This is a genomic window from Profundibacter sp., assembly GCF_965277155.1.
In the GTDB taxonomy this organism is placed as follows: domain Bacteria; phylum Pseudomonadota; class Alphaproteobacteria; order Rhodobacterales; family Rhodobacteraceae; genus Profundibacter.
Window position 1 is genome coordinate 55,510 of the sequence record NZ_CBDIBV010000013.1, and the last position, 55,113, is coordinate 110,622.

The following is a 55,113-nucleotide window of genomic DNA, read 5'->3' on the forward strand; positions in this document are numbered from 1 at the left end:
GATCCGCACCCAGCGCGGCGCGACCGGCGGGGCGTTTGTGAACCGGCTGCGGTTCGAGGACGCCTACGGACAGCAAATCACCACCTCGACCCTGCTATTGTCAATGAACGAAGTGGATTTCGAAACCGCCTGCGAAGCGCGGTTCACACTGGAGCGCGCCTGTGCGCCGCTGTCGGCCAAACGGCGCACGGCAGATCATCTGGCTACCATGCGGGCGGAAATCCACAGGCAGGGGCAACCGGGACTGTCGGACGAAGGGTTTTGCGCCAGTGATGTAGCGTTTCATCGCGCGCTGGTGGATGGCGCGGGCAATCCGGTGTTGTCTTACCAGTTGGCCGGCGCGATCGAGGCGATTGAACCCTTGATGAACATGATCACCTTTACGGCGCGGTCGCGCGAACAGATCGTAGCCCTGCACACCCAGATTGCCAATGCAATCGAGGCTGGCGATGGGGGGAATGCGGATATAGCCCTGCAAGAACTGGCAGCCTATACCATGCACCTTGCCCGCGATGTAATGGCACGCAAGAAGAGCTGAAAACTCTAAAATGCGCCCATGATGGGACTCTTGATTTGCCGATAATGGATATTGCAAGCGGGGGGCTATCTTGGCACTATCCCCGCATTCACACCCCTGAACGGGGTCACCGGTAGGGGGCAATACCATTTTCAGGGAACCTCTGTAAATTCCCGTTTTCGCCTTCTTCGCGGCGGGGTGGACGGTTTTTCGCCTGTCCCGCCTGATTGCTTCGGATCATAAACCCATTTTCACCGGTTTCAAGCCGGTTTTGGGTATTTCAGGCACACCTCACCCCATGAACCCTTATCCCGGCGCCGCCAGGCCGCATTCGAACTGGACGAAGCGCTTCATGTTGTAGACCAGGTTCATCATCCCGATGCGAAATCGCGCCCGCTTCAGGCCGATGGAGCGGATCAGCTTGCCGCCCATGGAGCGCTCCTGAAAAGCGAATACATGCTCGACCCGGACCCGCACTTTCGAGCGCCTCCGGTTGGCCTTTTGCTGGCGCTCGCCAAGCGGCTTGCCGCGCCTGCCCTTGTGATGGATATGGCTGTGAAGCCCCCGCTCTTCCAGCTCGCTTTCGATCTTTTGCGAGCGATAGGCGCTGTCGGCCCACAGGTCCGATGAGGTGTTGCTCGCATCAATCAGACCGGCAAGCGCCTGGCTGTCATGCACGGCGGCATCGGTGACATCATAAGCGCGGATGAATTTGTGCCGCCGGTCGACATTGATGTGGTTCTTGTAGCCGTAATAGCTCTTGCCGTGCTTCTTCGTCCAGCGCGCATCCACGTCCTTCTGGCGCTTCTTGTGGGGTTTTTCCTCCCACTCTTCAGGCGTTTCGCCCGCCTTGATTTTCTCGTTCTCGTCCCTTTTGTTGTGCTGGCGCGGCGCCGGAACGATGCTCGCATCAACAATCTGCCCGCCCATCGCCAGATAGCCCTTTTCGCGCAGAAAGGCATCGAACTTGTCAAACAGCTCCTTCATCTTCCCGGCCCCGGCCAGCCTTTCACGGTAGGCCCAGATGGTCTTGGCGTCAGGTACGCTGTCTTCAATGCCAAGGCCGAGAAACCGCATGAACGATAGGCGGTCGCGGATCTGATACTCGATCTGATCGTCAGAGAGGTTGTAGAGCTGCTGCAAAACCATCGTCTTGAATATCAGCACCTCATCCCAAGGCGGGCGGCCAGCGTTGGATTTGCGCTGTTCGGGCGGCGTGCGCCATATGGCCTTCAGCTCGTCCCGGTAATCCTCGAACGGCACCATGTCGTTGAGCAACACCAGCGGATCACCAGATTTGTCCAGTCCCGCGTATCGGCTGGAAAGATCAAAAAATCCCATCTGACCCATGACAAAACCCCGTCGGTCGAATCATTTTCATCCTGATGACGATTCTACCCCGTCAGGCCGGATTTTGGGGGATTTTTAGAGGTTCCCTTCAGATCATTACTTCTAACAGCCATTCTCGCAACTCAAGTAAATACCGCTTTTGCCGGAGAAGAAGACCTTCTGTATCCCATGCGGGATAACTGGGATAGCAGTAGCGGTAAAGTCAATATTTCCGCCTACTTGTTCAATGACCTTAATGAAAATGGTCGATACGATACCGGCGATAGGGCGATGGCCGATATCGTGGTTAGCCTGTCCAGAGATGGCATGCCGGTGGCAGTGGCCAGAACCAACCTGAACGGTTTTGCCAATTTCCGTGCGTCCACCACGCATGAAGATTCCCCGCTCTCGCAGGCCGGTGTTTATGAATTCACGGCCTATTTGCCACGGGGCTGGCGCAACACTACCGACAATCAAACCCAGCAGGCAACGCTGATCGAGATACCGGGGTCGCCCGCCGGGGTCGGCTTGCAGGAAATGCTGCATCCCATCGGCATTGCCCGCAACAAATTTTTGCGAGGTACATATAGCGGTGACAAGGACGGCCATATCCTGTTGCAACAGGATGGCAAGACATTGGAAACCATCGATCTGGCTCCTGGTCAGCAATTCATCTGGCGCATCCAGCGTGGCACATACGAACTGGTCACCAACGGGCAATCGCGCCCCGTCGTTGTTGGTGATTATCCGGTTGATGTCGGGTTGATCGGGGTTGAATATGCCCAAGTTAGCCGCATTCACACCATAGATTTCGAAGGGCAGGCCCCAACCGGTTTGAAAAAAGCACCAAACGGCTATGGCGGCTTGAACTGGTTCAACCTGAATATAATGCGTGCGGATATGGGTAATGTAAACATCGGCTATATCAATGGCACCACCAGCGGCAACCATATCCTTTACACCAGTTCCGGTCACCCGGCCCGGATTTATGCCGACACCCCGTTTTCCCTGCTGTCAGTCAATCTGACCGCTGCTTGGCCAAAAAGCGAAGGCGAAGAGGTGATCTTGTCCTTTTACAGGGGCGATCAGTTGATCCAGACCGATGCAGTGGGCCTGTCTGCCTATAGCCCGGTCAACTATCAACCAATGGTCCCCGACATAACCCGCATTGAAATCAGCACCCGGCATTACTGGCAAATGTTGATGGATGATCTGACCGTTTCCACCACTCCCTGACTGTAGAGCGTTGATGGATGACGCGGGCAAGAGTGGTTAACCGGCTGTTTACCATGCTGCGTCTAAGTGGTGGTATGACGTATCATTCCTCACCTTTGACGCCCGAATTGTGGCTGCAGGACATGTTTGCCTCGAAAGCCGTGCAGCGGGGCGAAGTGATCCGCCGCAAGGCCCGCGATATTGAACGGTTTGTCGGGATGTATCTGTTTTGTGCAGAACTGCAGCGCCGCGGATTTCGCGCGGTTTGAAAACGCCGGACAGATCATTGTGTTTTGCAATCGACAAGCCGTGCGCCCCATTGTGTAGCACCTGTTTTCTTTGAAAGACCTCTGCATAACATCGGGATTCCCCCGGGTTGGCCGTTTTGGTAAGCTAGCCGGGAAATCTCTGGGGTGAATAGATGGACCTTTTCCTGCACGAAGCGGCGGCACGGATCGGCGCGGATGACGTTCTGTCGAAGATCGACGCGCTGATGGATTGGAACTCGTTTTTGCCGATCCTGCGGCGCGGTCTGGGGCGCTCGGGGATCGGGCCTCAGGGCTATGATCCGCTGGTTCTGTTCAAGTGTCTTCTGGTTGGCCAGTGGCACGGGCTGAGCGACCCGAAGCTGGAGCGGGCCTTGAAGGTGCGGCTGGATTTCATGCTGTTCTGCGGGCTCGATCTGCACGCGTCGGTGCCGGATGAGACGACCCACTGCCGGTTCCGCAATGCGCTGGTCCGGGGTGGCGTTTACGATGAGCTGCTGGCCGAGGTCTGCCGCCAGATCGAGGCGCATGGGCTGAAGCTGAAAGAGGCTGAGGCGGCGATCATTGATGCGACCCTGATCGCGGCGGCGGCGCGCCCGCGCACCCATATCGACGCCCCGCAGGACCGGGCAGAGGACGGGGCAAGGGAAGGGACGCCGGATGATCCGCCCGAGGTCTCACCCGACGGGGCACAGCTGCATTTCAGCGCCGACCCTGATGCCCGCTGGGTCAAGAAGGGCCGCAAGAGCACGCTCGGCTACAAGGGCTTTGCCCGCTGCGACGAAGAGGGCTTTATCGACAAGGTGCACACCACGCCCGCCAATGCCGCCGAAAGCCCCGAATTCGCCACCATGATCGCGGGCGCAAAGGCGCAGCGGGTGCTGGCCGACAAGGCCTATGCGAGCAAGGCCAACCGCCAGATGCTGCGCGGCAAATACCGCGACGGCATCCTGCGCAAGGCAGCGCGCGGCCGCCCCCTGCGGCAATCGGAGAAACGCTTCAACCGGCTGATTTCGAAACGCCGCTTCCGCATCGAGCAGACTTTCGGCACGATGAAACGCCTCTTCGGCCTGCAGCGGGCGAGATATTTCGGGCGCGCCAGGGTGCATGCCCAGATGGTCATGGCCGCCATCGCGCAAAACCTGCTCAAGGCCGCAAACAGGATCACCCTCAACCCGCAAACCCCCGCAATCGCATAGCCCCAAACCCCGCCACCCGTCTGTCCGCCGGACCCGCAGGGGCGCAAGGTGGGCGGCCGAAATCTTGCTTCAACCGAAAGCCATGGCCTCATGCAGAGGTCTTTTTGAAAGAAAACAGAACGAAATCTTTCAAAGATTTCGGATCACCAAACTCTGACGCTGTTTTTCGCCGAAATCCGCGCGGGCCTTCTTTTCCCTTGACGTTGGGTCAATTTGTCGCAGACTGATGGCTTGTTTGCGGGCAGTTATTACGCCGCACCCTGAGTTTATTTTACCAAAAACCTCAATAAAACAAGGAAACGCGCCATGAATTTACGACCTGATCCAACCTTCCATGCTTCGGCCAAACTAGCGATGAAAGCCCCCGTTGAAACACTGGCCTATACGCTTTTGCTTAGCCCCGATGCGTCACAACCTGATGCGCTGGCAATCATTGATGTGGACCCGAAATCAAAGGACTACGGCCAGATCGTGCATACGGTTGTCATGCCAAACAAGGGCGATGAATTCCATCATTTCGGCTGGAACGCCTGCTCCTCGGCCCTGTCCCCGCTGACCGGTCACGCCTTTCTGGAGCGGCGTTACCTGATCATCCCGGGCATCCGCTCATCGCGCATCTATATCATTGACGTCAAAGAGCCACTGAAGGCAAAAATCCACAAGATCATCGAACCCGAGGAACTGTTTGCCAAAACCGGCTATTCCCGCCCTCACACCATCCATTGCGGCCCCGAAGGGATTTATGTTTCCACCCTTGGCGGTGGCGGCAAGGACGGCACCGACGGGCCACCCGGCATCTTTATCATGGATTGCGAAACCTTCGACATCATCGGGCGCTATGAAATGGACCGTGGCGCGCAGGACAAGCATTATGATTTCTGGTGGAACCTGCCACGCGATTACATGGTCTCCAGCGAATGGGGCCTACCACCGCAGTATGAAAACGGCATCGTCGCCGAGGATTTGATGGGCGGCAAATACGGCCATAAAATCCATTTCTGGGACCTGCGCGGGCGCAAGAACATTCAAACCCTTGATCTGGGCGAAAACCACCAGATGGCACTGGAAATCCGCCCGGCCCATGATCCGGTCAAGGAATACGGCTTTCTGGGAGTGGTGATTGACAACACCAACCTTGAGGGCTCGATCTGGACGTGGTGGCGCGAGGATGGCAAATTCCACATCAGGAAAACCGCCACCATTCCGCCAGAGCCCGCCGATGCCGATGATCTGCCCGAACTGCTGAAGGGCTTTGGCGCCGTGCCGCCGCTGGTCACCGATATCGACCTGTCGCTGGATGACCGGTTTCTGTATGTCGCCTGCTGGGGCACCGGCGAGATGCGCCAGTATGATGTATCTGATCCGATGGAGCCAAAACTGGTAGGCTCGGTGCATATCGGCGGCATCGTCCGCAAGGCGGACCATCCCAGCGGCAACACCTACAAAGGTGGCCCGCAAATGGTCGAGGTTAGCCGAGATGGCAAGCGGGTTTACTGGACCAATTCGCTCTATTCCACATGGGATGACCAGTTCTATCCCGACGGCGTGCCGGCGGCGATGGTCAAGGCGGATGCAGGCAAGGACGGCGGGCTGACACTGGACAAGAAATTCTGGACAAAATTTCCCGACGGCTATCGTTCGCACCAGATCCGGCTCGAGGGCGGGGATTGCTCGACCGACAGCTTTTGCTACCCCTCCGTCTAGGTCTTGGCGGATTTGTTCAGCGGCACGGCCAGCCTGTGGCTGGCCGTGATCGCAAGCGGCATCTACCACGGGGTAAATCCCGGCATGGGCTGGCCTTTGGCCGTTTCTGCCGCCCTGATGGAAAGGCGGCGTGGGGCGCTGTTTCGTGCATTGGCCGCGCTGGCGGTGGGACATTTCGCGGCGATGATCGGCATCTTGCTGCCCTTTGCCCTGATGACCATGCTGGTGCAATGGCAGGTGGAAATCCGCGTTGTTGCCGCATTGGTGGTCATTGCGCTTGGCCTATATCTGTTGATCAACCGGCGTCACCCGCGTTTTCTGGCCCGCATTCCCCCGTCACGTCTGGCGCTTTGGTCTTTTCTGGTGGCGCTGGCCCATGGGGCGGCGTTGATGCTGGTGCCGATCTATCTGGGCCTTTGCGGCACAGCTGCCCAATCAACCGGACATATCGCGGCAAACACCCTGATGACACGCGCGGCCGGCCTGTCGCTGTTGGTGGCGCTGGTACATACAGCCGCAATGATCCTGTCAGGCGGCATCATCGCCTTTGCCGTTCATCACTGGCTGGGGGTCCGGTTTCTCAGCAAGGGCTGGTTCAATCTAGATGTGGTTTGGGCGAGTAGCCTGATCGCTGTCGGTGCGATCAGTCTGGGCGCGCTGTGGCTGTGACAGGCGTATTCTTGCCCAGCATACTTTCACCCCTCCCCGCCCTGCGCTATAGCCCCTTTATGACACTGATGACCAAACTGTTCCTTGTGCTTTTCCTGTTTTCATCCCTGCCCTTTTCGTCAACGGCCACGGGTCAGGAAACCACTGCCCAATCACAGACCACAACCCCATGGTCCGCTGCCCTGATCCAGTCAGCCCGCACCCAGATCGGCATAACGCTGATCTATGACGGCAGCTATCAACAGCTTGAATTTCCCAACGGCGATGTCCCCCGCCAGCGTGGTGTCTGCACCGATGTGGTGATCCGTGCCCTGCGGGATGCGCACGGGTTTGATTTGCAATCCAAAATCCATACCGACATGAAGGCGCATTTCGCCAGCTATCCGAAAATCTGGGGCCTGACGCGCCCTGACAGCAACATCGACCACCGCCGCGTGCCCAACCTGATCACCTTTTTCAAACGTCATGGCGCGACTGTTGCCATGACCGACAAGCGAGAAGATTACCTGCCCGGCGACATCGTCACATGGATGCTGCGCCCCGGTACCCCGCATGTGGGCATCGTCAGCGACAAGGTGGACCCGCAAACCGGCAACCCGTTGATCATCCACAACATCGGCTGGGGCAACCGCGAAAACGACATCCTGTTTGCCTATGACATGACCGGCCACTTTCGCCCCGAAAACGGCAACTATTAATCGACAACCCCTTTTCAACCGCCTGCCCGCACCTTATATATGATCTGTCCTTTCGGGGACTATGGACATAAACGCGCTCGTAATAAGCGGATCGGACCCGGGGGCGGTACCCGGCGACTCCACCAAAACCTGCTCATTTGGCAGTCATGGGGTCGAAACAGGATCGACGAACGTCTAAAGGGGTTAGCTTTGTTTCGGTGAGTTACCACCGTTATCGGTACATTAAAGCTAGTTGCAAATGACAACAAAGCTCCGATGGCTCTGGCTGCGTAAGCGGTTCGATCTATCGAAATCTTAAGTCCTTACGCTTAGCAGCCTAAGGCGGGGTTTGCAGGTACCTGGCAACAGAAACCTGCGCTTTTACGCATTATTATTTGCCATGTGCCCCACAATTGCCTAGCGTTGTGTTATGAAAACATCCTTTCTTTCCCCCGCTTTCATCCTACTGGGAACCTCTAAAAATCCCCCAAAATCCGGCCTGACGGGGTAGAATCGTCATCAGGATGAAAATGATTCGACCGACGGGGTTTTGTCATGGGTCAGATGGGATTTTTTGATCTTTCCAGCCGATACGCGGGACTGGACAAATCTGGTGATCCGCTGGTGTTGCTCAACGACATGGTGCCGTTCGAGGATTACCGGGACGAGCTGAAGGCCATATGGCGCACGCCGCCCGAACAGCGCAAATCCAACGCTGGCCGCCCGCCTTGGGATGAGGTGCTGATATTCAAGACGATGGTTTTGCAGCAGCTCTACAACCTCTCTGACGATCAGATCGAGTATCAGATCCGCGACCGCCTGTCGTTCATGCGGTTTCTCGGCCTTGGCATTGAAGACAGCGTACCTGACGCCAAGACCATCTGGGCCTACCGTGAAAGGCTGGCCGGGGCCGGGAAGATGAAGGAGCTGTTTGACAAGTTCGATGCCTTTCTGCGCGAAAAGGGCTATCTGGCGATGGGCGGGCAGATTGTTGATGCGAGCATCGTTCCGGCGCCGCGCCAGCACAACAAAAGGGACGAGAACGAGAAAATCAAGGCGGGCGAAACGCCTGAAGAGTGGGAGGAAAAACCCCACAAGAAGCGCCAGAAGGACGTGGATGCGCGCTGGACGAAGAAGCACGGCAAGAGCTATTACGGCTACAAGAACCACATCAATGTCGACCGGCGGCACAAATTCATCCGCGCTTATGATGTCACCGATGCCGCCGTGCATGACAGCCAGGCGCTTGCCGGTCTGATTGATGCGAGCAACACCTCATCGGACCTGTGGGCCGACAGCGCCTATCGCTCGCAAAAGATCGAAAGCGAGCTGGAAGAGCGAGGGCTTCACAGCCATATCCATCACAAGGGCAGGCGCGGCAAGCCGCTTGGCGAGCGCCAGCAAAAGGCCAACCGGAGGCGCTCGAAAGTGCGGGTCCGGGTCGAGCATGTATTCGCTTTTCAGGAGCGCTCCATGGGCGGCAAGCTGATCCGCTCCATCGGCCTGAAGCGGGCGCGATTTCGCATCGGGATGATGAACCTGGTCTACAACATGAAGCGCTTCGTCCAGTTCGAATGCGGCCTGGCGGCGCCGGGATAAGGGTTCATGGGGTGAGGTGTGCCTGAAATACCCAAAACCGGCTTGAAACCGGTGAAAATGGGTTTATGATCCGAAGCAATCAGGCGGGACAGGCGAAAAACCGTCCACCCCGCCGCGAAGAAGGCGAAAACGGGAATTTACAGAGGTTCCCGAAGGTTTGATTTGTGCCATCCAGCGTTGCCTGCTGCCCCGTAAACTGCTGCCAGCGCTCGACGGCGACATCGACGTAAGCGGGGTTCAATTCTATCCCGAGGCAGGCCCGCCCGGTGGTCTCTGCCGCGATCAGCGTGGTTCCAGATCCCATGAATGGTTCATAAATCGCCTGACCCGGGCTGGAATTGTTCAGGATCGGGCGGCGCATGCATTCCACCGGCTTTTGTGTGCCGTGCACGGTGTCCGCATCCTGATCCTTGTTGGCGATCTGCCACAGCGTGGTTTGTTTTCGGTCCCCGGCCCAGTGGCCCTTGCCGGTCTTTTTCACGGCATACCAGCAGGGTTCATGCTGCCAATGATAGTCGCCACGGCTCAGCACCAGCCGATCTTTGGCCCAAATGATCTGCGAGCGGACATTAAACCCCGCCGCCTCGAGGCTCTCGGCCACGGTGGCTGCATGCAACGCACCGTGCCAGACATAGGCGACATCCCCCGGGAATAAATCCCAGGCCTCGCGCCAATCCGCACGATCATCATTCAGCACCTTGCCGGTGCGTTTGGTGGCCGAAGCGCCAGTCTGGTTTCGCCAACCCGGGTCGTATTCCACCCCGTAGGGAGGATCAGTGACCATCAACAGCGGTGTCACATTTCCCAGCACCCGCTCGACATCCGTGGCCACCGTCGCGTCACCGCAAAGCAGGCGGTGATTGCCAAGCACCCAAAGATCGCCCGGTCGGCTGACCGGATCCTCGGGCGGCTCGGGAATGTCATCCTCACCGTCCGTGTCGTTCGCTCCGTCCAATCCGGACAGCAGGCCGTTCAATTCCTCGTCGGTAAAACCGGTCAGCTCCAGATCATAATCCGCGTCCAGCAGATCGCTCAATTCAAGGTTCAGCAGATCTTCCATCCACTCGGCGTTTTCCGCCGAGCGGTTGTCCATGATCCGGAACGCCTGTGCCTGCGTTTCGCTCAGCCCCTTGGCGATATGCACCGGCGCTGTTTTCAGGCCCAAGTGCTGCGCCGCCGCCAGCCGGGTGTGACCGGCCAGAATGATCATGTTCTCGTCAACCACAATCGGCTGCCGCCAGCCAAACTCGGCGATCGAGGCCGCAACCGTGGCGATGGCTTTTTCGTTCTGGCGCGGGTTGCGCGCATAGGGAATGATCTGCCCGAGAGGCAGTTCGATCACGTCCATCATTTTTCCTTGGGTTGGTGCGCCAAAACGAAGCGTGTCGGCGTGCGAAACGAAATGCCCCCGAGAGGCCGTTTCGTTTCAGGCAGGGTTTATAGGCCGTCAGGCCCTTGTTTCATGGGTTGTATTATCAAAACGAAACGAAACGGGTGTTTTTACCGGCGTCACTGGGAAACTTGCGCGCCTAGCCCCCCCGTATACGTTTTGCACAGGAAGGGACCCGCACAAATCGGTGGGGTTCGTGTTCGTCGGGACTTCCGCTTCAGGCGTTTCCGCCCACGTCTCTCGCGATTATGTCCAATTTGTAGCCCCTCAAACCGAATGTGTCACGCGTTTCGGTGTCTCACTGAAAATTGTCTCACAATACGATTTTTCTTGACAGGCTGTTCGCGTTCTCAATCACGAAACGTTGCGAACGCCTGGTCGGTGGGACCCTCCCGTTCAGCCGCCAGACAATCACGGCCAACCCGTACTGCCAGCGCCGCGCGGCCGCTGCCCGCGACATACCAAACTCCCAACAGATCGGCTTCCACGCCTTGCCATTGGCGCGCATCCAGACCAGCTTTGCGTCCTCCACCTCCAGCCAGCGCAGCCACAGCATCGCCTCATCAGCCTCGGTGATCATACGCGGGCTTGGCCGAGGTTTTCGCATCACGGGCTCCTGTCCGACCTGATCGGCAAAGCTGTGAAAGTAATCCGGCCAGGCATTGAAATACCCTTGCGGTTTCACGCCCGGCATCTGTCGCATGACCTCGGCCGCCAATTCCAACCGGTCCTGCACTCGAGCAATTGTCCAGCCGGTCATCGTGATACCTCGCTGCTTTCAGGTCGTCTGCCATAAAGTTTCTCGCCGAGCTGACGCACGAGTTCCCGTTCCGGCCAGGTCAGCCGGTCATCATCGAGCGCCACAGCCAGCAGCCCGTTCGGCGGGCTTACGCGGCCGCACTGCGGCCACGGTCCCGCCTCACCCTTCCAGCCCTCTCGCTTGACCTGATCGGGTGTGCGGCGATGCCCGCCATAACCCCTCGGCGTAAACCTCATCCCGTTCATGCCATGCCTCCTTTCGTTTCCAGCGCCCAGTGCAGGATGGCGATGGCGTCGGCCTCGTTGTCATCCGCAGGGCGGTAGCCCCGTGCCTGTGCGGCTTCGATCATCATGGCCTTGCTGGCATTGCCCTTGCCGGTGGCGTGTTTCTTGATCGTGCCGACGGGCACACCCTGATAGGGCACGCCCCGCATTTCTGCCCAAGCGGTCAGCGTGGCCATCAGCCCGCCATAGACATGGGCTGCATCGGTGCCCGCGTGGCGGCGGACCTCCTCGAACCAGATGGTTGCGATCGGTCCTGCGAGTTGGTCCAGCTCGGTCAGCCAGTTTACGAACCTCAGGTAACGCATGCCCCCGCCATCAAAGCGCCGCGGGCGAAACGATACGGTTCCGCTGGTGACCAATCCATCAGGAGACTTCAGCGCCCAGCCCGTGGTGGTGCCAAGATCGAGGGCAAGGACGGCTCCGAGGGTTGGTGGGGGAGTGGCCAGTGCGGGTTCGGGTTTGGCTAGAGTCGGATCGATGGTGTTCATGAGGTGGTCTCCTGTCGTTTGAACTGCTCGGGGTGAAAGGTCGGGGCTGACAAGCCTGCCCCGGGGTAGGTGGTGTCTCTCCCGCCTTGAGCGGGAAGGACACCTACCCCTTAGGGTAAGAAAATCCGGAATCTGGAATCTGGCGCAATACACTGATTTTATTGCGTTAATCCAGATTCCAGCCCAGATTTCGGAAACACCCTTCCGGAATCTGGAATTGCAGGTGCAACACATTGTTTTTGAAGGGTAAAATCCAGATTCCAGATTCCGCGTAATCTGGCCAGATTCCGGAAATTCCGCGCCAGATTCCGGATGGAAAACGGGGGTGATTTCAGCACAATAGCCCATCATTCATCCTCCGTCGGATAGACCCAGATATCGGGATTTTCGACAGGCAGAACCGCACCGGTCTGTGGGCATTTATAGTGGCTGGGAAGCACGGGTACGGCCTGCTCGGTGACCTCACCGGTCTGCGGGTCGACTGCATCTGCACCCGTTTTCAGGGCCATGTCCTCGACGCAGAGATACCCGTATTTGCTCCGGTCGGCAGCAAGCCCCAGACCCTTCACCGCGTCTTGACGGACAAATTTCAGATAGCCTTTCGTGGCCAGAACATTCAGGCGGTCCCGGATGACGGTCTTGCCGCCGAGGCCGGCCTTGTTCTCGAAAGCCTCCGCGAACTGGGTCGGCGTGAACATCTTCCCGCGGGCTGCCTGTTCGGCAATCATCTGGACGATCACATCACCTTTTCGCACCCGCTCGGCGTCGTGTTTTGCACCCACATCCTTGCGCACAAGGCGCTCGTTCATCGGATTCAGCTCCACCCACTGGCCCTTGACCTTGTCGATCAGCTTGGACGGCAAGGCCGGACCATTACGCAGCTCGATTTCCAGTTTGCGCTCGCTCGCCTCCTCATCCGGTCGGTGCATGATGATGCCCGAGGTGTAGAACCCGCGCAGGGAACTGGCACCGGAGAGGGCCAGAAACGGATCCTCCTTGACCTGATGCTTGCCGAGTTTCTTCGGGGAACCTCTGTAAATTCCCGTTTTCGCCTTCTTCGCGGCGGGGTGGACGGTTTTTCGCCTGTCCCGCCTGATTGCTTCGGATCATAAACCCATTTTCACCGGTTTCAAGCCGGTTTTGGGTATTTCAGGCACACCTCACCCCATGAACCCTTATCCCGGCGCCGCCAGGCCGCATTCGAACTGGACGAAGCGCTTCATGTTGTAGACCAGGTTCATCATCCCGATGCGAAATCGCGCCCGCTTCAGGCCGATGGAGCGGATCAGCTTGCCGCCCATGGAGCGCTCCTGAAAAGCGAATACATGCTCGACCCGGACCCGCACTTTCGAGCGCCTCCGGTTGGCCTTTTGCTGGCGCTCGCCAAGCGGCTTGCCGCGCCTGCCCTTGTGATGGATATGGCTGTGAAGCCCCCGCTCTTCCAGCTCGCTTTCGATCTTTTGCGAGCGATAGGCGCTGTCGGCCCACAGGTCCGATGAGGTGTTGCTCGCATCAATCAGACCGGCAAGCGCCTGGCTGTCATGCACGGCGGCATCGGTGACATCATAAGCGCGGATGAATTTGTGCCGCCGGTCGACATTGATGTGGTTCTTGTAGCCGTAATAGCTCTTGCCGTGCTTCTTCGTCCAGCGCGCATCCACGTCCTTCTGGCGCTTCTTGTGGGGTTTTTCCTCCCACTCTTCAGGCGTTTCGCCCGCCTTGATTTTCTCGTTCTCGTCCCTTTTGTTGTGCTGGCGCGGCGCCGGAACGATGCTCGCATCAACAATCTGCCCGCCCATCGCCAGATAGCCCTTTTCGCGCAGAAAGGCATCGAACTTGTCAAACAGCTCCTTCATCTTCCCGGCCCCGGCCAGCCTTTCACGGTAGGCCCAGATGGTCTTGGCGTCAGGTACGCTGTCTTCAATGCCAAGGCCGAGAAACCGCATGAACGACAGGCGGTCGCGGATCTGATACTCGATCTGATCGTCAGAGAGGTTGTAGAGCTGCTGCAAAACCATCGTCTTGAATATCAGCACCTCATCCCAAGGCGGGCGGCCAGCGTTGGATTTGCGCTGTTCGGGCGGCGTGCGCCATATGGCCTTCAGCTCGTCCCGGTAATCCTCGAACGGCACCATGTCGTTGAGCAACACCAGCGGATCACCAGATTTGTCCAGTCCCGCGTATCGGCTGGAAAGATCAAAAAATCCCATCTGACCCATGACAAAACCCCGTCGGTCGAATCATTTTCATCCTGATGACGATTCTACCCCGTCAGGCCGGATTTTGGGGGATTTTTAGAGGTTCCCAAGATTCAGCTTATCCGATTACGGTTAACCATAGGGAACCTCTGTAAATTCCCGTTTTCGCCTTCTTCGCGGCGGGGTGGACGGTTTTTCGCCTGTCCCGCCTGATTGCTTCGGATCATAAACCCATTTTCACCGGTTTCAAGCCGGTTTTGGGTATTTCAGGCACACCTCACCCCATGAACCCTTATCCCGGCGCCGCCAGGCCGCATTCGAACTGGACGAAGCGCTTCATGTTGTAGACCAGGTTCATCATCCCGATGCGAAATCGCGCCCGCTTCAGGCCGATGGAGCGGATCAGCTTGCCGCCCATGGAGCGCTCCTGAAAAGCGAATACATGCTCGACCCGGACCCGCACTTTCGAGCACCTCCGGTTGGCCTTTTGCTGGCGCTCGCCAAGCGGCTTGCCGCGCCTGCCCTTGTGATGGATATGGCTGTGAAGCCCCCGCTCTTCCAGCTCGCTTTCGATCTTTTGCGAGCGATAGGCGCTGTCGGCCCACAGGTCCGATGAGGTGTTGCTCGCATCAATCAGACCGGCAAGCGCCTGGCTGTCATGCACGGCGGCATCGGTGACATCATAAGCGCGGATGAATTTGTGCCGCCGGTCGACATTGATGTGGTTCTTGTAGCCGTAATAGCTCTTGCCGTGCTTCTTCGTCCAGCGCGCATCCACGTCCTTCTGGCGCTTCTTGTGGGGTTTTTCCTCCCACTCTTCAGGCGTTTCGCCCGCCTTGATTTTCTCGTTCTCGTCCCTTTTGTTGTGCTGGCGCGGCGCCGGAACGATGCTCGCATCAACAATCTGCCCGCCCATCGCCAGATAGCCCTTTTCGCGCAGAAAGGCATCGAACTTGTCAAACAGCTCCTTCATCTTCCCGGCCCCGGCCAGCCTTTCACGGTAGGCCCAGATGGTCTTGGCGTCAGGTACGCTGTCTTCAATGCCAAGGCCGAGAAACCGCATGAACGACAGGCGGTCGCGGATCTGATACTCGATCTGATCGTCAGAGAGGTTGTAGAGCTGCTGCAAAACCATCGTCTTGAATATCAGCACCTCATCCCAAGGCGGGCGGCCAGCGTTGGATTTGCGCTGTTCGGGCGGCGTGCGCCATATGGCCTTCAGCTCGTCCCGGTAATCCTCGAACGGCACCATGTCGTTGAGCAACACCAGCGGATCACCAGATTTGTCCAGTCCCGCGTATCGGCTGGAAAGATCAAAAAATCCCATCTGACCCATGACAAAACCCCGTCGGTCGAATCATTTTCATCCTGATGACGATTCTACCCCGTCAGGCCGGATTTTGGGGGATTTTTAGAGGTTCCCCTTCGCCGAACTGGCGAAAAACCCACGCTGAGGCATGCATGAGCTGGCTCTATATCCCTCCGGAAACACTTCCGGAGCCGCAGACCTGTTCTTCGGCCTGTCTCTCTGCGCCGGAGCCGGCGGGATAGACCTCGGGCTTACCATCGCATGCCCCGGGTATCGCACTGTCTGTTACGTCGAGCGGGAAAGTTACGCTGCGGCCACCCTCGTGGCGCGGATGGAAGACGCGGCCCTGGATCAGGCACCTCTGTGGGACGACATTGCCACCTTCGATGGCCGCCCGTGGCGTGGCGCTGTGGATATCCTCACTGGCGGTTATCCGTGCCAGCCGTTCAGCGTCGCGGGGAAGCGCCAAGGCGCGGAGGATCCCCGCCATCTATGGCCGCATTTCGCGCGGATCATTGGAGAATGCCAACCCGAATGGGTGTTTTTGGAAAACGTCGCCAATCACCTTGTGTGGATGCCACCCGGTTTGCAAGGAATTTTTGAACCTTTGGATATGTGATCGAGTGCGGTCTTGTGTCAGGCCTTTTTTTGCGGCTTTTCACACGCCGCTGGCCGGTATGGTGATATGCGGATCAGGTCCAAATCTCAACGGCGAGCTTTTGATGCTCTGAGGTGATTCCTGGTTTTCCCAACCCCGGTCTGATCGATCATTTGTCCATTCAGTCCATGCCTTCCTCACATCTGTTTACCGATTTCAGTTCAGGTGCAGGTAATATCCCCCGCAACACCGGCCTTGATCGGATCCTTGTAATCTTCCTGTTTGCTGAGCATGGCCCAGATGCCCCGGGCCATCTTGTTGGCCAGCGCTATTGCAACCACCAGACGCGGTTTTGTGGCCAGCATGCGCTTGAGCCAGGACCCCTCGGGGGCACCTTTGCGCGAGGCTGCTATTACCACCGACATCGCTCCGATGATCAGTAATCGGCGAATGTCACGCTGACCCATTCTGGATGTTTTCCCCAGACGCTGCTTGCCTCCGCTTGTGAATCGGCGTGCAAAACTGACCCACTTGGGTGGGTTATGAGCGAGTAAAATTGACCCACCTGTTTCGTTAACATCCGCGCAAAATTGTGCGGAGGAAAGAGCAGGTGATATTGATGGAAAGCGTATCGAAGATCCGGCGCTGGGTGCTGGTTGAAGGGCGCAGCATCCGGTCTGTGGCGCGGGCGACGGGACTGTCGCGGAACACGATCAAGAAGTATTTGAAGGACGAGAATCCGCCGAGCTACCAGCGCCATGCGCCGCCAGTTCGGCACAAACTGTGCAATGGGTTTGATCTTCGGCTGCAGGAACTGTTTGATCAGGACTCGAGGCGACCACGCCGGGAGCGGCGGACGGCCCAGAAGCTATACGAGCAGCTTGTGGCAGAGGGCTATACCGGGTCCTATTCGCCGGTTCAGCGTTTTGTTCGTGAGTTGAAGCGCGCCGGGGCCTGTTCGGGAGATGCGTTTATCCCGCTGCATTTTGCGGCGGGTGACGCGCTGCAATTTGACTGGAGCGAAGAACGGGTCGTACTGGGTGGTGTCGAGCAGAAGGTGAAGGTCGCTCATTTCCGCCTGTGTCACAGCCGCAAGCCTTTCGTGATTGCCTATCCCGGTGAAGCCCAGGAGATGGTGCTGGATGCTTTCGTGCAGGCGCTGTCCTTTTACGGAGGCGTTCCGCGCAGGGTGATCATCGACAACCCCAAGACCATGGTGACCTACGTTTCGCGCTCGAAGGAGCGGATATTCCATCCCCGGTTCCTGGCCTTGATGAACCACTATGTGATGGAGCCGGTGGCCTGCACGCCCGCTGCGGGCTGGGAGAAGGGACAGGTCGAGAACCAGGTCCAGTTCTTGCGGGGCCGGTTGTTCGTTCCCGAACCGGCCTTTGATGATCTCGAGGCGCTGAACGCGTGGCTGCGTCTGCGTTGCGAAGATCTGGCAGAGCGTCCCCATCCCGAGCAGCAGGATCGCACGATTACCGAAGTGTTCGAAGACGAGCGCGCCGAACTGCGCCCCCTGGGTCGGGCCTTCGACGGCTACGTGGAAAAGACCGTCCGTGTCCGCTCCACCTGCCTGGTTCAATATGCCAGCAATCGCTACAGCGTGCCCTCCCGCTTTGCCGGGCATCATGTGTCGCTACGCGCCTATGCCGGCCGGATCGTGGTGGTCTCCGGTCAGGATGTGATTGCCGAGCACAGGCGTCATTTTACCCGCAATATCAGCTATTTCGAGCCCTGGCATTACGTTCCCCTGCTGGACCGCAAGCCTGGTGCCCTGCGCAATGGCGCCCCCTTTGTGGGCTGGGAACTGCCCGAGGCCATGCATCGGATCAGGGAACATTACATGGCTGGTAAAGGCGGGGATCGGGAGTTCGTCGACCTGCTCCTGCTGGCACAGGATCACGGGATCGAGGTGGTCGAGACGGCCTGCAATCTGGCGGTGGCACAAAACACCCTGCGGCTGCCCGCCATCATCAATCTGATCAACCAGTTGGTGGAACCGGTCATCACACCGCTCAGCGATGCCTGCGCTTATCCGCAGCTGACCTTGCGGCCCGAAGCCGATTGCAAACGCTATGAGACCCTGTGCTCGGCTGAGGAGGTTGCCGTATGAATGCCTTGATCGACCAACTGACAGCCCTCAGGTTGCATGGAATGGCAGCTTGCGCCCATGATCTGCTGTCCGCGCGCAAGCCGCCAAGTCTGACCACAGCGATAAGGCAACTGATCGACGCCGAGACTGTAGAGCGCCGGGTGCGCTCCATCCAGTATCAAATGAGGGTTGCGAAGTTCCCCCATCACAAGGACTTCGCAACCTTCGATTACAGCGCCGCCGCCCTCACCCAGGCCCAGATCGAACCATTCTGCACCGGCCAGTTCACAGAGGAGGCCCATAACCTCATCCTGGTGGGCGGAACCGGCACGGGCAAAACCCACATCGCCATCGCGCTGGGAACGACGCTGATCAACAACGGCAAGAAGGCGCGCTTCTTCAACGCCGTCGATCTGATCAACGCCCTGATCAAGGAACAGGCCGACGGCAATGCAGGGAAGATCATCCGGCAGCTCTCGGCTTTGGACTGCGTCATCATCGACGAGCTGGGCTACATCCCGTTTCCCAAATCCGGTGGCGCGTTGCTCTTCCATCTGATCAGCAAGCTCTACGAGAAGACCAGCATCATCATCACAACCAACCTTGAGTTCGGTGAATGGGTCTCGGTCTTCGGGGATGCCAAGATGACAACCGCCCTTCTGGATCGCGTCACTCATCACTGCAACATCATCGAAACCGGCAATACCTCATACCGGTTCGCCCAGAGTAAACGCCGTAGAAAAAACTAGCCGTTCCGCAAGCAAAGCCCCCAGACGGACTCGCTACATGAAGGCGGCCCGACTGGGGGCTTTGCGCCACAAAGGGGGGGGCAAATTTAAATGCCGAAACCGGGTCAGTTTTAAATGCTCATTGACACCAGAGGGCAATGAGAGCGACCTCAAGTCCCGGTGCCCCGTCCACGATGACAAATTCGGGCCGTTTCAACCCGCGCGCATCCAGATCGTTGATGAACTGACGCCAGGCGGAGGTGCTTTCGCCGCCCATGTTCATCAGTGATAACAAGACCTTCTGCCCATCCCGGCGCACGCCAATCGCGGCCAGAACCGAGATATTGGTGGCCTTCCTGTCAATCCGCGTTTTGATCACGGTGCCGTCCAGGATCAGCCGCACGATGTCTTCATCCGCAAGGCTGCGGGCGCACCACGCCTGCCAGTCCACCTTCACCTTGCGCCAGGCGCGGCTCACCACATCCTTGCTGACCGCCCCCTGAAACAGGCCGAACAGGGCGCGTTTTACCCGCCGTGTGTTGGTGCCCGAAAGGTAGACAGCAGCGATCAGCGCCTCGGCCTTCTTCGTCAGCCGCTGGTAGCGGGGCAATGCCTTCGAGCGCCATTCTCTGGCCTTGCCGGCCTCGCCTGTGATCCGCGCACGCGGCACGCGCACCGTTTCGGTTCCAAATGTTCCGACCAGTTGCCGCTCGCGATGCCCGTGGCGGTATCCGGCCTTTGCCCCGCCGCTGCGGCCATACCGGCAACGGCCCAGAAACTGCTCCAGCTCCTCTTCGAAAACCGCCTCGATCGTCGCGCGGATGTTCTGGCGCAGCCGGTCTTCAATCGGGTCATAGCCTGCTTCATTGGCCAGTAGCGCGGATGTCGATGTTGCTGTATTCTTTGTCATGGCGTGATCTCCTTGGCGGTTCCAGCCGCCGGTTGGGTGGCTTCGATGCACCCGGAGATTACGCCGTCCTCGAATTTCCACCAAACTCGCGACACTACCTTTCCAGCGCGCACAAATCACTGACCACCGCACTATGGCTGCAGACCATGGTGCCGCTCAGCGCCGGGGATACTGTAGAGCTGCAGGGGTATTTCCGCGCGGCGGATGGGTATTTCGCCGCCGACCACACGTCCTTCTGGGGCGCGAAAATAGGCTGAACCAACTTGAACGAGGTACTAAAATGACCCCGCCCAAACTGGAAGCGGGCTTCGTGCGCATGCCCGAGGATGAATTCGAAGCCATATTGGCCCGCGCCGCTGAACAGGGCGCACGCCGTGCGCTGACCGATGTTGGTCTCGACGGCCCCGAAGCCGCCATCGACATTCATGACCTGCGCACACTGCTAGATAGCTTGCGCATGGCCCGGCGTACCGCCTGGCAGACCATCGTGCGCCTGATCACCACTCGCAGTGGTCGCACCACCGGCCTGCTGCTGGCCCTGATCGCGGGCATTGCCGTGAAGCTGAAACTGTTCGGCTGAAGCTACCCCAACCATTCTGACCACACACCCGCCAATCGGCGGGTTTTCTTTTGGAGGAAACCATGACCACTCATTACTACGCCGACTGGCGCGACGTGCCGGAAAAGCTCTGGCGCTGGCCCGACTTCAGCCCGGAGGAGATCGCCTGTCGTGGCGATGGCACCATCCGTATCAACGAGCCGGCGCTCGACAATCTGCAGGCCCTGCGTGACCGCCTCGGCGTGCCTATGATCGTGCATTCCGCCTATCGCAGTCCCGCCTATAACCGGCAGGTCGGCGGGGCCAAACACTCCATGCACCTGCAGGGTGCGGCGTTCGATATCTCCATGGCCAACCATGATCCGGAAGGTTTTGAAGCGGCGGCACGGGCCATCGGGTTTACGGGTTTCGGCTTCTATCCGAGGCAAAATTTCATGCACATCGACATCGGCCGCGCCCGCCAATGGGGTGACCCGTTCCCAACGCGCAGCTCGAGGTTTGCCGATGAGCCGCCACGTCTGCGTGAAACCCTGACAGAATCCCGTACCATGAAAGGCGGCGGTGCAGCCGGTGTGGCCACGATCGGCGCGGCAGGCGTCGAGGTGGTGCAACAAGCCGTCGCCGACACCCACTCCGCCCTGCAACCGCTGATCCCATATCTCGATACAATGCGCTGGCTGTTCATTGCCGTAGCCTTGGTCGGCATCGGAACCACCATCTACGCCCGCTGGGACGACTGGCGTAAGGGGCGGCGCTGATGGGTGCTCTCATTGCATGGGTCACCGGAAGCCGGTTTGCCCTGGCTGCCGGGAAATGGGCCGCCATCACCCTCACAATATCGCTGTTCCTCCTGTCCCTGCGCCGCTCCGGCGAGCGCGCGGGGCGGCTGGCGGAACAGATTGAAAACACGGAGAAAGCCAATGAAATCCAGCGTCAAATGCTCGAAGCCGCGGCTCGCCGCCCTCGCAATCGTGGCGAGCTTGCTGAGCGCCTGCGCGACGGTAAGTTCTGAGCGGTCCACAGGAGCGTGCCCACCGGTGGTGGAGTATGACGCTGAATACCAGGCAAGGGCGGCCGAGGAAGTGCTGGCGCTGCCGGAAGGGTCGGCAATCGTGGAAATGCTGAGCGACTATGCCGTCATGCGGGAACAGGCGCGGGCGTGTAATTTTCCGTGAAATCGGCGGTTTTCCATTATAAGCTGGGACCAACGCCGGTTTATGGAATGACTTACCATGAAGAATTGCATCGCAAAAATACGCAAAGAGCGGGGACTTACATTGCAAGCGCTGGCGGATAGCGTTGGCGCGAGCAATCAACAGATCAGCCATCTGGAAAAGGAGCGCCGTGGGTTGACCGTGGGTTGGCTGGAGCGGATTGCAGTTGCATTGGATTGCCATCCATTTGACCTCTTGGAACCTGATCCAGCGCTGATGAAGATCAACGGGGCAAGCCCCACAGATGTTGAACAGCAGCTTATTGTGCAATTTCGACTATTTTCAGAGGCGCAGCAAAAGGCGTTGCTGCACTTCCTAAGGGCGATGACAACAGAGAACTCCTGAATGGCTGGTTTGTAGGTTGGCGGGAAACCATGTCTGTGAAATACAAAACATAATGCTTGGTGGATGTTGCCGCATGGGTGTCATCCTATTCTGGGTCCGGGGTGCCTCCTTAAATACGATGCATCGGGTTTTGACAATTTCGCCAGGAATTCCTCTGCCAACTTTCGATGTCCTCTGGTCACAAGCAGGACCAAGGCTGTTTGCCCGTCATCGGTTTCGTCGCGGGGGTTGGCTCCGTGATCTAAAAACAGATCGAATACATTCTTTGCCCCCAATTCTGCTGCCAACAGAAAAGGTGTGAATCCGCCTTGGTGTTTGGTGTTCGGGTTTCCGCCAGCTTCCAGAATGGCTTTGACGATTTTGAAACGGGTTTCCATTGGAACACCGGCACCAAGAGGTGGTCGCGGAAATTCGGACCAGTTGTTAAGGTGGATCGACTTATGAGAAAGACGATTCAAAATGACGAAACGAAAGAACCATTCTCCCGAATTCAAAGCCCGCGTTGCGCTTGAAGCAATCCGCGAGGAAATGACGATGGCGGAGCTGTCGAAGAAGTATGGTGTGCATCCAACCCAGATTGGCACATGGAAACGAGCAGCGATTGAAAACATGGCCACGGCATTTTCCAGACGGGGCCGTGATCCTGATCGGGTTGATGAAGCCCAGATTGAGAAGCTGCACTCCAAGATTGGTCAGCTGGTCGTGGAACGGGATTTTTTAGCCAACGCCTCGCAACAGTTGCTCGGGAAGCGAGGCAAAAAATGGTGAGCCGTGAGCATGATCTGAGTGTGCGACGACAATGCGGGCTACTTTCTCTGGCGCGCTCGAACCTGTATTACCAGCCAAAAGGCGAAAGTGCTGAAAATTTGCGGTTCATGACAATAATCGACAAGCAATTCTTGCAGACGCCGTGGTATGGATCACGGCAAATGGCCCGGCACATGCAGCGCCAAGGTTACAAGTGTGGTCGCCACAGGGTCCGCCGTTTGATGCGGCTGATGCGGTTGGTTCCGATCTACCAGACGCCCAACACGAGCAAGAAACATCCGCAGCATAAGATCTACCCGTATCTGCTGCGAGACCTGACGATTGATCGTCCAAACCATGTGTGGTGCGTAGATATCACCTACATTCCGATGCAGCGCGGGTTCCTCTATTTGGTCGCGATCATGGACTGGCACAGCCGCAAGGTTTTGAGCTGGAGATTGTCAAACAGCATGGAGGCAGATTTTTGCGTTGAAGCCCTGAAAGAGGCTATGGCCAAATACGGCAAGCCCGATATCATGAACAGCGACCAGGGCAGCCAGTTCACCGGGTTTGAATGGACGCAGGCGCTGAAAGAAGCCGACGTGAAAATCTCGATGGATGGCAAAGGTCGCTGGGTCGATAACCGGATGATCGAGCGGCTTTGGCGATCCTTGAAATACGAATGCATTTACCTCAACGCATTTGAAACGGGTTCGCAGACCCGCGCCGGGATCGGGAAATGGTTGGCTTACTACAACACCGAGCGCCCGCATTCCACCCACGGAATATTGACCCCGGATGAAGCCTATGACAGAAAAACAAAACCAATGAGTTTGGCAGCCTAAATGAAACCCTGATCCATCTTAAACTGGCTGCTGACTGGTCAAAAAAGTGGGACCACCTCTTTGTGTTAGTGACTGGATCGAGCTTCACGGGCTTGACAGGGGGGTGATCCAAGACGTTTTGCCGAGAGTTCGCTCGGGTGCATTACCGCAGGAACCAACGAGGTTTTGTTTTCCCGCGATCAAACCGCAAAATAGTAGATTGCTGTTGACATCCCGCCAAGCATGCTTTTGCGAATACATTAAACTGGCGTTGATCTCGTTTTTTGGCAACGTCAATAGTATCGGCGATGCATTAACAGAGATCGAATTTTGCAATAACCTGAACGGAAGCATACCGTACACACGTGACGACGGGCCAAAAACCAGCCCCGTTGTTGTTATGGGCTGGCAAGGCCAGCCAAATGACCTGATCTGCTTGGCGCACGAGGTTGCGCATGCCGTGCAAATCAATCTGTCAGGCCATGCATTCATGCCGCCAATGGCCCGCGAGGTCTGTGCCTTTTTGGGGGAACTTGTTTTACTGGGCTGGCTTCATACCCACGACAAAGCCCTGTTTGCATCGCTTTTGCGCGTCTGGCGCACTGAAAATGAGCGCTACCTTGGAGAACATGCCGAGTTTTTGGCGGCAGGCCTGTTGAAGCCAACAGCGCCCTACAAATACGCCATGAATTATCCCTTGGCCCGCATCATGGCTGTGCATGTATTTGAAAATTGGTCACCGAAGCGGATCATGGATTTATTTTCAAGCGGGCAAAACGCGGTGCAGCTATTACCATTCGAGTTGCTCGCCAAATTTGAGACTGCCGCGCATCTGGCCATCGATCTCCCGAAAAAGTCTGTGAAAAAAGAGGAATTGACAGCGTGAACATCAAGGAAGCAGGTTTGGAGGATTGTCAGGGCGCTCTGGCCGTTGCCCGGGAATTCCATTCGGAGAGCAATTTTCGGGATGTGCCGTTTTCCGACGAAAAAGTGCTGTCCCTGTTTGACTTCGCAATCAAGTCTCCAAATCATTTGTTCCTGATTTTTGAACAGGACAATGAAGTCATTGGCGGTTTCATCGGATATCTGGATTATTTCTACTTTTCTGATGCTGTGGTTGCCAGCGATCTGGCGCTTTTTGTTTTGAAGGAAAAGCGCGGGAAGGTGCCGATGAGGAAGGTTCTGAATATTTACAGGGTTTGGGCCAGCCGTCGCGGCGCAATGCGGATCAACATCGCCCTGTCAACAGGGATCAACACGGATCGGGTTGAGCGATTGTTCGAGTTGTTGGGCTTTGAAAAAAGCGGGGCGAATTTCGCGTTTTTCCCGCAAAGAGCGAAGGGTTGAAACCATGCGGATTTGCAATGTGTTTCATGCCCGAACGAAACAAGGATTAAGGCTGTTGGATGCGAAAGCATCCACGGCCTTATGTCGGGTGGCGGGTTGTTGACGAACCCGCCACCCAGTTGAGCCGCCGGGAAGGAAAGCCCGGCATACACAAACGCGGTTAAGATAACATGTCCGAGCCGCAAAAGAAAGGAAGACGAAATGTCCAAGGAAATGGAAAGCCGTTCCGACGATTTGTACGAAACCGTGAGTTACTGCGGTGGCGGCGGTGGTGGTGGCGGTTGCAGTTGGAACGGTGCGGGCCATGCAACTGTAAATGGGGCCGTAAATGGGGCCATCGGAGGAGCTGCCGCGGGCGCACCAGAAGGTGGTGTTGGTGCGCTTCCTGGAGCCGCCATTGGTGGTACGGTAGGTGCCATTGGCGGAGCCGCAGGATACGGTGCCACCTGCTGGTGGTAATTATGGGAACCTCTAAAAATCCCCCAAAATCCGGCCTGACGGGGTAGAATCGTCATCAGGATGAAAATGATTCGACCGACGGGGTTTTGTCATGGGTCAGATGGGATTTTTTGATCTTTCCAGCCGATACGCGGGACTGGACAAATCTGGTGATCCGCTGGTGTTGCTCAACGACATGGTGCCGTTCGAGGATTACCGGGACGAGCTGAAGGCCATATGGCGCACGCCGCCCGAACAGCGCAAATCCAACGCTGGCCGCCCGCCTTGGGATGAGGTGCTGATATTCAAGACGATGGTTTTGCAGCAGCTCTACAACCTCTCTGACGATCAGATCGAGTATCAGATCCGCGACCGCCTGTCGTTCATGCGGTTTCTCGGCCTTGGCATTGAAGACAGCGTACCTGACGCCAAGACCATCTGGGCCTACCGTGAAAGGCTGGCCGGGGCCGGGAAGATGAAGGAGCTGTTTGACAAGTTCGATGCCTTTCTGCGCGAAAAGGGCTATCTGGCGATGGGCGGGCAGATTGTTGATGCGAGCATCGTTCCGGCGCCGCGCCAGCACAACAAAAGGGACGAGAACGAGAAAATCAAGGCGGGCGAAACGCCTGAAGAGTGGGAGGAAAAACCCCACAAGAAGCGCCAGAAGGACGTGGATGCGCGCTGGACGAAGAAGCACGGCAAGAGCTATTACGGCTACAAGAACCACATCAATGTCGACCGGCGGCACAAATTCATCCGCGCTTATGATGTCACCGATGCCGCCGTGCATGACAGCCAGGCGCTTGCCGGTCTGATTGATGCGAGCAACACCTCATCGGACCTGTGGGCCGACAGCGCCTATCGCTCGCAAAAGATCGAAAGCGAGCTGGAAGAGCGGGAGCTTCACAGCCATATCCATCACAAGGGCAGGCGCGGCAAGCCGCTTGGCGAGCGCCAGCAAAAGGCCAACCGGAGGCGCTCGAAAGTGCGGGTCCGGGTCGAGCATGTATTCGCTTTTCAGGAGCGCTCCATGGGCGGCAAGCTGATCCGCTCCATCGGCCTGAAGCGGGCGCGATTTCGCATCGGGATGATGAACCTGGTCTACAACATGAAGCGCTTCGTCCAGTTCGAATGCGGCCTGGCGGCGCCGGGATAAGGGTTCATGGGGTGAGGTGTGCCTGAAATACCCAAAACCGGCTTGAAACCGGTGAAAATGGGTTTATGATCCGAAGCAATCAGGCGGGACAGGCGAAAAACCGTCCACCCCGCCGCGAAGAAGGCGAAAACGGGAATTTACAGAGGTTCCCTTATGTTTTTGGCACAGGCCCGAATGTGCGGGCCTGTGCTCTTCAGCTTGAAAGGAAAATAGATGTCAAACAAACGAACTGCAAAACTCACAATCAGCACCGCAATATTTGCTCTGGTTTCCGGAGCCGGCCTATTTCTGCTGGATACGCCGCTTTTGCGGGTAGCTATTTTCATTGCTATTGCAGCACCACTATTTGCATTGGCTACTTGGAAAATAGGGCTCCATAGAAATGGGTAAGCGCCACTTGTATCTGCCCAATCATGTTGTTTTCATCTGAAATTTGGCGTTTCTTTCGACCAGATTTTGGCAACCACCACCGCTTGTTGTGCCCTTCCCACAATTGCGAGCAAAATTATAGCCTAGGCCAATGCTTCGACATAGGCCGTCTGAAATTCAGAGACTACATAGTTGATGATCCAAGCGAAGTTTTGAGGGACAGCAAGAAGTTGAAATGAGAAGAACCATTCTAAAACTGCTGCCCCTTCCTACGGGCATCTTCCTGCTGTTCTTAATGCTGGTATTCCACCCGGGCCTTGCATTCAATCAAACCAGTGACAACCGCATCCTGACCGTCGCGCAGCCTGAATTGCCGCAAGTCAGCGTGCATATTGTCTTTGCTCATGATGGCCCCGCCCTCCAGATGCACTATGTCGAGCACCTTTCCTGGCTGAACGCCGTTGGCTCGCAGGATCATCCCAAAGACCGGGACACCAATGCCTGGACCACCGATCTGGCGGTTGGTTATTGGCTTTCGGGCAAGCCGGAAGACCTGCCGGACCTGCTGCGCACCCTTGCCGGAGTGTTCGAACCCATCACTCTTCCGGATGATTTCGCCGGGCAGGAAAAGACCATCCTGCGGCGTGAATATGATTTGCGGTTGGTCGATAACATCAACAGGCAGGCCGCGACTGTAATGAATGCGTTCCTGTATCAGGGCAACGCCATCGCCACCTCGCCCCTTGGCACGCCCGAGCAGATCGCGGCGCTTGATTATGACGCCGCCCGCGCCTTGCATGATGCCACCCATTTGCCGCAAAACGCAACGCTTGTCGTGGTCGGCAACATCACCGACGGGCAAGTGCAAGAAGCCGTTGCAGCGGCGGGGCTGGCAGGCAAGATCGGCACAGAAACGCAAATCACACCACCGGATTTCAATCTTGCCCCAGCGGAAACGCGGGTTTTCACGTTTGATGACCCCGCCGCCGCGCCGCGCATGATCTGGCGCAAGGTTGTCACCTTGAAACAACCGGTTAATTTTGACCTGCTCGAAACCCAGACGGCACTGCTTGGCGACATCTTGGACACCAACCTGCCAGGTGGCCTAGCCGGCCCTTTGCGCTATGACGCCTTCATCACCCGCCGTTTCAGCGTATCCGTGATTGCACTGGATGAGCGCCATATCGAATTGCGGCTTTCCGCCGCGCCGGATCGCGGAGTCTCGTTTGCCAGGCTTCAGGCGGCTTTTGAAACGGCGTTGGCCATCTCTGAACAGAACATCCCGCCTGCTACCTGGGAACGCGTGCGAGAGCGGTTCAAGACCTATTGGCCGGACTGGAACGACAAAAAAGAGGTTGGCAACTGGATGGCTGACTATGTGTTGAATCGGGTGCAAAACCTGCGCATCCCATTAGGCAAAGCCGAGTTGCGCCAGCTTGACGTCCAGTTGGCGCGCGATGATCTGAATGAACTGCTTTTGGCGCTGGCGGGTCCGGGCAGGACAGCCGTGGCATTTATCGGAAAGGACCAGAAATGAAACGTATCCTCCTTGTGCTGCTGGTTGGCCTGTCTCTTGCCGGATGCAAAAACGACAAGCCAAGTGCCAGCCGTGAAACCAGCCCGGGCGGTATCGTCTATAATCGCATTTATCTGCCTCAAGCCAAGGACGTGGCCATCCGCATTGCATGGCCGACAGATTGGGCGACGCGCGGGGATGTAAATCAGGCGGTGCCTTATATTGGCAAGGATCTGATCCTGTCCGGCGGGGCCGAAGGCTATCCGGCGGGCAAGGCTGTCGAGATGTTTGCCGATCTGAACGCCGATGCCGGAATTGCCCCAAGCGTTGACAATATACGTGCCGGCTTTGTGGTGCCGAAGGAAAACCTGGATGCGGCGATAACAATTGCCAACGCGCATCTGCGCGCACCAGCCCTCGACCCCGAGTGGCTTGTCCGCATCCGCGACGGGTTTGCCGCACGCATGGCCGAAACAATGGCAAAACCCGACCAGCAGGGCTTTGCCGCACTACGCTGGGCCGCCTTTGGCAATAGCCCCGTGCGCGAAGCCCTGTCGCTTGACAAACCCGGCATGGTAGAGGCCGTAACGCGCGACGAGGTTTCCACCTGGCACGCGCAGGTATTTACCCGCCGCGGAGCAACCATCGTGATTGCCGGTGCCTTGAGCGACACAGAGGCCGGCAAAGCTGTCGACGCGCTGCTGGGGGGGCTGCCCGAAGGCGGGCCGGTTGATCCGCCTGCCATTCAGGCTGATTTCACCCCACGACGGATATTGCTGCTCCAACCGGATGCTGAAGCCAGTTCACTGACGTTTATTGGCCCGCTCCCGCCGACGGCGGAAGGCCATGAATTCGACGATATTATTTTGGTAAAGGCCCTTGGCGTGGGGGAAGGCAGCGTCTTATTCAATGCTGTGCGCACTGACCTGCGCGCGGCCTATGGTTTTAGTGCCGGATTGGGGGCGTTTTCCCGGGCTAACCGGTTTCTGGTCCTGCGCGGGCAAGTGGAAACCAGCAAAATGGCGCAGGTGGAAGAGGCTGTTCTGAAGGCTTACACCACTTTTCGTGAAACCGGTCCGGAGGGGCCAGTGTCCAACCTCAAGGCCCCATTTGCGGCTAATATTCAGAAAACGGCAGGGCAACCGGCAAGTGTGTCTTTTTCGGCACTGATGGGCGTTCTGGATGGCAGAGAGGCAGAGCAGGCACTGGCCTTGGACAAACTGTTGGATGACGTCAGCCAAGACAGCCTTCTTGCACGTTTGCAGCAGGCGTTTCCCGCGCCGGACCAGTTCACTATCCTTGCCGTTTCCCCGGACGCGAATGCATTGCCCGGTGCCTGTGTGATTACAGAGCCAGAGCAGGCCAAGGCCTGTAGATGACGAATAAAACAAATGAAAATGCCGGAGAGATCCCTCTCTCCTGGTTTGGCAAGACATTGTGGAAATTTACGCCGCTCTATATCGAGTTGTTGTTCCTTGCTATCTGTCTGCGATTGATCGGCTTGGTCGAGCCTTTTATCTTCCAAGTCATTATAGGGAACCTCTGTAAATTCCCGTTTTCGCCTTCTTCGCGGCGGGGTGGACGGTTTTTCGCCTGTCCCGCCTGATAGCTTCGGATCATAAACCCATTTTCACCGGTTTCAAGCCGGTTTTGGGTATTTCAGGCACACCTCACCCCATGAACCCTTATCCCGGCGCCGCCAGGCCGCATTCGAACTGGACGAAGCGCTTCATGTTGTAGACCAGGTTCATCATCCCGATGCGAAATCGCGCCCGCTTCAGGCCGATGGAGCGGATCAGCTTGCCGCCCATGGAGCGCTCCTGAAAAGCGAATACATGCTCGACCCGGACCCGCACTTTCGAGCGCCTCCGGTTGGCCTTTTGCTGGCGCTCGCCAAGCGGCTTGCCGCGCCTGCCCTTGTGATGGATATGGCTGTGAAGCCCCCGCTCTTCCAGCTCGCTTTCGATCTTTTGCGAGCGATAGGCGCTGTCGGCCCACAGGTCCGATGAGGTGTTGCTCGCATCAATCAGACCGGCAAGCGCCTGGCTGTCATGCACGGCGGCATCGGTGACATCATAAGCGCGGATGAATTTGTGCCGCCGGTCGACATTGATGTGGTTCTTGTAGCCGTAATAGCTCTTGCCGTGCTTCTTCGTCCAGCGCGCATCCACGTCCTTCTGGCGCTTCTTGTGGGGTTTTTCCTCCCACTCTTCAGGCGTTTCGCCCGCCTTGATTTTCTCGTTCTCGTCCCTTTTGTTGTGCTGGCGCGGCGCCGGAACGATGCTCGCATCAACAATCTGCCCGCCCATCGCCAGATAGCCCTTTTCGCGCAGAAAGGCATCGAACTTGTCAAACAGCTCCTTCATCTTCCCGGCCCCGGCCAGCCTTTCACGGTAGGCCCAGATGGTCTTGGCGTCAGGTACGCTGTCTTCAATGCCAAGGCCGAGAAACCGCATGAACGACAGGCGGTCGCGGATCTGATACTCGATCTGATCGTCAGAGAGGTTGTAGAGCTGCTGCAAAACCATCGTCTTGAATATCAGCACCTCATCCCAAGGCGGGCGGCCAGCGTTGGATTTGCGCTGTTCGGGCGGCGTGCGCCATATGGCCTTCAGCTCGTCCCGGTAATCCTCGAACGGCACCATGTCGTTGAGCAACACCAGCGGATCACCAGATTTGTCCAGTCCCGCGTATCGGCTGGAAAGATCAAAAAATCCCATCTGACCCATGACAAAACCCCGTCGGTCGAATCATTTTCATCCTGATGACGATTCTACCCCGTCAGGCCGGATTTTGGGGGATTTTTAGAGGTTCCCTATAAGTTAAGATAGCAGCCCCGTAGGGCGGGGTTCACCCCGCCGCCTTTGTTATTCCGGCGCGAATGGTGGGATGAAAACCCACCCTACGGCTTGCTTCGTTCCATGGGGTGCCGCTTGATCCGGGTTATCAGGCGTGGTTGGCTAAGGAGCAATGGGATATGAAAGCACCTTGAAGCGCGAATACAATTAGGGGCTGACCCAGATAACCTAAAAAGAGGTTATGATGGGAAGCATGAGAAAGAGTCGCCTGAGCCACTACAAGCAAGACCGTCTTACGGAGCATTTTGTTTCGGGATCGACAGCACGAACAGCAGCCAGTTTGTGTGGTGTAAACCGCAAGACCGCAGCGTTTTATTTTCTACGCCTGCGCGAGATAATCGCCTATGAGCTGGAGGCGGAAAGCCAAGCTATGTTCGGCGGAGAAATAGAAGTGGACGAAAGCTACTTTGGCGGCAAACGCAAAGGTAAACGCGGGCGTGGTGCGGCAGGTAAAATTCCCGTTTTTGGTATATTAAAAAGGGGTGGGAAGGTTTACACCAAGATCATCCCGGACGCCAAATCCGCCACTCTGATCCCGATCATAGAGCGCAAAGTCGTGCCGGATTCCATCGTCTATTCCGATTGTTGGCGCGGTTATAATGTGCTGGATGTGTCAGACTTCCACCACTTTCGCATCAACCATTCCAAGCTCTTTGCAGACCGTCACAACCACATCAATGGCATCGAGAATTTCTGGAACCAAGCCAAGCGCCACATGCGCCGATTTAACGGTGTCCCCAAGGCCCAATTTGGGCTATATTTGAAGGAATGCGAGTGGCGTTTCAACAACAGTGACCCTTCAGCTCAGTTATTGCTGCTAAGACAATGGGTTAAGCGTTACTTGAAGTAGTTATCTGGGTCAGCCCCTACAATTAATGCTGGGAAATAACTGATATGATTACTTCAGAAAGACCTCTGCATGAGGCCATGGCTTTCGGTTGAAGCAAGATTTCGGCCGCCCACCTTGCGCCCCTGCGGGTCCGGCGGACAGACGGGTGGCGGGGTTTGGGGCTATGCGATTGCGGGGGTTTGCGGGTTGAGGGTGATCCTGTTTGCGGCCTTGAGCAGGTTTTGCGCGATGGCGGCCATGACCATCTGGGCATGCACCCTGGCGCGCCCGAAATATCTCGCCCGCTGCAGGCCGAAGAGGCGTTTCATCGTGCCGAAAGTCTGCTCGATGCGGAAGCGGCGTTTCGAAATCAGCCGGTTGAAGCGTTTCTCCGATTGCCGCAGGGGGCGGCCGCGCGCTGCCTTGCGCAGGATGCCGTCGCGGTATTTGCCGCGCAGCATCTGGCGGTTGGCCTTGCTCGCATAGGCCTTGTCGGCCAGCACCCGCTGCGCCTTTGCGCCCGCGATCATGGTGGCGAATTCGGGGCTTTCGGCGGCATTGGCGGGCGTGGTGTGCACCTTGTCGATAAAGCCCTCTTCGTCGCAGCGGGCAAAGCCCTTGTAGCCGAGCGTGCTCTTGCGGCCCTTCTTGACCCAGCGGGCATCAGGGTCGGCGCTGAAATGCAGCTGTGCCCCGTCGGGTGAGACCTCGGGCGGATCATCCGGCGTCCCTTCCCTTGCCCCGTCCTCTGCCCGGTCCTGCGGGGCGTCGATATGGGTGCGCGGGCGCGCCGCCGCCGCGATCAGGGTCGCATCAATGATCGCCGCCTCAGCCTCTTTCAGCTTCAGCCCATGCGCCTCGATCTGGCGGCAGACCTCGGCCAGCAGCTCATCGTAAACGCCACCCCGGACCAGCGCATTGCGGAACCGGCAGTGGGTCGTCTCATCCGGCACCGACGCGTGCAGATCGAGCCCGCAGAACAGCATGAAATCCAGCCGCACCTTCAAGGCCCGCTCCAGCTTCGGGTCGCTCAGCCCGTGCCACTGGCCAACCAGAAGACACTTGAACAGAACCAGCGGATCATAGCCCTGAGGCCCGATCCCCGAGCGCCCCAGACCGCGCCGCAGGATCGGCAAAAACGAGTTCCAATCCATCAGCGCGTCGATCTTCGACAGAACGTCATCCGCGCCGATCCGTGCCGCCGCTTCGTGCAGGAAAAGGTCCATCTATTCACCCCAGAGATTTCCCGGCTAGCTTACCAAAACGGCCAACCCGGGGGAATCCCGATGTTATGCAGAGGTCTTTCAGATGATATTATTACTCTAAAGAACATAAAGGAATACAATGATCTCTGGTATTCATCTGCCCAAGAGGTTGATCCGGCTGTTTTAGAAGGGCATTGGCGTGATGTATTAACTCCTTTTGGGAAAGGCAAGGAATGGTTATACGAACTGACGCTGCAACATCAGCCCAGAACCGGCCGAATATTGATGAATGGCGGGGAACTCGGTCTCGGATGCAAACTACATGATGGCACCCACTCATTAAGCTATATATGCCATCTCTTCCAAGAAGTTCAGGGGCAGGTCATTGAAATTCCGCGCAATTTCAAAGGGGGTAATCCCAGCGATCCCGATTATCAGGACCGGATAGACCGTGTAAATGCCAAGTTAGCCAAAAATACAGAACTGTTCAAAGAGCGGGGACGTATACTAACAGCTGAAGAAAGGCATCTTAGCCTGCCCGAACCTATTCGTCTTGCCTATTATCACCGGTTTAACGGCCTGAATATACCCAACCATCCGGCCATCGGAATTTGCCCGCATATTTTACCTTATCCAACTAATTCCTGGTACCCAATTGAAGATCTGTTGGGCGATTTGCGCCTGAAGAAAAAATACCTCCCATTAATTGACGAGATGTTTCCGGATACAATGCCCGAGGCAAAAGACCTTGGATATGAATTCAGGGCCTTCCTGAACAGTTGGGGCAGTTTTATCGGCAAGAAACGCACGGACGGTGATCAGCTGTTTGTAAAAACCGAAGGCAGGGATGGGCTGGTGTATTATCTAAGAGATGCCGATGTGCCCAACCTGATGGTCCTGACCGACCCCGCCGAAGCGGTTGACCAGTATTGCGAATTTCACTTGTTGCGCAAGGAAGGCCGGTTCGATTTCAGACCGTGGGCTATACCCTATACGGGGTAAACAACGGGGTTGATTGATATTTGTTTACCTTAGCCTTTGTCCATACCACGCACGAATGGTGGGTTGAAATCCCACCCTACGGGGGGTGAATGAGGGGGTGTTTTTCTGGATAGAGGCGCCCCGCCCCCACACCTATTCCGCCGCCCGCAGCCGCTTGCCCTTTGGCCCGCGTGGTTTGGGCTTGGTGGGTTTTTCATCCTCTGCCTTGCCCGTCAGAACCAACACCGATTTTGGATCATCCGCTTGTGCTGGCGCCTTTTGTGTTGGCGCATCATCCTGCGTTTCATCCCCCCAAACCAGTTCCGGCGATTTTACCTTGCGGCTGGCGCGGTTCAGGGCGATGTCGCGGGCCTCGATACTATCACGACCAAAGGACAGCGCCTTTAGCCGGTTCAACGATCTGTATGCCCCCGCCGACAACCACACCCGTAGCGCCAGCATGGACGGGGTGAACACCAGTGTCAGCACCGTGGCGATACCAAGCCCGAACACAATCGCTGTGGCCAGCTGTTTCCACCACAGCGCGGTGGGGCTGTCGATGGTATATCCACCGTTAAAGAAATCCAGCGACAGGCCGAACATCATCGGCGCAAGCCCCGCCATTGTGGTGACTGTGGTCAGCATCACCGGGCGCAGGCGGTCCTGTGCGGTGCGGGCGATGGCCTCGAGCTTGGGCATATATTGGGTGTATTCCTGATAGGTGTCGATCAGCACAATGTTGTTGTTCACCACGATCCCCGCCAGCGCCACCACGCCGGTCCCTGTCATGATCATTGAAAATGCCTGACCCATCACCATCATGCTGATCAGCACGCCGGTGGTGGACAGGATCACCGCCAACAGCACCAGAACCGAGTTGTAAAAGCTGTTGAACTGCGCCAGCAGAATGATGAACATCAACCCCAGCGCGCCGATGAACGCCTTGCCCAGAAAGGCGCCGGTTTCTGCCTGTTCCTCGTTATCGCCGGTCCATTCCCATGCGATGCCCGCGGGCAGGGGTTTTTCGGTTTCCAGCCATTTTGTCAGCGTGGCGATGCGTTCGTTTGCGGTGATCGGAACTTCGGTTGTGGTGCCGTCATCGTTGGTCACGGATTTGGTCAGCCCGTCCAGAATGGCGGCTTTCACATCGAAATAACGGCGCTGGTCGACGCGGTCGATCTGGCCCAGTTTTTGCACCGGTTTGCGGCTGATGAAGTTGGACAGCGGCACCAGCCCGTCACGTGTGCGCACCCGCAGGCTGTCCAGTGTGGCCAATACGCGGTCCTGTTTTGGCAGGCGCACGCGGATCTCGATTTCCTCGTCCGAGGTATCGACCCGCATGGTGTCCAGCAAAATGCCGCGCGTCACCAGTTGCACCATTGCCCCCACGGTGCGCACGTCGGCGCCAAAGCGGCCCGCCTTTTCCACATCCACGTCGATCTGCCAGTCAATGCCGGGTTGGGGTAGGGTGTCTTCGATATCGTCCAGCCCAACGGTATTCTCGAATTTGGCCCGAACGGTCAGGGCGGCCTTTTGTAGCGCCTCCCAATCATTACCCTTCAGGCGCAGGTGCACGGGTTTTCCTGATGCAGGGCCGCGTTGCAGGTCCAGAATATCGGTGCGGATGCCGGGGATTTTGGCAAGGTTGGCCTTTAGCCGGTCCAGCACCAGATCGCCGTCCAGTTCGGGAATATCGGCACGTTCTTCCCACGGGATCAGTTCGATTTGCACCCGCCCGATGGTGTCGCGTGGTGATCCGGCCCCGCCGGTGTTCTGGCTAAGCCCGCCTTCACCGGCAAAGGCAAAGGCGCTTTTGATGCCCTTGGTGGCAAGGATTACTTTTTCCACCTCGGCCACGATGGCGTCTTTTTCGATCAAAGATAGGTTGCCGCGTTCACGCACGAAAACGATGGCCTGTTCGGGTTCGGATTTCACAAAGAATTCGGTGCCGTTGTTGTTTTTTGCAAACATCCCGAACACCACCACGACAAAACCGATCACAGCGGCGATGGTTACAATGGGCATCACCGGATTGCCGGTGATGAACCGGATCAGCCAGCCGAATAGCGAGCGGTGATACCCTGCGCGCACGCGCTTGGCTTTATGTTCAAACTTGGCTGCGTTTACTGTGACAGAGGCCAGCATTGTTGCGATCAGGAATGGCATGGTTTGCAGCACAAAACCCAGCATGCCCCCAACCAACGCGGGACTGTTTTGTTTGATGCCGTCAATCACGGCCCCCAACGGCGGGATATAGTCGGGGTTCAGCCCCTCCATTGCGCCAACGAACACCAGATATAGCGCGCCAATGGCCAGCAGGGCGCGGATGACCCACGGCAGCGGGCGCAGCAGGTCGGCGGCGTGCTCGAAACTGCGCGACATCCGCCCCGAAACACCGCCCATCACCGGCAGATAGACCAGCGCAACGACAAGCGAGGCGGACAGAACAAAGATCAGCGTGATTGGCAGCATCCCCATGAACTGTCCCGCCACACCGGGCCAGAACAGCATCGGCAGGAAAGCACACAGCGTGGTGGCGGTCGAGGAGACAATCGGCCAGAACATCCGCTTGGCGGCCTCGACATAGGCGTGCATCGGGCCAACGCCATCGCGGATACGCCGATCCGCGTATTCGACCACCACAATCGCCCCGTCCACCAGCATCCCGACCGCAAGGATCAGGCCGAACATCACGATGTTTGAAATCGCCACCCCCATCAGCGCCAACAGGACGAAACACAAAAGGAACGAGGTTGGAATTGCGAACCCCACCAGCAGCGCGCTGCGGGTGCCAAGGGAGGCCAGTATCACGATCATCACCAGCGCAATCGCCGTCAGAACCGAGCCTTCGAGCTGTCGCACCATGGACCCAACCGTGCGGGACTGGTCGTTCGAGGTGCCAACCTTGATCGCGGCCTGCAATTCGGCGGGCCACAGGGCGCGTTCGCGTTCTACCACATCACGCACCAGTTCCGAGGTGTCGATGATGTTATACCCTTTGCGCTTGCTGACCTGCAGCGCCACGGTGTTTTCGCCGTTATAACGCGCCACACCTTTGCGGTCCTCGAATGTCAGGCGGATTTGCGCCAGATCACCCAGCGTTACAATCCGGTCGCCATTGGTTTTGACGGGCAAGCTGTAGATATCCTGCACCTCGTCAAAGGACGACGGGATTTTCACCGAAAACGCGCCGGTGGCGGTTTCGATTTCACCCGCTGCAATCAACTGGTTGTTGTTCACCACCACATTGATCAGATCGGCGGCGGTGACGTTATAGGCCTCCAGCCGCAGCGGATCGATCACCACTTCGACCATCTCGTCGCGCTGGCCGGTCAGGGCGGCCTCGAGCACCGGTTCCAGTTCTTCCAGACGGTCCTGTAAATCCTTGGCCACCCGCAATAGGGTTCGTTCGGGCAGATCGCCGGTCAAGTTGACGATGATGATCGGAAATTCCGAGAAATTGAATTCGGAGATGATGTATTTATCGGCACCAGATGGGAAATTGGCCTCGACGGTGCTCATCTTGTCGCGCACATCGGCGATGATTTTCGATTTATCCCAGCCGAAATCGAATTCCATGATCACCACGGCATAGTTTTCCGCCGCCGTGGCCTTCATGGTTTTTAACCCATCCAGACCGGACAATTCGGTTTCCATCGGTTTGACCAGCAGTTTTTCGGAATCCGACGCCGAAATGCCGGGGAAGGGCACTGAAATGATCAGCATCGGGATTTCGATGTCGGGTTCGCCTTCTTTGGGCAGGGTGGCATAGGCCATTGCGCCCGCAATCAGCGACAGGATGATAAAGGCAAGCACCATTCGCGCGCGGGATGCTGCCCAATCGACGATACCGGTCATTGGCCGGCCTCCCGATAGGTGACATCCAGTTTAACACCGGCAATCACATATTCATGGCCCAGAACGATCACGTCCACCTTGTCGGGCAGCCCCGCAACCCAGATCCCTTCGGGGGTGTCGCGCAGGATGCTGACGGGGGCGAAGCCGGTGATGTTGTCAGGGCCGACGTAACGGATGCCAAGCGCGCCATCGTTGTTCAGGGTCAACGAGGACTGAGGCAGAAGATGCGCCTTGGTTCCGTCAGAGGCGACAATGATTTCAACGGTTTGCCCGTCACGGATGGCAAGGCCTGCATTCGGCACTTGGACCTCGACACGGAAGGTGCGGGTCAGAGGGTCGGCGGAGCGCGACAGGAAAGTCACCCGTCCCACAACCTCGCGTCCCGTGGCAAGACGGGCGCCCGCCATGGCGCCGACGGTCACCTTGTCGACCTCGGTTTCGGGCGCAAAGCCGACCAGTTTGATCGGGTCCAGCTGGATGATCGTGGCGCAGGGGGAACCGGGTTGCAGCAGCACACCCAGCTCAGCCGTATCTGTTTCCAGCAAGCCCGCGAAAGGGGCCGTGATGGTCAGGTTTTCAATGTCTTTTTCGATCGATGCGATCGAAGCATTGGCCGCTTCGATTGCCGCCTTGGCCGAAACCACGGCCGCCTTGGCGCTTTCGATGCCGGCCAACGCGCCTTGCAGCGCCGCTTCGGCCGATGCCGCGCGGGTTTCCGAGGCATAGCCCTGCTGGTTCAACCGGCGCGCGGCATTTTCGTTCACCTTGGCTTCGGTCAGCTTTGCGGCGGCACCGGTGGCGCTGGCGATGGCTTCTGGCAGGCGGGCCTGGGCTTCGATCAGGCGTGCCTTGGCCTCGGCCAAACGGGATTCGCGGGTGCCTGAATCCAGCTGGCACAGGGTTTGACCGGCCTCGATATAGGCGCCTTTACGCAAAGGCTCTGACACCACCTTGCCGGATGTTTCGGCCATTACGGTCACTTGACGGGCGGCTTCAGTGCGTCCCCTCAACATCACGGCGCTGTCGACCGTGCGGGCGGTGGAATGGATTGCTACAACAGAAACCAGCGGCGTGGCCTCTGCATCCGGTGTTTCGGCTGTTTCTTGCGTTTCGCTTTCTTCGCTAACCACACCAGCATTGCCTTTGGCAAAGTCCAGCAGGCTTTCGCGTTCAAATACCAACAGATACAGAAACCCGGAAACAAGGATGGCAATCAGAAAATGGAGCGGTTTCATTCGGGCCTCGTAATGGTTTCGCCGTGGCGAATAATAATGGTCAGTGGCACAAACAGCAATGTATTGAGCGATGCTAACCTGCGCGCAGTCTATAACTAAACTACCTAGTTCAGTTTAAACATGCAAGAGGCAGGTTAATACGCGACTTTGCCTTGTTCGCACCCCCTTGGCAAACTTGGCTGCAATAGGGTAAGACTGCGATGGAATATAAAGGCCAAATGCCCCGCGCGCATGTGGGGGAATGGCATCAGGGGTAGATACGTTGAGCGAAACAGACAGTTTTATCGAAGAAGTCACAGAAGAAGTGCGCCGGGACAAACTGTTTGCCCTGATGCGCAAATACGGCTGGATCGCGATTCTGGCAGTGCTTTTGATCGTGGGTGGTGCCGCCTATAACGAATGGCGCAAAGCAAGCGAGGCCGCCGCCGCACAGGCGCTGGGGGATTCGCTGATTGCGGCGCTGGAAATCGAGGATGCCACAGCCCGTGCTGCGGCGCTGGCCAAAATCACAGCCGAAAGCGAAGGGGCCAAGGCGGTCGTATCGTTGCTGGCTTCGGCCGAGGCGCAGAACAGCGGCAATGCCGAACGGGCGGTTTCGGCGCTTGCGAAAATCGAGGATGATCCCGAACTGGCACCGGCGTATCGCGAAATGGCGGTATTGAAACAGGTCTTGTTGTCGGGAACAGATATGCCGATTGCAGAGCGTCGCAGTAAACTGACATCCCTTGCCGTTGCCGGGGCACCGTTCCGGTTGCTGGCCGAAGAACAACTGGCCATGCTGGATATTGAAGAAGGCAAGAAGGACGCGGCGATTTCCCGTCTTCAGGATATTATCAACGATGTCGAGGTCAGCGCAGGCTTGCGCAGCCGCGCGTCACAGTTGATCGTTGTTTTGGGTGGCAAAGCCGAAGCCTCGTAATAAATCTCGGGGTCGGGAGGCGCTGATATGAATATTGAACATAAGAACAAGCAATTGAAGGGCGAAAATACTATGAAACTGACCCGGATATTTGCGGGGGTCGCGATTGCTGCATTGGTGGCAGGTTGCGGCCAAAAAGAAGAAATTCTGCCCGGAAAACGCCTGGATCTACGCACTCCACTGGATCAGGCTACGGCAGCCGCTGACGGAAATGCGGATAGTGCTGTTGTGACGGATGGTCCGGTAAACCGCGCGGTTCCGATCAAGTTGCCAGCACCGGTCAACAACGGGCAATGGACACACCGCAACGGCTCGCCCGAACATCGCATCACCCATCCGGCACTGGCCGCTTCCCTGACCCATGTCTGGAGTGTTTCGATCGGGGCAGGGGACAGTCGCAAATACCGTATCACGGCCGATCCGGTGGTTGCCGCTGGACGCGTATTCACGCTGGATGCGCAGGCAACCGTAATGGCGCACAGCACATCCGGGGCCAAAATCTGGTCGCGGGATATTACCCCTGACACGGATCGCGATGGTGATGCTTCTGGTGGTGGTCTGGCGGTTGAGGGGAACACGCTTTATGTCACCTCGGGGTTTGGCGAACTGGTGGCGCTTGATGCGGCTACCGGTGCCGAACGCTGGGTGCAAAAGCTGGATGCGCCGGCAACGGGTTCTCCTGCGGTGCGCGACGGAATTGTATATGTGACGTCCCGCGACAGCCGCGGGTGGGCGATCGATGCCGGCAATGGCCGGATCAAATGGGAATTGCAGGCGGCCCCGACCCCATCAGTGATGGTGGGCGGAACGGCACCGGCGGTTTCGGACAAGTTTGTCGTTTTCCCTTATGGTTCCGGCGAACTGGTCGCGGCATTCCGCAAAGGCGGGGTGCGGGTCTGGGCCTCTTTTGTGTCGGGTAAACGGCGTGGACGTGCCTATGCCGAGATTATCGATATAACGGGTGATCCCGTGATCGATGGCAACACCGTCTATGCCGCCAATCAGTCGGGCCGCGTTGTTGCGCTGAATCTGGGCAGTGGTGAACGCATCTGGACCGCCAAAGAGGGGGCCTATAGCCCTGTCTGGCCCGCCGGTGGATCGGTCTTCCTTGTATCCGATGAATCGCATCTGGTGCGGCTGGATGCAAAAACCGGCGAAACCATATGGTCCGTTGAACTGCCCTATTACACCAAGGATAAACCACGTCGCCGCAAAGATGTTTATGCCAACTACGGGCCAGTTTTGGCAGGCGGCCGTTTGATTGTTGCCAGCAGTGACGGTTTGATCCGCTCGTTCAATCCTGTAGATGGTTCGCTGGTTTCTTCTATCGAGATTTCGGGCGGGGCTACAACAAATCCGGTGGTTGTGAACGGGGTTCTCTATGTGGTTTCGAAAAAAGGCCAACTTCACGCTTTCCGTTAGGGGCGGGATGCTGTATCGGGGCAGCTTGATCTGTTTTTGGAGCAAGCGATGAGCTTTACACTTGCCATAGTGGGGCGCCCGAATGTGGGCAAGTCCACCCTGTTCAACCGTCTGGTTGGCAAACGTCTGGCGCTGGTCGACGACCAGCCCGGTGTCACGCGCGATCTGCGCGAAGGTGCCGCGCGTCTGGGGGATTTGCGCTTTACCGTGATTGACACGGCGGGGCTTGAGGAAGCGACAGACGAAAGCCTTCAGGGACGGATGCGCCGTTTGACCGAACGCGCGGTTGATATGGCCGATATCTGCCTGTTCATGATCGATGCGCGCACCGGTGTGACGCCGACCGATGAATTCTTTGCCGGGCTGCTGCGCAAACGCGCCAAACATGTGATCCTTGCCGCCAACAAGGCCGAGGGGCGCGCCGGCGAGTCCGGTGTGCTCGAGGCTTATGCGCTGGGTCTGGGCGATCCGCTGCGTCTGTCGGCCGAACATGGCGAAGGGATGAGCGACCTTTTGGCCCTGCTGATGCCGCTGGCCGATGAATTTGCCGAGCGCGCCGAGGCGGATGCGCCGGAAACCGATGTGGATGTGTCCGAGGATATGGACGACGGCGCCCCGCGCGTGCCAACCAAAGCCAAACCGCTGCAAATCGCCGTGGTGGGCCGCCCGAACGCGGGCAAATCCACGCTGATCAACCAGATGCTGGGCGAGGAGCGTTTGCTGACCGGACCCGAGGCGGGCATCACCCGCGATGCGATTTCGGTGCAGATGGACTGGGACGGCGTGCCGATCCGCATGTTCGATACCGCCGGTATGCGCAAAAAGGCCCGTGTGCAGGAAAAGCTGGAAAAACTGTCGGTTTCGGACGGGCTGCGCGCGGTGAAATTTGCCGAAGTGGTGATCGTGCTGATCGATGCCGAAATCCCGTTTGAACAACAGGATTTGCGCATCGCCGATCTGGCCGAACGCGAAGGGCGCGCGGTGGTTCTGGCCGTAAACAAATGGGATGTCGAGCCGAATAAACAAAAGAAACTCAAAGATTTACGCGAGTCTTTTGAACGCCTGTTACCGCAATTGCGCGGCGCCCCTCTGGTCACCGTTTCGGCCAAAACCGGCCGCGGCCTGAACCGTCTGCAAGAGGCGGTGATGAAGGCGCACGAGGTCTGGAACCGCCGTGTGACCACGTCGCAACTGAACCGCTGGCTGATTGACATGTTCGAGGCCCATCCGCCCCCGGCACCCGCCGGCCGCCGGATCAAACTGCGCTATATGACTCAGGCCAAAACCCGCCCGCCGGGCTTTGTGGTGATGTGTTCAATGCCGGAAAAACTGCCTGAAAGCTATTCGCGCTATCTGGTGAACGGGTTGCGTGACAGTTTCGACATGCCGGGCACGCCGATCCGCCTGTGGATGCGTTCACAGGCCGAGTCAAACCCCTATAAGAACAAGAAAAAATCAACCCCCAGCCGGTTGCGCAAACATCTGGACAAGCCACCGCACAGCTAATTGGTTGCGGGGCCGAGGTAATGGATTCCTGACTTTCCTTTACTGTAGGGCAGGTTAGGTTGACGTGTTTTATTTACGTAACAATATGTCAAAATTGGAGTTCATTTATGCGAGTATTAACCCTGCTACCGGCTGTTCTTTTGCTTTCAGCCTGTGTGGAAGCCACCACGCCCACAACCCAACCGGCGATGAAAAATAGCTTGCCAACCCCGATGCTACTGGTGGGCGAGGCCGGACCGGGCAACATCGCAGCCGGCAAATTGCAACACGATAAAATTGCTGTGCAAACCGATTTCAAAGGGCGTTCTGCCGGTATCGTTGCCTTTTGCAGCGGCAAGGCCGATGCCGTTCTGATGAGTGGTGATTTTTCTTCAGCAGAATGAAAAATATGTAAAAACCTTGGCGGAAGATGGAGCGCCTTTGGCACCCGCAAGGGCGCAACCATCTATGTGCGGTATGAATTGGCCGGCGAATTGTTGAAAAAAGCCAAAACCACGTTTCTGGGGTAGGTTTTACAAATAGTTACAGCCTGCCAAAGCTGACCCCGCGCCATGTCCAGCCCTTGCCCAGCACCGCCTGTTGCAAGGGCTTTTTCACCTCGGCTGTGTTGAAGCGGTAATTGTAAACCTGGCCCGGTTTCAATTCTTCGGTGAACGCATAGGCGGTGCCGAATGACACTTCGGATTTCTGACCGCGAAAACCGGACAACTGCAATTCCAGCGAGGGCACCCCGGCCTTCCATTCAATGGTGTAATCTTCGTCCAGTGCGCGGACCTCGTGTTTCTCTGCATCCAGCCGCATTTTGATTTTGAAGCATTTCTCCAGACCGGCCTTGGCGAAAACCTCGTACCATTTGGCGTCAACGATCTTCCATTCCGCCACCAGATCGCAACTGCTGTCCTTGCAGGCGCTGATCCGGTAGGGGGCGGTATCGCGGTTCAGGGCCAGAATGGCGGCTTCAACATCGGCGGCACTGGCCGGTGTCACACCGGATTTCGGGCGTTTGGTGCCGGTCAGAAAATCGAATAGTCCCATCAGATCAGTTTACCTTCTGTCGAAATACCGGTTTTGCCCCCCAGATAGGGGTGCAATGTGGCGGGCAGGGTGACCGAGCCATCCTGATTCTGGCCATTCTCCAGCACCGCAATCAGGCAGCGGCCCACTGCCACCCCCGAGCCGTTCAGCGTATGCACAAACTCGGGTTTGCCACCGCCTGCCGGTTTGAAGCGCGCGTTCATGCGGCGAGCCTGAAAATCACCGGCAACTGAAACCGAGCTGATCTCGCGATAGGTGTTCTGACCGGGTAGCCAGACCTCGATATCGTGGGTTTTTTTCATGCCAAAACCCAGATCGCCGGTGCACAGCACCACGGTGCGGTAGGGCAGTTCCAACGCCTCGAGGATGGCTTCCGCGCGGCGGGTCATGGCATCATGTTCGGCGGCGGATTCGTCAGGGTGTGTCACCGAAACCATTTCCACCTTTTCAAACTGGTGCTGGCGCAGCATGCCCGAAGTATCACGGCCCGCCGATCCGGCCTCGGAGCGGAAACACAGGGTGTGGGCGACATGGCGGCGGGGCAGGGTGGATTCGTCGATCACCTCGCCGTTGATGATATTGGTCAGTGGCACTTCGGCGGTCGGGATCAGCCACCAGCCATCGGTGGTTTTATAGCTGTCCTCGCCGAATTTGGGCAATTGGCCGGTGCCATACATCATTTCGCTGCGCACCAATACGGGCACGTTGGTTTCCAGCAACCCGTGTTTGTCGATGTGCAAATCCAGCATGAATTGCGACAGCGCGCGATGCACGCGGGCCACAGCGCCCGACATCACCACAAAACGCGCGCCGGACAGTTTGGCGGCGGTCTCAAAATCCATGCCATCCTGAACGGCGGCCAGCTCGTAATGTTCCTTCGGATCAAAGGAAAATTCTCGCGGGTTGCCCCAACGCTTGATCTCGACATTGTCGTCCTCGTCCGCGCCATCGGGCACATCTTCGGCGGGCAGGTTGGGCAGGCCCATCAGCATATCGCGCAATTCGGCGTCTTTGGCCTTGGCCTCTTCTTCAAGAGTGGCAATCTGGGCCTTCTTTTCCCCGACCAGCGCGCGCAGGCGTTCAAACTCGGCCTCGTCCCCCGATGCTTTGGCCGCACCCACCTGTTTCGAGGCTGCATTGCGTTCGGTCAGGGCCGCTTCGGCCTTGGCGATGGCGGCGCGGCGGGCAGAATCAATCGCCAGAACTGCCTCGGAAATACCGGACAATCCGCGCCGTGCCATTGCGGCGTCAAAAGCGGCCGGATTTTCGCGGATCATTTTAATATCGTGCATTTCACTGGTTCCCGATTGAATGTCATCTGTAATACCCCATATGCCCTAGACCGGCGCGGCTTTGAAGCCTTGATTTACATGCGGCATCTGCTTGCCAAGCAAATGGGCCACATATAGGGTGCGCGCAAAGTCTATAGGGCGTCCATGCCCACACCATACCAAGAGGACGACACAATGTTTGTTACACCCGCATACGCACAGGCCGCAGGGGCAGGAGCAGGGGGCTTCGGCGCGCTTGGCTCTTTCCTGCCGTTGATTCTGATCTTTGCTATCATGTATTTCCTGCTGATCCGCCCTCAGCAAAAGAAGCTTAAAGAACATCAGGCGATGGTTGCGGCGCTGCGTCGCGGCGATCAGGTTGTGACGGCGGGCGGGATTGTCGGCAAAGTGGTCAAGGTAAAAGAGGGCGGCGAAGTTGAAGTCGAAATCGCATCGGGTGTCAAAATCCGCGTAATCCAGTCGACCATTTCGCAGGTTCTGAACAAAACCGAACCGGCCAACGACAATAAATAATCCGAAACAAACGTAATATACAGGCAAACATATGCTGCAATTCGATCTTTGGAAGCGCATTGTCATCTGGGGGCTGGTCCTGATCGGCCTGCTGATGGCGGTGCCAAACGGGTTTTACACCCGTGTGGAACAACACAACGATGCGCTGGTCGAGATCGAGAAGTTCGGCAGCACACCCGAGCGCCAGGCGGCTGTGGCCGAGTGGCCCAGCTGGATGCCCTCAAGCCTTGTAAACCTCGGCCTTGATTTGCGCGGTGGTGCGCATTTGCTGGCCGAAGTTCAGGTGCAGGATGTCTATGAGGCCCGCATCAAAGGTATGTGGCCGGATGTGCGCGATGCCTTGCGTCCGGCACGTGATGTGGTCGGGGCGGTGCGCCGTCTGGATTCACCCCCTGATCAGTTGCGGGTACGCATTGACAAACCTGAAAATATGGATAAAGCACTGGAACTGGTACGGGCGCTGGCACAGCCGGTTGTCACGCTTGCCGGTGTCGGTGCGACGGATATCGAGGTTTCGGCAAACGGGGATGTAATAACCGTGCAACTGTCCGAGGCCGAAAAACACGCCATGGACGAACGCACAATCCAGCAATCGCTGGAAATCATCCGCCGCCGTGTGGACGAAGTGGGCACCCGCGAGCCGACGATCCAGCGCCAAGGCACAAACCGGATTCTGATTCAGGTGCCCGGTCTGGGGTCGGCGCAGGAACTGAAGGATTTGTTGGGATCCACTGCGAAACTGGAATTCAAACCGGTTGTAGGCCGCACGTCTGACCCCGATGCAAATCCCGGTGCTCGCAACCAGGTGTTACCCTCGCTGGATGAAGAGGGCGTTTATTACATTGTCGAAGAATTGCCGGTTGTCACCGGCGAGGAACTGGTCGATGCACAACCCACCTTTGACCAAAACGGCCGCCCTGCGGTGAATTTCCGGTTCAATCCGTCGGGCGGGCGCAAATTCGGCCAGTATACAGCTGACAATATTGGCGCTCCTTTTGCGATTGTACTGGATGATGAAGTGATCTCGGCACCGACGATCCAAAGTGCCATTCTGGGTGGGTCCGGCATTATCACCGGTAATTTTACAGTCGAGGAATCGACCAAGCTGGCCGTGTTGCTGCGGGCCGGGGCCTTGCCCGCCAAGATGAATTTCCTGGAAGAGCGAACCATCGGGCCGGAACTGGGACAGGACAGCATTGACGCAGGCAAGATCGCGGCGATTGTCGCGGGTGTTGCGGTGTTGGTGTTCATGATCCTGTCCTACGGGTTGTTCGGCCTGTTTGCCGATATTGCCCTGATGATCAACGTCGCACTGATCTTTGGACTGCTCAGTATGATCGGGGCCACATTAACCCTGCCGGGGATCGCGGGGATCGTTTTGACCGTCGGTATGGCGGTAGATGCCAATGTGCTGATTTACGAACGTATCCGCGAAGAACTGAAGGCAGGTAAAGGACCGGCGCGGGCAATCGAGCTGGGCTATGAAAAGGCGCTGAGTGCGATTATCGACGCCAATATCACCACCTTCATCACCGCTGTGATCCTGTTTGTCATGGGGTACGGCCCCGTGCGCGGATTTGCGGTAACGCTGGGACTGGGAATTATCACATCTGTGTTTACTGCAATTTATGTAACGCGGCTGATTGTTGTTATGTGGTTTGAGCGCCGCAAACCAAAACAGATAGAGGTATAAGACCATGAGACTAAGACTTGTACCCGCAGAAACAAATTGGGATTTCTTCAAGGTTCCTGTTCTGACACTGGGAATTTCGGGCCTGATGATGGTGCTCTCGGTGGTGTTGTTTTTCACCATGGGACTGAATTACGGTATCGATTTCAAAGGCGGCACCACGATCCGCACCAAGGCCGAAGTGGCCGTGGATGTCGGTGCCTATCGCGATGCGATTGCGCCGCTGGGGCTGGGTGATGTTTCAATCACCGAGGTGTTCGATCCTACCAAGCCAAACCAGAATGTCACGCAAATCCGGATCGAGGCACAGGACGGTGACGAGGCCATAACCTCGGCCACGGTCACCAAGATCGAGCAGACACTGAAGGCCTATGAGCCATCCATCAGTTTCGAGGCCGTCGAATCTGTTGGCCCGAAAGTATCCGGCGAGTTGATCCAGACCGCTATCGAAGCGGTGATTGCGGCGATTTTTGCGGTGTTGTTCTATATCTGGTTGCGGTTCGAGTGGCAGTTTTCGCTGGGGGCTGTGATTGCGCTGGTGCATGATGTGACCCTGACCATCGGTGTGTTTGCCCTGTTCCAGATCAAGTTCGATCTGTCGATCATCGCGGCATTGCTGACGATTGTCGGCTATTCCCTGAACGATACGGTGGTGGTGTTTGACCGGGTGCGGGAAAACCTGCGCAAGTTCAAACAAAAGCCCCTGAAAGACCTGCTGAATATGTCGATCAACGAAACCCTGTCGCGCACGGTGATGACCTCGGTCACCACATTGATTGCGCTGATCGCGCTGTTTGTGCTGGGCGGGGATGTGATCCGCGACTTCGTATTCGCGATGATCTGGGGTGTGATTGTCGGGACATACAGTTCGGTCTTTATCGCTTCGGCGATCCTGCTGCGCCTCGGGGTCAAGCGGGACTGGAGCAAAAAAGACCCGAAAAATGTCGGCGGCCAATACGCCAATATCGACGCCTAAATGCAGGCTCTGACCGAAGCCGTAGCAATTGACGGCTTCTGGTTGCTTGTCACTGCTGCGGCGGTTGCCGGTCTGGTGCGCGGGTTTTCAGGGTTTGGCACGGCGATGGTATATCTGCCCGTCGCCGGCCAGATCCTGACCCCGTTTCAGGCGCTGACGACCCTGATGGTGATGGATCTGATCGGCCCCTTGCCCAATATCCCCGCCGCCATCCGCACCGGCCACAAACGCGACATCCTGCGCCTGTCGGCAAGCACCTTGGTGGCCCTGCCATTGGGCGTGCTGGTGTTGGGCCTGATCGCGCCCGAAGTTTTCCGCTATGGTGTATCGCTGATTTCCCTGCTGTTGCTGGTTCTACTTATGGCCGGCGTGCGTTATCACGGCACGCTGCGCCCGCCGATGGTCTATGGCACCGGCGCGGTTGGGGGATTTCTGGCCGGCAGTGTGGGCCTGCCCGGGCCACCGGTGATCATGCTCTATATGGCCAGCCCGAACCCGTCCGAAGTGATCCGCGCCAACATTATGGGGAACCTCTGTAAATTCCCGTTTTCGCCTTCTTCGCGGCGGGGTGGACGGTTTTTCGCCTGTCCCGCCTGATTGCTTCGGATCATAAACCCATTTTCACCGGTTTCAAGCCGGTTTTGGGTATTTCAGGCACACCTCACCCCATGAACCCTTATCCCGGCGCCGCCAGGCCGCATTCGAACTGGACGAAGCGCTTCATGTTGTAGACCAGGTTCATCATCCCGATGCGAAATCGCGCCCGCTTCAGGCCGATGGAGCGGATCAGCTTGCCGCCCATGGAGCGCTCCTGAAAAGCGAATACATGCTCGACCCGGACCCGCACTTTCGAGCGCCTCCGGTTGGCCTTTTGCTGGCGCTCGCCAAGCGGCTTGCCGCGCCTGCCCTTGTGATGGATATGGCTGTGAAGCCCCCGCTCTTCCAGCTCGCTTTCGATCTTTTGCGAGCGATAGGCGCTGTCGGCCCACAGGTCCGATGAGGTGTTGCTCGCATCAATCAGACCGGCAAGCGCCTGGCTGTCATGCACGGCGGCATCGGTGACATCATAAGCGCGGATGAATTTGTGCCGCCGGTCGACATTGATGTGGTTCTTGTAGCCGTAATAGCTCTTGCCGTGCTTCTTCGTCCAGCGCGCATCCACGTCCTTCTGGCGCTTCTTGTGGGGTTTTTCCTCCCACTCTTCAGGCGTTTCGCCCGCCTTGATTTTCTCGTTCTCGTCCCTTTTGTTGTGCTGGCGCGGCGCCGGAACGATGCTCGCATCAACAATCTGCCCGCCCATCGCCAGATAGCCCTTTTCGCGCAGAAAGGCATCGAACTTGTCAAACAGCTCCTTCATCTTCCCGGCCCCGGCCAGCCTTTCACGGTAGGCCCAGATGGTCTTGGCGTCAGGTACGCTGTCTTCAATGCCAAGGCCGAGAAACCGCATGAACGACAGGCGGTCGCGGATCTGATACTCGATCTGATCGTCAGAGAGGTTGTAGAGCTGCTGCAAAACCATCGTCTTGAATATCAGCACCTCATCCCAAGGCGGGCGGCCAGCGTTGGATTTGCGCTGTTCGGGCGGCGTGCGCCATATGGCCTTCAGCTCGTCCCGGTAATCCTCGAACGGCACCATGTCGTTGAGCAACACCAGCGGATCACCAGATTTGTCCAGTCCCGCGTATCGGCTGGAAAGATCAAAAAATCCCATCTGACCCATGACAAAACCCCGTCGGTCGAATCATTTTCATCCTGATGACGATTCTACCCCGTCAGGCCGGATTTTGGGGGATTTTTAGAGGTTCCCTATGGTTTATCTGTTGTTGTGCGATTTGATGATGATCGGTGTGCTGCATCTGAACGGGTATTTACAAGTCTCGGCTGTGGCCTTGGGCGCGTTGCTAATCGTGCCTTATCTGGCGGCGAATGTGCTGGGCGGCTGGCTGTTTCGGCCAGGATATGAACGCCTCTATCGCGTCATTGCCTATTTCATTATCGCCGCATCGGCGCTAAACGGGATGCCACTGTTTGACTAAGGATCGACCATGCAATTCACAGAAGTCGAGTTTAAGGATGTTCAGCCGATAGACGGTTTTGGCCCGGGTTTTTTCCGCATTGGTGGCAGGGTTTACGAGGGGGCGCTGCTGGTGCAGCCCAACTCGGTTGTATCCTGGGGTGGTTACGAGGATTCGGCGGCCTTAATGGCGCTAGAGGTGGATGTGCTGTTTTTCGGCACAGGGGCCGAGACCGCTTTTATCCCGCGGGATTTGCGTGAGGCACTGGAAAAGGCGGGGATCGGGGTAGAACCGATGGCCAGCCCTGCGGCGTGCCGCACCTATAATGTGTTGCTGGCCGAAGGGCGTCGGATCGCGGCGGCGTTGTTGCCTGTTTAACGCTTTGTTCCAAAAAGATTCCATGCCTGTAGCGCAGTTATTTCAGGAACAAAGATGGGGGTGACCTTTTCGCGTCTTTTCGCAAGCGGCGCTATGGGGTATGCGGGTGGTTATGGAATTGATGAAAGTTACAAACCTTGCTTGCACCCGTGGTGGTGTGGCGGTTCTGGAAGGGGTGGATTTCACCCTGAAGGCGGGGCAGATTTTGATGCTGCGCGGGCCTAACGGCATTGGCAAGACCACGCTGTTGCGCACCCTTGCGGGGTTGCAACCGGCGCTCGAGGGCACGGTTGAGGCCGCGCCGGATGCTTTGACCTATGGGGCACACGCGGACGGGTTGAAATCGACCCTGACGGTAACGGAAAACCTGAAGTTCTGGGCGCGGGTGTATGGTGTGGCCGATATTGCCCCTGCACTAAAGGCGTTCAATCTGGAAGATTTGAAAGACCGCGCGGCGCATAACCTGTCTGCGGGGCAAAAACGCCGCCTTGGTCTGGCGCGTCTGTTGGTGACGGGGCGGCCTGTCTGGGCGCTGGACGAACCGACGGTTTCGCTGGATGTGGCCAGTGTCGGGCTGTTTGCCGATGCGGTGCAGGCGCATTGTGCCGCCGGTGGTGCGGCGCTGATTGCCACGCATATTGATATGGGTTTGGAGGCCGATGTTCTGGACCTGACCGGCAACAAGGCCAAGCCGCGTGATCTGGCCGGATTTGACGAGGCATTCGAATGATTGCAATTCTGCTACGCGATATGCGGCTGGCGATGCGCGCAGGCGGGGGCTTTGGCCTTGGGCTTGCGTTTTTCCTGATTGTGGTGGTGCTGGTGCCCTTTGGTGTTGGGCCGGAAAGCGAATTGCTGGGCAAGATCGCGCCCGGCATTCTGTGGGTAGGGGCGCTGCTTGCGTGCCTGTTGTCGCTGGACCGCATTTTTGCGCTGGATTTCGAGGATGGCTCGCTTGACCTGCTGGCCACGGCCCCCGTGCCGCTGGAAGGGGTGGTGGCGATGAAGGCCTTTGCACATTGGCTGACCACCGGCCTGCCGTTGACCATCGCAGCACCCTTTCTGGCGGTATTGCTGAACATGCCGGATCAGGGGTTTGTCTGGCTGGTGGTAACGCTGGGGCTGGGCACACCGGCGCTGTCGTTCATCGGCACATTCGGGGCAGCCCTGACCGTGGGCCTGAAGCGCGGTGGCCTGCTGCTGTCGTTGCTGGTGCTGCCGTTATACGTGCCAACGCTGATTTTCGGGGCCGAAGCTTTGCGCCGAGGCACCTTGGGCATGGACAATATGACACCACTGTTAATGCTGGCCGGAATCACCGCAGGCGTGGTCGCGCTGCTTCCATTTGTAGCGGCTGCAACCATACGCATCAATTTGCGTTAGACGGGGTGTAGGGGTTAATATGACGGCGGAAACGAACGCTTGAAGGTGGGTTAATGTCACTCTGGGAATATGCCAATCCAAAGAAATTCATGCAGACCTCGGGGATATTCCTGCCGTGGTTTGCGGCCCTTGCGATTATCCTGTTCACGGTCGGGCTGATCTGGGGGTATTTCTTTACGCCCGAGGCTGAGAACTTCGGCTCGTCTGTGAAAATCATCTTTGTGCATGTGCCTTCGGCGATGATGGCAATCAACATATGGGTAATGATGCTGGTCACCTCATTGGTCTGGCTGATCCGCCGCCACCATGTTTCGGCACTGGCGGCCAAGGCGGCCGCGCCCATCGGCATGACAATGACGCTGATTGCGCTGTTCACCGGCGCGATCTGGGGGCAACCGATGTGGGGCACTTATTGGGCGTGGGATCCGCGGCTAACGTCCTTTCTGGTGCTGTTCCTGTTCTATCTGGGCTATATCGCCCTGTGGGAAGCAATTGATGACCCCGATACCGCCGCCGATCTGACGGCGGTTCTATGTCTTGTCGGTTCGGTCTTTGCGGTGCTCAGCCGGTATGCGGTGAACTTCTGGAATCAGGGGCTACATCAGGGCGCGTCGTTGTCGCTGGACAAAGAGGAACATGTCAATTCTGCCTATTCAAACCCGCTCTATGTCTGTATCGCGGCGTTCATATTACTATTCATAACGCTGGTGCTGATGCGCACCCGCACCGAAATTCGCAGCCGCCGCCTTAAGGCGCTACTCGCACGGGAGCGTATGGGATGATGCCTGATCTGGGAAAATATCAAAATGAGGTGATCGCGTCTTATGCGGTGACTTTATTGTTGCTCCTGGCGCTGTTGCTGTTTAGCTGGGTCCGTGGCCGTCGCGTGGCAAAAGCGCTGCGCGAGGTCGAGGAACGGCGGGCAAAGAATGGCTGAGAAACGCAAGATTAACATATTGGCGATCCTGCCGATCGCTATCTTTGTGGCGCTGGTCGCGGCATTTTTCATTCCGGGCCTTGGACGCGAAGATCCCAAGAATATTCCTTCAACCCGTGTTGGCAGCCCTGCACCGACGCTGTTCATTAGCAAGGATCAGGATCCTGCCAAGGGATTTACCGACAATACCTTGCGCGAGGACGGCATAAAGATGATTAATTTCTGGGCGTCATGGTGTGGGCCGTGTCGGGCAGAACACCCCAATCTTATGAAACTGGCCAAAGGCGGCTTGCGGATTTATGGGGTGAACTACAAGGATCGTAAAGAAGATGCCGATCGTTTTTTGTCCAGTCTGGGGAACCCGTTTACGGCAATTCTGACGGATTCCAAGGGACGCAACGGAATTGAATGGGGGATTACCGGCGTGCCCGAAAGCCTGTTGATCGATAGCGACGGCATTATCCTGTGGCATTATCGCGGGCCAATCACCCAGAGCATTATTGACAAGCAGATACAGCCAGTGCTTGACGCGAACAAATAGGCCCTAATGCAAAGTCACCAAGGCTAGTAAAACCAGCATCAGAGTTTCTATTAGAAAGACCTCTGCATGAGGCCATGGCTTTCGGTTGAAGCAAGATATCGGCCGCCCACCTTGCGCCCCTGCGGGTCCGGCGGACAGACGGGTGGCGGGGTTTGGGGCTATGCGATTGCGGGGGTTTGCGGGTTGAGGGTGATCCTGTTTGCGGCCTTGAGCAGGTTTTGCGCGATGGCGGCCATGACCATCTGGGCATGCACCCTGGCGCGCCCGAAATATCTCGCCCGCTGCAGGCCGAAGAGGCGTTTCATCGTGCCGAAAGTCTGCTCGATGCGGAAGCGGCGTTTCGAAATCAGCCGGTTGAAGCGTTTCTCCGATTGCCGCAGGGGGCGGCCGCGCGCTGCCTTGCGCAGGATGCCGTCGCGGTATTTGCCGCGCAGCATCTGGCGGTTGGCCTTGCTCGCATAGGCCTTGTCGGCCAGCACCCGCTGCGCCTTTGCGCCCGCGATCATGGTGGCGAATTCGGGGCTTTCGGCGGCATTGGCGGGCGTGGTGTGCACCTTGTCGATAAAGCCCTCTTCGTCGCAGCGGGCAAAGCCCTTGTAGCCGAGCGTGCTCTTGCGGCCCTTCTTGACCCAGCGGGCATCAGGGTCGGCGCTGAAATGCAGCTGTGCCCCGTCGGGTGAGACCTCGGGCGGATCATCCGGCGTCCCTTCCCTTGCCCCGTCCTCTGCCCGGTCCTCTGCCCGGTCCTGCGGGGCGTCGATATGGGTGCGCGGGCGCGCCGCCGCCGCGATCAGGGTCGCATCAATGATCGCCGCCTCAGCCTCTTTCAGCTTCAGCCCATGCGCCTCGATCTGGCGGCAGACCTCGGCCAGCAGCTCATCGTAAACGCCACCCCGGACCAGCGCATTGCGGAACCGGCAGTGGGTCGTCTCATCCGGCACCGACGCGTGCAGATCGAGCCCGCAGAACAGCATGAAATCCAGCCGCACCTTCAAGGCCCGCTCCAGCTTCGGGTCGCTCAGCCCGTGCCACTGGCCAACCAGAAGACACTTGAACAGAACCAGCGGATCATAGCCCTGAGGCCCGA

The 55,113-nt window shown here is 57.5% G+C and carries 59 protein-coding genes, 1 other RNA gene and 2 pseudogenes (2 of these 62 cut by a window edge); 41 read left to right on the forward strand and 21 right to left on the reverse strand.

All coding sequences use genetic code 11. From position 1 onward, the window contains the following. Positions 1-538, forward strand: partial view of a FadR/GntR family transcriptional regulator gene (locus ACQY4M_RS15430; RefSeq protein ID WP_428545898.1) — the 3' portion only. It extends 188 nt beyond the left edge of the window; the window shows 538 of its 726 coding nt (coding positions 189-726); its start codon lies beyond the left edge, outside the window; the stop codon is at positions 536-538. A gap of 285 nt (positions 539-823) precedes the next feature. Here ACQY4M_RS15430 and ACQY4M_RS15435 read toward each other — a convergent pair whose 3' ends face one another. Then, a complete protein-coding gene (locus tag ACQY4M_RS15435; RefSeq protein WP_428539227.1) occupies positions 824-1,867 on the reverse strand; it encodes an IS5 family transposase in 1,044 nt (347 codons plus the stop codon). A gap of 168 nt (positions 1,868-2,035) precedes the next feature. Between ACQY4M_RS15435 and ACQY4M_RS15440 the strand changes: the two genes are divergently transcribed. The 8 genes from ACQY4M_RS15440 (at position 2,036) to ACQY4M_RS15475 (ending at position 9,175) form a co-directional block, all read left to right on the forward strand. Further along, positions 2,036-3,082, forward strand: a complete 1,047-nt coding sequence (locus ACQY4M_RS15440; protein ID WP_428545900.1) for a hypothetical protein — start codon at positions 2,036-2,038, stop codon at positions 3,080-3,082. A 17-nt stretch (positions 3,083-3,099) separates the two neighbouring features. Continuing rightward, positions 3,100-3,330: an aspartate aminotransferase gene (locus ACQY4M_RS15445; protein ID WP_428545903.1), complete on the forward strand. Its 231-nt coding sequence runs from the start codon at positions 3,100-3,102 to the stop codon at positions 3,328-3,330. 152 nt (positions 3,331-3,482) lie between these two features. Further along, complete coding sequence (locus tag ACQY4M_RS15450) at positions 3,483-4,526, forward strand: IS5 family transposase (RefSeq protein ID WP_428539221.1); 1,044 nt, start codon at positions 3,483-3,485, stop codon at positions 4,524-4,526. Positions 4,527-4,832: 306 nt separating this feature from the next. Then, positions 4,833-6,230: a selenium-binding protein SBP56-related protein gene (locus tag ACQY4M_RS15455; RefSeq protein ID WP_428545906.1), complete on the forward strand. Its 1,398-nt coding sequence runs from the start codon at positions 4,833-4,835 to the stop codon at positions 6,228-6,230. Positions 6,231-6,314: 84 nt separating this feature from the next. Then, a complete protein-coding gene (locus ACQY4M_RS15460) occupies positions 6,315-6,899 on the forward strand; it encodes a hypothetical protein (RefSeq protein WP_428548205.1) in 585 nt (194 codons plus the stop codon). Between the two features lie 59 nt (positions 6,900-6,958). Next, entirely contained in the window at positions 6,959-7,597 is a 639-nt protein-coding gene (locus ACQY4M_RS15465; RefSeq protein WP_428545909.1) for a DUF1287 domain-containing protein, read from the forward strand. Between the two features lie 7 nt (positions 7,598-7,604). Beyond that, positions 7,605-7,956, forward strand: a transfer-messenger RNA (tmRNA) gene (gene ssrA, locus ACQY4M_RS15470). Positions 7,957-8,131: 175 nt separating this feature from the next. Beyond that, positions 8,132-9,175: an IS5 family transposase gene (locus ACQY4M_RS15475; RefSeq protein WP_428539227.1), complete on the forward strand. Its 1,044-nt coding sequence runs from the start codon at positions 8,132-8,134 to the stop codon at positions 9,173-9,175. A gap of 79 nt (positions 9,176-9,254) precedes the next feature. On the opposite strand, the gene ACQY4M_RS15480 is transcribed toward ACQY4M_RS15475, so the two are convergent. The 8 genes from ACQY4M_RS15480 to ACQY4M_RS15515 all read right to left on the reverse strand — a co-directional run bounded on the left by ACQY4M_RS15480 (position 9,255) and on the right by ACQY4M_RS15515 (position 15,631). Next, on the reverse strand, positions 9,255-10,523 hold the full coding sequence (locus tag ACQY4M_RS15480; RefSeq protein ID WP_428548208.1) for a DNA modification methylase: 1,269 nt from the start codon (positions 10,521-10,523) through the stop codon (positions 9,255-9,257). A gap of 355 nt (positions 10,524-10,878) precedes the next feature. Further along, the gene (locus tag ACQY4M_RS15485) at positions 10,879-11,325 is read right to left on the reverse strand and encodes a DUF6362 family protein (protein ID WP_428544043.1); all 447 of its coding nucleotides are present in this window, start codon (positions 11,323-11,325) and stop codon (positions 10,879-10,881) included. Then, on the reverse strand, positions 11,322-11,570 hold the full coding sequence (locus ACQY4M_RS15490) for a hypothetical protein (RefSeq protein ID WP_428544041.1): 249 nt from the start codon (positions 11,568-11,570) through the stop codon (positions 11,322-11,324). Before ACQY4M_RS15490 ends, ACQY4M_RS15485 begins: the two co-directional genes overlap by 4 nt. After that, positions 11,567-11,914: a hypothetical protein gene (locus ACQY4M_RS15495; protein WP_428544039.1), complete on the reverse strand. Its 348-nt coding sequence runs from the start codon at positions 11,912-11,914 to the stop codon at positions 11,567-11,569. Before ACQY4M_RS15495 ends, ACQY4M_RS15490 begins: the two co-directional genes overlap by 4 nt. A 530-nt stretch (positions 11,915-12,444) precedes the next feature. Further along, positions 12,445-13,026, reverse strand: coding sequence for a hypothetical protein (locus ACQY4M_RS15500; RefSeq protein WP_428545912.1), 582 nt, complete (start codon positions 13,024-13,026; stop codon positions 12,445-12,447). Continuing rightward, positions 13,010-13,207, reverse strand: a complete 198-nt coding sequence (locus ACQY4M_RS15505) for a hypothetical protein (RefSeq protein WP_428545915.1) — start codon at positions 13,205-13,207, stop codon at positions 13,010-13,012. The genes ACQY4M_RS15500 and ACQY4M_RS15505 overlap by 17 nt, the downstream gene beginning before the upstream one ends. 65 nt (positions 13,208-13,272) lie before the next feature. Further along, on the reverse strand, positions 13,273-14,316 hold the full coding sequence (locus ACQY4M_RS15510; protein ID WP_428539227.1) for an IS5 family transposase: 1,044 nt from the start codon (positions 14,314-14,316) through the stop codon (positions 13,273-13,275). 271 nt (positions 14,317-14,587) lie between these two features. Continuing rightward, on the reverse strand, positions 14,588-15,631 hold the full coding sequence (locus ACQY4M_RS15515; protein ID WP_428545918.1) for an IS5 family transposase: 1,044 nt from the start codon (positions 15,629-15,631) through the stop codon (positions 14,588-14,590). 121 nt (positions 15,632-15,752) lie between these two features. Here ACQY4M_RS15515 and ACQY4M_RS15520 point away from each other — a divergent pair, with 121 nt between their 5' ends. Next, positions 15,753-16,223 carry a DNA cytosine methyltransferase gene (locus tag ACQY4M_RS15520; protein ID WP_428545921.1) on the forward strand — a complete coding sequence of 157 codons (471 nt, stop codon included), beginning with the start codon at positions 15,753-15,755 and terminating at the stop codon, positions 16,221-16,223. A 200-nt stretch (positions 16,224-16,423) separates the two neighbouring features. Here ACQY4M_RS15520 and ACQY4M_RS15525 read toward each other — a convergent pair. Next, positions 16,424-16,717 (reverse strand): annotated as a pseudogene (locus tag ACQY4M_RS15525) (transposase); the annotation flags it as partial. A 104-nt stretch (positions 16,718-16,821) separates the two neighbouring features. Between ACQY4M_RS15525 and istA the strand changes: the two are divergent. Both istA and istB read left to right on the forward strand, forming a co-directional pair. Further along, the gene (gene istA / locus ACQY4M_RS15530) at positions 16,822-18,321 is read left to right on the forward strand and encodes an IS21 family transposase (RefSeq protein WP_428539289.1); all 1,500 of its coding nucleotides are present in this window, start codon (positions 16,822-16,824) and stop codon (positions 18,319-18,321) included. Then, positions 18,318-19,049 (forward strand): IS21-like element helper ATPase IstB, encoded by a 732-nt coding sequence (istB, locus tag ACQY4M_RS15535; protein WP_428539322.1) that lies wholly within the window; start codon positions 18,318-18,320, stop codon positions 19,047-19,049. Before istA ends, istB begins: the two co-directional genes overlap by 4 nt. A 127-nt stretch (positions 19,050-19,176) precedes the next feature. On the opposite strand, the pseudogene ACQY4M_RS15540 reads toward istB, so the two are convergent. Further along, positions 19,177-19,938 (reverse strand): annotated as a pseudogene (locus ACQY4M_RS15540) (IS256 family transposase); the annotation flags it as partial. Between the two features lie 280 nt (positions 19,939-20,218). Between ACQY4M_RS15540 and ACQY4M_RS15545 the strand changes: the two are divergent. From ACQY4M_RS15545 to ACQY4M_RS15565, 5 genes are all read left to right on the forward strand, one after another. Continuing rightward, complete coding sequence (locus tag ACQY4M_RS15545) at positions 20,219-20,518, forward strand: DUF6127 family protein (protein ID WP_428545924.1); 300 nt, start codon at positions 20,219-20,221, stop codon at positions 20,516-20,518. 62 nt (positions 20,519-20,580) lie between these two features. Then, a complete protein-coding gene (locus ACQY4M_RS15550) occupies positions 20,581-21,255 on the forward strand; it encodes a YcbK family protein (RefSeq protein ID WP_428545927.1) in 675 nt (224 codons plus the stop codon). After that, on the forward strand, positions 21,255-21,509 hold the full coding sequence (locus ACQY4M_RS15555; RefSeq protein ID WP_428545930.1) for a hypothetical protein: 255 nt from the start codon (positions 21,255-21,257) through the stop codon (positions 21,507-21,509). The genes ACQY4M_RS15550 and ACQY4M_RS15555 overlap by 1 nt, the downstream gene beginning before the upstream one ends. Positions 21,510-21,534: 25 nt before the next feature. Then, positions 21,535-21,672 (forward strand): hypothetical protein, encoded by a 138-nt coding sequence (locus ACQY4M_RS15560; RefSeq protein WP_428545933.1) that lies wholly within the window; start codon positions 21,535-21,537, stop codon positions 21,670-21,672. Between the two features lie 57 nt (positions 21,673-21,729). Continuing rightward, positions 21,730-22,056: a helix-turn-helix transcriptional regulator gene (locus ACQY4M_RS15565; protein ID WP_428545936.1), complete on the forward strand. Its 327-nt coding sequence runs from the start codon at positions 21,730-21,732 to the stop codon at positions 22,054-22,056. Positions 22,057-22,136: 80 nt separating this feature from the next. On the opposite strand, the gene ACQY4M_RS15570 is transcribed toward ACQY4M_RS15565, so the two are convergent. Next, the gene (locus ACQY4M_RS15570; protein ID WP_428545939.1) at positions 22,137-22,433 is read right to left on the reverse strand and encodes an ankyrin repeat domain-containing protein; all 297 of its coding nucleotides are present in this window, start codon (positions 22,431-22,433) and stop codon (positions 22,137-22,139) included. 82 nt (positions 22,434-22,515) lie between these two features. On the opposite strand from ACQY4M_RS15570, the gene ACQY4M_RS15575 reads away from it, so the two are divergent. The 7 genes from ACQY4M_RS15575 (at position 22,516) to ACQY4M_RS15605 (ending at position 29,832) form a co-directional block, all read left to right on the forward strand. Continuing rightward, a protein-coding gene (locus tag ACQY4M_RS15575; protein WP_428539245.1) for an IS3 family transposase occupies positions 22,516-23,648 on the forward strand; the annotation gives its coding sequence in 2 pieces (ribosomal slippage) (positions 22,516-22,768 and positions 22,768-23,648; 1,134 coding nt in all). A 103-nt stretch (positions 23,649-23,751) separates the two neighbouring features. Continuing rightward, entirely contained in the window at positions 23,752-24,513 is a 762-nt protein-coding gene (locus ACQY4M_RS15580) for a hypothetical protein (RefSeq protein WP_428545942.1), read from the forward strand. Next, positions 24,510-24,974, forward strand: coding sequence for a GNAT family N-acetyltransferase (locus tag ACQY4M_RS15585; protein WP_428545945.1), 465 nt, complete (start codon positions 24,510-24,512; stop codon positions 24,972-24,974). The genes ACQY4M_RS15580 and ACQY4M_RS15585 overlap by 4 nt, the downstream gene beginning before the upstream one ends. A 550-nt stretch (positions 24,975-25,524) precedes the next feature. Further along, complete coding sequence (locus ACQY4M_RS15590) at positions 25,525-26,568, forward strand: IS5 family transposase (RefSeq protein ID WP_428542508.1); 1,044 nt, start codon at positions 25,525-25,527, stop codon at positions 26,566-26,568. Positions 26,569-26,633: 65 nt separating this feature from the next. Further along, the gene (locus tag ACQY4M_RS15595) at positions 26,634-26,948 is read left to right on the forward strand and encodes a hypothetical protein (protein WP_428545948.1); all 315 of its coding nucleotides are present in this window, start codon (positions 26,634-26,636) and stop codon (positions 26,946-26,948) included. A 224-nt stretch (positions 26,949-27,172) separates the two neighbouring features. Continuing rightward, entirely contained in the window at positions 27,173-28,474 is a 1,302-nt protein-coding gene (locus tag ACQY4M_RS15600; RefSeq protein WP_428545951.1) for a M16 family metallopeptidase, read from the forward strand. Continuing rightward, positions 28,471-29,832, forward strand: a complete 1,362-nt coding sequence (locus tag ACQY4M_RS15605; RefSeq protein WP_428545954.1) for a M16 family metallopeptidase — start codon at positions 28,471-28,473, stop codon at positions 29,830-29,832. The genes ACQY4M_RS15600 and ACQY4M_RS15605 overlap by 4 nt, the downstream gene beginning before the upstream one ends. 76 nt (positions 29,833-29,908) lie before the next feature. Here ACQY4M_RS15605 and ACQY4M_RS15610 read toward each other — a convergent pair whose 3' ends face one another. Continuing rightward, positions 29,909-30,073 carry a hypothetical protein gene (locus ACQY4M_RS15610; protein ID WP_428545957.1) on the reverse strand — a complete coding sequence of 55 codons (165 nt, stop codon included), beginning with the start codon at positions 30,071-30,073 and terminating at the stop codon, positions 29,909-29,911. 65 nt (positions 30,074-30,138) lie between these two features. Further along, positions 30,139-31,182 (reverse strand): IS5 family transposase, encoded by a 1,044-nt coding sequence (locus ACQY4M_RS15615; protein WP_428539227.1) that lies wholly within the window; start codon positions 31,180-31,182, stop codon positions 30,139-30,141. A gap of 322 nt (positions 31,183-31,504) precedes the next feature. Between ACQY4M_RS15615 and ACQY4M_RS15620 the strand changes: the two genes are divergently transcribed. After that, positions 31,505-32,161: an IS1595 family transposase gene (locus tag ACQY4M_RS15620; protein ID WP_428548211.1), complete on the forward strand. Its 657-nt coding sequence runs from the start codon at positions 31,505-31,507 to the stop codon at positions 32,159-32,161. Positions 32,162-32,322: 161 nt separating this feature from the next. Here ACQY4M_RS15620 and ACQY4M_RS15625 read toward each other — a convergent pair whose 3' ends face one another. Beyond that, on the reverse strand, positions 32,323-33,366 hold the full coding sequence (locus ACQY4M_RS15625; protein WP_428539221.1) for an IS5 family transposase: 1,044 nt from the start codon (positions 33,364-33,366) through the stop codon (positions 32,323-32,325). A 60-nt stretch (positions 33,367-33,426) separates the two neighbouring features. Between ACQY4M_RS15625 and ACQY4M_RS15630 the strand changes: the two genes are divergently transcribed. Beyond that, positions 33,427-34,347: a hypothetical protein gene (locus ACQY4M_RS15630; protein ID WP_428545960.1), complete on the forward strand. Its 921-nt coding sequence runs from the start codon at positions 33,427-33,429 to the stop codon at positions 34,345-34,347. Positions 34,348-34,479: 132 nt separating this feature from the next. Here ACQY4M_RS15630 and ACQY4M_RS15635 read toward each other — a convergent pair whose 3' ends face one another. Both ACQY4M_RS15635 and ACQY4M_RS15640 read right to left on the reverse strand, forming a co-directional pair. Then, the gene (locus ACQY4M_RS15635) at positions 34,480-38,184 is read right to left on the reverse strand and encodes an efflux RND transporter permease subunit (RefSeq protein WP_428545963.1); all 3,705 of its coding nucleotides are present in this window, start codon (positions 38,182-38,184) and stop codon (positions 34,480-34,482) included. After that, complete coding sequence (locus ACQY4M_RS15640; protein WP_428545966.1) at positions 38,181-39,419, reverse strand: efflux RND transporter periplasmic adaptor subunit; 1,239 nt, start codon at positions 39,417-39,419, stop codon at positions 38,181-38,183. The genes ACQY4M_RS15635 and ACQY4M_RS15640 overlap by 4 nt, the downstream gene beginning before the upstream one ends. Positions 39,420-39,681: 262 nt before the next feature. On the opposite strand from ACQY4M_RS15640, the gene ACQY4M_RS15645 reads away from it, so the two are divergent. The 4 genes from ACQY4M_RS15645 to ACQY4M_RS15660 all read left to right on the forward strand — a co-directional run bounded on the left by ACQY4M_RS15645 (position 39,682) and on the right by ACQY4M_RS15660 (position 43,649). Then, positions 39,682-40,338, forward strand: a complete 657-nt coding sequence (locus tag ACQY4M_RS15645) for a hypothetical protein (protein ID WP_428545969.1) — start codon at positions 39,682-39,684, stop codon at positions 40,336-40,338. Between the two features lie 27 nt (positions 40,339-40,365). Next, complete coding sequence (locus ACQY4M_RS15650) at positions 40,366-41,760, forward strand: PQQ-binding-like beta-propeller repeat protein (RefSeq protein WP_428545972.1); 1,395 nt, start codon at positions 40,366-40,368, stop codon at positions 41,758-41,760. 48 nt (positions 41,761-41,808) lie between these two features. Beyond that, entirely contained in the window at positions 41,809-43,266 is a 1,458-nt protein-coding gene (gene der / locus ACQY4M_RS15655) for a ribosome biogenesis GTPase Der (protein ID WP_428545975.1), read from the forward strand. A 107-nt stretch (positions 43,267-43,373) separates the two neighbouring features. Beyond that, positions 43,374-43,649, forward strand: a complete 276-nt coding sequence (locus ACQY4M_RS15660; RefSeq protein ID WP_428545978.1) for a hypothetical protein — start codon at positions 43,374-43,376, stop codon at positions 43,647-43,649. Positions 43,650-43,788: 139 nt separating this feature from the next. Here ACQY4M_RS15660 and ACQY4M_RS15665 read toward each other — a convergent pair whose 3' ends face one another. Together ACQY4M_RS15665 and serS are read right to left on the reverse strand one after the other, a co-directional pair. Continuing rightward, positions 43,789-44,301 (reverse strand): hypothetical protein, encoded by a 513-nt coding sequence (locus ACQY4M_RS15665; protein WP_428545981.1) that lies wholly within the window; start codon positions 44,299-44,301, stop codon positions 43,789-43,791. Continuing rightward, positions 44,301-45,593, reverse strand: a complete 1,293-nt coding sequence (gene serS, locus ACQY4M_RS15670) for a serine--tRNA ligase (RefSeq protein ID WP_428545984.1) — start codon at positions 45,591-45,593, stop codon at positions 44,301-44,303. The genes ACQY4M_RS15665 and serS overlap by 1 nt, the downstream gene beginning before the upstream one ends. A 174-nt stretch (positions 45,594-45,767) precedes the next feature. Here serS and yajC point away from each other — a divergent pair, with 174 nt between their 5' ends. The 4 genes from yajC to ACQY4M_RS15690 are packed head-to-tail and all read left to right on the forward strand — an operon-like array spanning position 45,768 to position 49,369. Continuing rightward, a complete protein-coding gene (gene yajC, locus ACQY4M_RS15675) occupies positions 45,768-46,106 on the forward strand; it encodes a preprotein translocase subunit YajC (protein WP_428545988.1) in 339 nt (112 codons plus the stop codon). Between the two features lie 31 nt (positions 46,107-46,137). Then, a complete protein-coding gene (gene secD, locus ACQY4M_RS15680; RefSeq protein WP_428545991.1) occupies positions 46,138-47,799 on the forward strand; it encodes a protein translocase subunit SecD in 1,662 nt (553 codons plus the stop codon). Positions 47,800-47,803: 4 nt separating this feature from the next. Continuing rightward, complete coding sequence (gene secF / locus ACQY4M_RS15685) at positions 47,804-48,772, forward strand: protein translocase subunit SecF (protein ID WP_428545995.1); 969 nt, start codon at positions 47,804-47,806, stop codon at positions 48,770-48,772. Then, complete coding sequence (locus tag ACQY4M_RS15690; RefSeq protein WP_428545998.1) at positions 48,773-49,369, forward strand: TSUP family transporter; 597 nt, start codon at positions 48,773-48,775, stop codon at positions 49,367-49,369. A gap of 79 nt (positions 49,370-49,448) precedes the next feature. Here ACQY4M_RS15690 and ACQY4M_RS15695 read toward each other — a convergent pair whose 3' ends face one another. Next, entirely contained in the window at positions 49,449-50,492 is a 1,044-nt protein-coding gene (locus tag ACQY4M_RS15695) for an IS5 family transposase (RefSeq protein ID WP_428539227.1), read from the reverse strand. A gap of 88 nt (positions 50,493-50,580) precedes the next feature. Here ACQY4M_RS15695 and ACQY4M_RS15700 point away from each other — a divergent pair, with 88 nt between their 5' ends. The 7 genes from ACQY4M_RS15700 to ACQY4M_RS15730 all read left to right on the forward strand — a co-directional run bounded on the left by ACQY4M_RS15700 (position 50,581) and on the right by ACQY4M_RS15730 (position 54,026). Then, complete coding sequence (locus tag ACQY4M_RS15700; protein WP_428546001.1) at positions 50,581-50,808, forward strand: hypothetical protein; 228 nt, start codon at positions 50,581-50,583, stop codon at positions 50,806-50,808. A gap of 9 nt (positions 50,809-50,817) precedes the next feature. Then, positions 50,818-51,165 (forward strand): Mth938-like domain-containing protein, encoded by a 348-nt coding sequence (locus ACQY4M_RS15705; RefSeq protein WP_428546004.1) that lies wholly within the window; start codon positions 50,818-50,820, stop codon positions 51,163-51,165. Positions 51,166-51,277: 112 nt separating this feature from the next. Continuing rightward, entirely contained in the window at positions 51,278-51,895 is a 618-nt protein-coding gene (gene ccmA / locus ACQY4M_RS15710) for a heme ABC exporter ATP-binding protein CcmA (RefSeq protein ID WP_428546006.1), read from the forward strand. Beyond that, positions 51,892-52,548: a heme exporter protein CcmB gene (gene ccmB / locus ACQY4M_RS15715; protein ID WP_428546009.1), complete on the forward strand. Its 657-nt coding sequence runs from the start codon at positions 51,892-51,894 to the stop codon at positions 52,546-52,548. The genes ccmA and ccmB overlap by 4 nt, the downstream gene beginning before the upstream one ends. 53 nt (positions 52,549-52,601) lie before the next feature. Further along, positions 52,602-53,330: a heme ABC transporter permease gene (locus tag ACQY4M_RS15720; RefSeq protein WP_428546012.1), complete on the forward strand. Its 729-nt coding sequence runs from the start codon at positions 52,602-52,604 to the stop codon at positions 53,328-53,330. Next, complete coding sequence (gene ccmD, locus ACQY4M_RS15725) at positions 53,330-53,485, forward strand: heme exporter protein CcmD (RefSeq protein WP_428546015.1); 156 nt, start codon at positions 53,330-53,332, stop codon at positions 53,483-53,485. Before ACQY4M_RS15720 ends, ccmD begins: the two co-directional genes overlap by 1 nt. Next, complete coding sequence (locus tag ACQY4M_RS15730; RefSeq protein WP_428546018.1) at positions 53,478-54,026, forward strand: DsbE family thiol:disulfide interchange protein; 549 nt, start codon at positions 53,478-53,480, stop codon at positions 54,024-54,026. Before ccmD ends, ACQY4M_RS15730 begins: the two co-directional genes overlap by 8 nt. Before the next feature lie 158 nt (positions 54,027-54,184). Here ACQY4M_RS15730 and ACQY4M_RS15735 read toward each other — a convergent pair whose 3' ends face one another. Next, on the reverse strand, positions 54,185-55,113 hold the 3' portion of the coding sequence (locus ACQY4M_RS15735; RefSeq protein WP_428542130.1) for an IS5 family transposase. The gene runs 127 nt beyond the window's last position; 929 of the gene's 1,056 nt are visible here — the last part of the coding sequence; its start codon lies beyond the right edge, outside the window — the gene reads right to left on this strand; it ends in the stop codon at positions 54,185-54,187.

Bases quoted from the DNA above. Each gene is read 5' to 3' on its own strand.
- ACQY4M_RS15435 (WP_428539227.1), bottom strand. From the start codon at position 1,867: ATGGGTCAGATGGGATTTTTTGATCTTTCCAGCCGATACGCGGGACTG.
- ACQY4M_RS15440 (WP_428545900.1), top strand. From the start codon at position 2,036: ATGCGGGATAACTGGGATAGCAGTAGCGGTAAAGTCAATATTTCCGCC.
- ACQY4M_RS15445 (WP_428545903.1), top strand. From the start codon at position 3,100: ATGACGCGGGCAAGAGTGGTTAACCGGCTGTTTACCATGCTGCGTCTA.
- ACQY4M_RS15450 (WP_428539221.1), top strand. From the start codon at position 3,483: ATGGACCTTTTCCTGCACGAAGCGGCGGCACGGATCGGCGCGGATGAC.
- ACQY4M_RS15455 (WP_428545906.1), top strand. From the start codon at position 4,833: ATGAATTTACGACCTGATCCAACCTTCCATGCTTCGGCCAAACTAGCG.
- ACQY4M_RS15460 (WP_428548205.1), top strand. From the start codon at position 6,315: ATGGGCTGGCCTTTGGCCGTTTCTGCCGCCCTGATGGAAAGGCGGCGT.
- ACQY4M_RS15465 (WP_428545909.1), top strand. From the start codon at position 6,959: ATGACACTGATGACCAAACTGTTCCTTGTGCTTTTCCTGTTTTCATCC.
- ACQY4M_RS15475 (WP_428539227.1), top strand. From the start codon at position 8,132: ATGGGTCAGATGGGATTTTTTGATCTTTCCAGCCGATACGCGGGACTG.
- ACQY4M_RS15480 (WP_428548208.1), bottom strand. From the start codon at position 10,523: ATGGACGTGATCGAACTGCCTCTCGGGCAGATCATTCCCTATGCGCGC.
- ACQY4M_RS15485 (WP_428544043.1), bottom strand. From the start codon at position 11,325: ATGACCGGCTGGACAATTGCTCGAGTGCAGGACCGGTTGGAATTGGCG.
- ACQY4M_RS15490 (WP_428544041.1), bottom strand. From the start codon at position 11,570: ATGAACGGGATGAGGTTTACGCCGAGGGGTTATGGCGGGCATCGCCGC.
- ACQY4M_RS15495 (WP_428544039.1), bottom strand. From the start codon at position 11,914: ATGCGTTACCTGAGGTTCGTAAACTGGCTGACCGAGCTGGACCAACTC.
- ACQY4M_RS15500 (WP_428545912.1), bottom strand. From the start codon at position 13,026: ATGCACCGACCGGATGAGGAGGCGAGCGAGCGCAAACTGGAAATCGAG.
- ACQY4M_RS15505 (WP_428545915.1), bottom strand. From the start codon at position 13,207: ATGATCCGAAGCAATCAGGCGGGACAGGCGAAAAACCGTCCACCCCGC.
- ACQY4M_RS15510 (WP_428539227.1), bottom strand. From the start codon at position 14,316: ATGGGTCAGATGGGATTTTTTGATCTTTCCAGCCGATACGCGGGACTG.
- ACQY4M_RS15515 (WP_428545918.1), bottom strand. From the start codon at position 15,631: ATGGGTCAGATGGGATTTTTTGATCTTTCCAGCCGATACGCGGGACTG.
- ACQY4M_RS15520 (WP_428545921.1), top strand. From the start codon at position 15,753: ATGCATGAGCTGGCTCTATATCCCTCCGGAAACACTTCCGGAGCCGCA.
- istA (WP_428539289.1), top strand. From the start codon at position 16,822: ATGGAAAGCGTATCGAAGATCCGGCGCTGGGTGCTGGTTGAAGGGCGC.
- istB (WP_428539322.1), top strand. From the start codon at position 18,318: ATGAATGCCTTGATCGACCAACTGACAGCCCTCAGGTTGCATGGAATG.
- ACQY4M_RS15545 (WP_428545924.1), top strand. From the start codon at position 20,219: ATGACCCCGCCCAAACTGGAAGCGGGCTTCGTGCGCATGCCCGAGGAT.
- ACQY4M_RS15550 (WP_428545927.1), top strand. From the start codon at position 20,581: ATGACCACTCATTACTACGCCGACTGGCGCGACGTGCCGGAAAAGCTC.
- ACQY4M_RS15555 (WP_428545930.1), top strand. From the start codon at position 21,255: ATGGGTGCTCTCATTGCATGGGTCACCGGAAGCCGGTTTGCCCTGGCT.
- ACQY4M_RS15565 (WP_428545936.1), top strand. From the start codon at position 21,730: ATGAAGAATTGCATCGCAAAAATACGCAAAGAGCGGGGACTTACATTG.
- ACQY4M_RS15570 (WP_428545939.1), bottom strand. From the start codon at position 22,433: ATGGAAACCCGTTTCAAAATCGTCAAAGCCATTCTGGAAGCTGGCGGA.
- ACQY4M_RS15590 (WP_428542508.1), top strand. From the start codon at position 25,525: ATGGGTCAGATGGGATTTTTTGATCTTTCCAGCCGATACGCGGGACTG.
- ACQY4M_RS15595 (WP_428545948.1), top strand. From the start codon at position 26,634: ATGATCCGAAGCAATCAGGCGGGACAGGCGAAAAACCGTCCACCCCGC.
- ACQY4M_RS15600 (WP_428545951.1), top strand. From the start codon at position 27,173: ATGAGAAGAACCATTCTAAAACTGCTGCCCCTTCCTACGGGCATCTTC.
- ACQY4M_RS15605 (WP_428545954.1), top strand. From the start codon at position 28,471: ATGAAACGTATCCTCCTTGTGCTGCTGGTTGGCCTGTCTCTTGCCGGA.
- ACQY4M_RS15610 (WP_428545957.1), bottom strand. From the start codon at position 30,073: ATGATCCGAAGCTATCAGGCGGGACAGGCGAAAAACCGTCCACCCCGC.
- ACQY4M_RS15615 (WP_428539227.1), bottom strand. From the start codon at position 31,182: ATGGGTCAGATGGGATTTTTTGATCTTTCCAGCCGATACGCGGGACTG.
- ACQY4M_RS15620 (WP_428548211.1), top strand. From the start codon at position 31,505: ATGAGAAAGAGTCGCCTGAGCCACTACAAGCAAGACCGTCTTACGGAG.
- ACQY4M_RS15625 (WP_428539221.1), bottom strand. From the start codon at position 33,366: ATGGACCTTTTCCTGCACGAAGCGGCGGCACGGATCGGCGCGGATGAC.
- ACQY4M_RS15630 (WP_428545960.1), top strand. From the start codon at position 33,427: ATGTTATGCAGAGGTCTTTCAGATGATATTATTACTCTAAAGAACATA.
- ACQY4M_RS15635 (WP_428545963.1), bottom strand. From the start codon at position 38,184: ATGACCGGTATCGTCGATTGGGCAGCATCCCGCGCGCGAATGGTGCTT.
- ACQY4M_RS15640 (WP_428545966.1), bottom strand. From the start codon at position 39,419: ATGAAACCGCTCCATTTTCTGATTGCCATCCTTGTTTCCGGGTTTCTG.
- ACQY4M_RS15650 (WP_428545972.1), top strand. From the start codon at position 40,366: ATGAATATTGAACATAAGAACAAGCAATTGAAGGGCGAAAATACTATG.
- der (WP_428545975.1), top strand. From the start codon at position 41,809: ATGAGCTTTACACTTGCCATAGTGGGGCGCCCGAATGTGGGCAAGTCC.
- ACQY4M_RS15660 (WP_428545978.1), top strand. From the start codon at position 43,374: ATGCGAGTATTAACCCTGCTACCGGCTGTTCTTTTGCTTTCAGCCTGT.
- ACQY4M_RS15665 (WP_428545981.1), bottom strand. From the start codon at position 44,301: ATGGGACTATTCGATTTTCTGACCGGCACCAAACGCCCGAAATCCGGT.
- serS (WP_428545984.1), bottom strand. From the start codon at position 45,593: ATGCACGATATTAAAATGATCCGCGAAAATCCGGCCGCTTTTGACGCC.
- yajC (WP_428545988.1), top strand. From the start codon at position 45,768: ATGTTTGTTACACCCGCATACGCACAGGCCGCAGGGGCAGGAGCAGGG.
- secD (WP_428545991.1), top strand. From the start codon at position 46,138: ATGCTGCAATTCGATCTTTGGAAGCGCATTGTCATCTGGGGGCTGGTC.
- secF (WP_428545995.1), top strand. From the start codon at position 47,804: ATGAGACTAAGACTTGTACCCGCAGAAACAAATTGGGATTTCTTCAAG.
- ACQY4M_RS15690 (WP_428545998.1), top strand. From the start codon at position 48,773: ATGCAGGCTCTGACCGAAGCCGTAGCAATTGACGGCTTCTGGTTGCTT.
- ACQY4M_RS15695 (WP_428539227.1), bottom strand. From the start codon at position 50,492: ATGGGTCAGATGGGATTTTTTGATCTTTCCAGCCGATACGCGGGACTG.
- ACQY4M_RS15700 (WP_428546001.1), top strand. From the start codon at position 50,581: ATGGTTTATCTGTTGTTGTGCGATTTGATGATGATCGGTGTGCTGCAT.
- ACQY4M_RS15705 (WP_428546004.1), top strand. From the start codon at position 50,818: ATGCAATTCACAGAAGTCGAGTTTAAGGATGTTCAGCCGATAGACGGT.
- ccmA (WP_428546006.1), top strand. From the start codon at position 51,278: ATGGAATTGATGAAAGTTACAAACCTTGCTTGCACCCGTGGTGGTGTG.
- ccmB (WP_428546009.1), top strand. From the start codon at position 51,892: ATGATTGCAATTCTGCTACGCGATATGCGGCTGGCGATGCGCGCAGGC.
- ACQY4M_RS15720 (WP_428546012.1), top strand. From the start codon at position 52,602: ATGTCACTCTGGGAATATGCCAATCCAAAGAAATTCATGCAGACCTCG.
- ccmD (WP_428546015.1), top strand. From the start codon at position 53,330: ATGCCTGATCTGGGAAAATATCAAAATGAGGTGATCGCGTCTTATGCG.
- ACQY4M_RS15730 (WP_428546018.1), top strand. From the start codon at position 53,478: ATGGCTGAGAAACGCAAGATTAACATATTGGCGATCCTGCCGATCGCT.